Source organism: Streptomyces sp. SID9727 (assembly GCF_010550605.1).
In the GTDB taxonomy this organism is placed as follows: Bacteria; Actinomycetota; Actinomycetes; order Streptomycetales; family Streptomycetaceae; genus Streptomyces.
In genome coordinates this window covers 1-48631 of the sequence record NZ_JAAGNI010000526.1, presented here as the reverse complement: position 1 = coordinate 48631, position 48631 = coordinate 1, and the positions used below count along the sequence as shown (strand labels likewise).

At 71.3% G+C, this 48631-nt stretch carries 46 protein-coding genes and 3 pseudogenes; 21 read left to right on the top strand and 28 right to left on the bottom strand.

What is annotated here, in order from left to right:
• From G3I41_RS36030 to G3I41_RS36020, 3 genes are all read right to left on the bottom strand, one after another.
• The coding region (locus tag G3I41_RS36030) for an NADH-quinone oxidoreductase subunit C (RefSeq protein ID WP_164404730.1) at nucleotides 1-630 on the bottom strand (630 nt) is incomplete at its 3' end.
• Nucleotides 627-1247: an NADH-quinone oxidoreductase subunit B gene (locus tag G3I41_RS36025; protein ID WP_164404729.1), complete on the bottom strand. Its 621-nt coding sequence runs from the start codon at nucleotides 1245-1247 to the stop codon at nucleotides 627-629. The genes G3I41_RS36025 and G3I41_RS36030, both read right to left, overlap by 4 nt.
• The gene (locus G3I41_RS36020; RefSeq protein ID WP_343242290.1) at nucleotides 1238-1660 is read right to left on the bottom strand and encodes an NADH-quinone oxidoreductase subunit A; all 423 of its coding nucleotides are present in this window, start codon (nucleotides 1658-1660) and stop codon (nucleotides 1238-1240) included. Before G3I41_RS36020 ends, G3I41_RS36025 begins: the two co-directional genes overlap by 10 nt.
• 211 nt (nucleotides 1661-1871) lie before the next feature.
• Here G3I41_RS36020 and G3I41_RS36015 point away from each other — a divergent pair, with 211 nt between their 5' ends.
• The 8 genes from G3I41_RS36015 to G3I41_RS35980 all read left to right on the top strand — a co-directional run bounded on the left by G3I41_RS36015 (nucleotide 1872) and on the right by G3I41_RS35980 (nucleotide 11221).
• Complete coding sequence (locus G3I41_RS36015; RefSeq protein ID WP_203602140.1) at nucleotides 1872-3071, top strand: sensor histidine kinase; 1200 nt, start codon at nucleotides 1872-1874, stop codon at nucleotides 3069-3071.
• Between the two features lie 168 nt (nucleotides 3072-3239).
• Nucleotides 3240-4595: a sensor histidine kinase gene (locus G3I41_RS36010; protein ID WP_164404728.1), complete on the top strand. Its 1356-nt coding sequence runs from the start codon at nucleotides 3240-3242 to the stop codon at nucleotides 4593-4595.
• 141 nt (nucleotides 4596-4736) lie between these two features.
• Entirely contained in the window at nucleotides 4737-5396 is a 660-nt protein-coding gene (locus tag G3I41_RS36005; protein ID WP_164404735.1) for a response regulator transcription factor, read from the top strand.
• A gap of 238 nt (nucleotides 5397-5634) precedes the next feature.
• A complete protein-coding gene (locus G3I41_RS36000) occupies nucleotides 5635-7590 on the top strand; it encodes a 2-oxoacid:acceptor oxidoreductase subunit alpha (protein WP_164404727.1) in 1956 nt (651 codons plus the stop codon).
• On the top strand, nucleotides 7583-8641 hold the full coding sequence (locus G3I41_RS35995) for a 2-oxoacid:ferredoxin oxidoreductase subunit beta (RefSeq protein WP_164404726.1): 1059 nt from the start codon (nucleotides 7583-7585) through the stop codon (nucleotides 8639-8641). Before G3I41_RS36000 ends, G3I41_RS35995 begins: the two co-directional genes overlap by 8 nt.
• Before the next feature lie 152 nt (nucleotides 8642-8793).
• Nucleotides 8794-9654, top strand: coding sequence for an SDR family oxidoreductase (locus G3I41_RS35990; protein ID WP_164404725.1), 861 nt, complete (start codon nucleotides 8794-8796; stop codon nucleotides 9652-9654).
• 116 nt (nucleotides 9655-9770) lie between these two features.
• Nucleotides 9771-10775: an EamA family transporter RarD gene (gene rarD / locus G3I41_RS35985; protein ID WP_164404724.1), complete on the top strand. Its 1005-nt coding sequence runs from the start codon at nucleotides 9771-9773 to the stop codon at nucleotides 10773-10775.
• Nucleotides 10763-11221, top strand: coding sequence for a VOC family protein (locus tag G3I41_RS35980; protein WP_164404723.1), 459 nt, complete (start codon nucleotides 10763-10765; stop codon nucleotides 11219-11221). The genes rarD and G3I41_RS35980 overlap by 13 nt, the downstream gene beginning before the upstream one ends.
• Before the next feature lie 49 nt (nucleotides 11222-11270).
• On the opposite strand, the pseudogene G3I41_RS37765 reads toward G3I41_RS35980, so the two are convergent.
• The 5 genes and pseudogenes from G3I41_RS37765 to G3I41_RS35960 all read right to left on the bottom strand — a co-directional run.
• Nucleotides 11271-11663, bottom strand: a pseudogene (locus G3I41_RS37765) (peptidoglycan-binding protein); the annotation flags it as partial.
• A 54-nt stretch (nucleotides 11664-11717) separates the two neighbouring features.
• Nucleotides 11718-12167, bottom strand: a pseudogene (locus tag G3I41_RS37760) (peptidoglycan-binding protein); the annotation flags it as partial.
• A gap of 51 nt (nucleotides 12168-12218) precedes the next feature.
• Nucleotides 12219-13298: an N-acetylmuramoyl-L-alanine amidase gene (locus G3I41_RS35970; protein WP_164404721.1), complete on the bottom strand. Its 1080-nt coding sequence runs from the start codon at nucleotides 13296-13298 to the stop codon at nucleotides 12219-12221.
• Nucleotides 13299-13314: 16 nt separating this feature from the next.
• The gene (locus tag G3I41_RS35965) at nucleotides 13315-13716 is read right to left on the bottom strand and encodes a peptidoglycan-binding domain-containing protein (protein ID WP_164404720.1); all 402 of its coding nucleotides are present in this window, start codon (nucleotides 13714-13716) and stop codon (nucleotides 13315-13317) included.
• Between the two features lie 245 nt (nucleotides 13717-13961).
• Entirely contained in the window at nucleotides 13962-14810 is an 849-nt protein-coding gene (locus G3I41_RS35960) for a sigma-70 family RNA polymerase sigma factor (protein WP_164404719.1), read from the bottom strand.
• An 86-nt stretch (nucleotides 14811-14896) separates the two neighbouring features.
• On the opposite strand from G3I41_RS35960, the gene G3I41_RS35955 reads away from it, so the two are divergent.
• Nucleotides 14897-15355, top strand: a complete 459-nt coding sequence (locus G3I41_RS35955; protein WP_164404718.1) for a carboxymuconolactone decarboxylase family protein — start codon at nucleotides 14897-14899, stop codon at nucleotides 15353-15355.
• Between the two features lie 181 nt (nucleotides 15356-15536).
• Here G3I41_RS35955 and G3I41_RS35950 read toward each other — a convergent pair whose 3' ends face one another.
• Nucleotides 15537-15776, bottom strand: a complete 240-nt coding sequence (locus tag G3I41_RS35950; protein ID WP_164404717.1) for a hypothetical protein — start codon at nucleotides 15774-15776, stop codon at nucleotides 15537-15539.
• A gap of 106 nt (nucleotides 15777-15882) precedes the next feature.
• Here G3I41_RS35950 and G3I41_RS35945 point away from each other — a divergent pair, with 106 nt between their 5' ends.
• The 4 genes and pseudogenes from G3I41_RS35945 (at nucleotide 15883) to G3I41_RS35930 (ending at nucleotide 17868) form a co-directional block, all read left to right on the top strand.
• Complete coding sequence (locus tag G3I41_RS35945; RefSeq protein ID WP_164404716.1) at nucleotides 15883-16710, top strand: helix-turn-helix transcriptional regulator; 828 nt, start codon at nucleotides 15883-15885, stop codon at nucleotides 16708-16710.
• Nucleotides 16707-16916: a DUF397 domain-containing protein gene (locus G3I41_RS35940; protein ID WP_164404715.1), complete on the top strand. Its 210-nt coding sequence runs from the start codon at nucleotides 16707-16709 to the stop codon at nucleotides 16914-16916. Before G3I41_RS35945 ends, G3I41_RS35940 begins: the two co-directional genes overlap by 4 nt.
• A 21-nt stretch (nucleotides 16917-16937) precedes the next feature.
• A pseudogene (locus G3I41_RS35935) lies at nucleotides 16938-17101 on the top strand (DUF397 domain-containing protein); the annotation flags it as partial.
• A 113-nt stretch (nucleotides 17102-17214) separates the two neighbouring features.
• A complete protein-coding gene (locus G3I41_RS35930) occupies nucleotides 17215-17868 on the top strand; it encodes a GNAT family N-acetyltransferase (protein WP_164404714.1) in 654 nt (217 codons plus the stop codon).
• A gap of 1 nt (nucleotide 17869) precedes the next feature.
• Here the strand turns inward: G3I41_RS35930 and G3I41_RS35925 are convergent, their stop codons facing one another.
• Entirely contained in the window at nucleotides 17870-18334 is a 465-nt protein-coding gene (locus G3I41_RS35925; protein ID WP_164404713.1) for a MarR family winged helix-turn-helix transcriptional regulator, read from the bottom strand.
• Nucleotides 18335-18420: 86 nt separating this feature from the next.
• On the opposite strand from G3I41_RS35925, the gene G3I41_RS35920 reads away from it, so the two are divergent.
• The 3 genes from G3I41_RS35920 to G3I41_RS35910 all read left to right on the top strand — a co-directional run bounded on the left by G3I41_RS35920 (nucleotide 18421) and on the right by G3I41_RS35910 (nucleotide 20754).
• Nucleotides 18421-19347 carry a zinc-binding dehydrogenase gene (locus G3I41_RS35920; RefSeq protein ID WP_164404712.1) on the top strand — a complete coding sequence of 309 codons (927 nt, stop codon included), beginning with the start codon at nucleotides 18421-18423 and terminating at the stop codon, nucleotides 19345-19347.
• A gap of 71 nt (nucleotides 19348-19418) precedes the next feature.
• Entirely contained in the window at nucleotides 19419-19868 is a 450-nt protein-coding gene (locus G3I41_RS35915) for a hypothetical protein (protein ID WP_164404711.1), read from the top strand.
• 79 nt (nucleotides 19869-19947) lie between these two features.
• Nucleotides 19948-20754: an HAD family hydrolase gene (locus tag G3I41_RS35910; protein WP_164404710.1), complete on the top strand. Its 807-nt coding sequence runs from the start codon at nucleotides 19948-19950 to the stop codon at nucleotides 20752-20754.
• Between the two features lie 20 nt (nucleotides 20755-20774).
• Here the strand turns inward: G3I41_RS35910 and G3I41_RS35905 are convergent, their stop codons facing one another.
• The 5 genes from G3I41_RS35905 to G3I41_RS35885 all read right to left on the bottom strand — a co-directional run bounded on the left by G3I41_RS35905 (nucleotide 20775) and on the right by G3I41_RS35885 (nucleotide 26042).
• Complete coding sequence (locus tag G3I41_RS35905; protein WP_164404709.1) at nucleotides 20775-21362, bottom strand: TetR/AcrR family transcriptional regulator; 588 nt, start codon at nucleotides 21360-21362, stop codon at nucleotides 20775-20777.
• A 192-nt stretch (nucleotides 21363-21554) separates the two neighbouring features.
• On the bottom strand, nucleotides 21555-22553 hold the full coding sequence (locus G3I41_RS35900; RefSeq protein WP_164404708.1) for an ABC transporter permease: 999 nt from the start codon (nucleotides 22551-22553) through the stop codon (nucleotides 21555-21557).
• Nucleotides 22540-23475: an ABC transporter ATP-binding protein gene (locus G3I41_RS35895; protein ID WP_164404707.1), complete on the bottom strand. Its 936-nt coding sequence runs from the start codon at nucleotides 23473-23475 to the stop codon at nucleotides 22540-22542. Before G3I41_RS35895 ends, G3I41_RS35900 begins: the two co-directional genes overlap by 14 nt.
• A gap of 79 nt (nucleotides 23476-23554) precedes the next feature.
• A complete protein-coding gene (locus G3I41_RS35890) occupies nucleotides 23555-24802 on the bottom strand; it encodes an outer membrane lipoprotein carrier protein LolA (RefSeq protein ID WP_164404706.1) in 1248 nt (415 codons plus the stop codon).
• 229 nt (nucleotides 24803-25031) lie between these two features.
• Nucleotides 25032-26042 carry a polyprenyl synthetase family protein gene (locus tag G3I41_RS35885; protein ID WP_164404705.1) on the bottom strand — a complete coding sequence of 337 codons (1011 nt, stop codon included), beginning with the start codon at nucleotides 26040-26042 and terminating at the stop codon, nucleotides 25032-25034.
• 156 nt (nucleotides 26043-26198) lie between these two features.
• On the opposite strand from G3I41_RS35885, the gene G3I41_RS35880 reads away from it, so the two are divergent.
• The 3 genes from G3I41_RS35880 to fahA all read left to right on the top strand — a co-directional run bounded on the left by G3I41_RS35880 (nucleotide 26199) and on the right by fahA (nucleotide 31082).
• Nucleotides 26199-27698: a peptide MFS transporter gene (locus tag G3I41_RS35880; protein WP_164404704.1), complete on the top strand. Its 1500-nt coding sequence runs from the start codon at nucleotides 26199-26201 to the stop codon at nucleotides 27696-27698.
• 9 nt (nucleotides 27699-27707) lie between these two features.
• Nucleotides 27708-29702, top strand: coding sequence for a CocE/NonD family hydrolase (locus tag G3I41_RS35875; RefSeq protein ID WP_164404703.1), 1995 nt, complete (start codon nucleotides 27708-27710; stop codon nucleotides 29700-29702).
• A 147-nt stretch (nucleotides 29703-29849) separates the two neighbouring features.
• Nucleotides 29850-31082 (top strand): fumarylacetoacetase, encoded by a 1233-nt coding sequence (fahA, locus tag G3I41_RS35870; protein ID WP_164404702.1) that lies wholly within the window; start codon nucleotides 29850-29852, stop codon nucleotides 31080-31082.
• Between the two features lie 110 nt (nucleotides 31083-31192).
• Here the strand turns inward: fahA and G3I41_RS35865 are convergent, their stop codons facing one another.
• The 4 genes from G3I41_RS35865 to G3I41_RS35850 form a co-directional block, all read right to left on the bottom strand.
• Complete coding sequence (locus G3I41_RS35865) at nucleotides 31193-32479, bottom strand: ABC transporter permease (RefSeq protein ID WP_164404701.1); 1287 nt, start codon at nucleotides 32477-32479, stop codon at nucleotides 31193-31195.
• A complete protein-coding gene (locus G3I41_RS35860) occupies nucleotides 32476-33159 on the bottom strand; it encodes an ABC transporter ATP-binding protein (protein WP_164404700.1) in 684 nt (227 codons plus the stop codon). Before G3I41_RS35860 ends, G3I41_RS35865 begins: the two co-directional genes overlap by 4 nt.
• Entirely contained in the window at nucleotides 33156-34466 is a 1311-nt protein-coding gene (locus tag G3I41_RS37330) for a peptidoglycan-binding protein (protein WP_239082007.1), read from the bottom strand. Before G3I41_RS37330 ends, G3I41_RS35860 begins: the two co-directional genes overlap by 4 nt.
• Before the next feature lie 436 nt (nucleotides 34467-34902).
• Complete coding sequence (locus G3I41_RS35850) at nucleotides 34903-35412, bottom strand: hypothetical protein (protein WP_164404698.1); 510 nt, start codon at nucleotides 35410-35412, stop codon at nucleotides 34903-34905.
• 144 nt (nucleotides 35413-35556) lie between these two features.
• Between G3I41_RS35850 and G3I41_RS35845 the strand changes: the two genes are divergently transcribed.
• Both G3I41_RS35845 and G3I41_RS35840 read left to right on the top strand, forming a co-directional pair.
• Entirely contained in the window at nucleotides 35557-35949 is a 393-nt protein-coding gene (locus G3I41_RS35845) for a hypothetical protein (protein WP_164404697.1), read from the top strand.
• Between the two features lie 109 nt (nucleotides 35950-36058).
• Entirely contained in the window at nucleotides 36059-37036 is a 978-nt protein-coding gene (locus G3I41_RS35840) for a hypothetical protein (protein WP_164404696.1), read from the top strand.
• 42 nt (nucleotides 37037-37078) lie between these two features.
• On the opposite strand, the gene recQ is transcribed toward G3I41_RS35840, so the two are convergent.
• The 9 genes from recQ to G3I41_RS35795 all read right to left on the bottom strand — a co-directional run.
• Nucleotides 37079-39139 (bottom strand): DNA helicase RecQ, encoded by a 2061-nt coding sequence (gene recQ / locus G3I41_RS35835; RefSeq protein WP_164404733.1) that lies wholly within the window; start codon nucleotides 39137-39139, stop codon nucleotides 37079-37081.
• Between the two features lie 155 nt (nucleotides 39140-39294).
• Complete coding sequence (gene nuoN, locus G3I41_RS35830) at nucleotides 39295-40959, bottom strand: NADH-quinone oxidoreductase subunit NuoN (RefSeq protein ID WP_343242289.1); 1665 nt, start codon at nucleotides 40957-40959, stop codon at nucleotides 39295-39297.
• Entirely contained in the window at nucleotides 40956-42527 is a 1572-nt protein-coding gene (locus G3I41_RS35825; protein WP_164404695.1) for an NADH-quinone oxidoreductase subunit M, read from the bottom strand. The genes nuoN and G3I41_RS35825 overlap by 4 nt, the downstream gene beginning before the upstream one ends.
• 4 nt (nucleotides 42528-42531) lie before the next feature.
• Nucleotides 42532-44478: an NADH-quinone oxidoreductase subunit L gene (gene nuoL, locus G3I41_RS35820; protein WP_164404694.1), complete on the bottom strand. Its 1947-nt coding sequence runs from the start codon at nucleotides 44476-44478 to the stop codon at nucleotides 42532-42534.
• A 14-nt stretch (nucleotides 44479-44492) separates the two neighbouring features.
• Entirely contained in the window at nucleotides 44493-44792 is a 300-nt protein-coding gene (gene nuoK, locus G3I41_RS35815; RefSeq protein WP_018101339.1) for an NADH-quinone oxidoreductase subunit NuoK, read from the bottom strand.
• Complete coding sequence (locus tag G3I41_RS35810; protein ID WP_164404693.1) at nucleotides 44789-45616, bottom strand: NADH-quinone oxidoreductase subunit J; 828 nt, start codon at nucleotides 45614-45616, stop codon at nucleotides 44789-44791. The genes nuoK and G3I41_RS35810 overlap by 4 nt, the downstream gene beginning before the upstream one ends.
• Nucleotides 45613-46305 (bottom strand): NADH-quinone oxidoreductase subunit NuoI, encoded by a 693-nt coding sequence (nuoI, locus tag G3I41_RS35805; protein ID WP_343242288.1) that lies wholly within the window; start codon nucleotides 46303-46305, stop codon nucleotides 45613-45615. The genes G3I41_RS35810 and nuoI overlap by 4 nt, the downstream gene beginning before the upstream one ends.
• Nucleotides 46298-47701 carry an NADH-quinone oxidoreductase subunit NuoH gene (nuoH, locus tag G3I41_RS35800; protein WP_164404692.1) on the bottom strand — a complete coding sequence of 468 codons (1404 nt, stop codon included), beginning with the start codon at nucleotides 47699-47701 and terminating at the stop codon, nucleotides 46298-46300. The genes nuoI and nuoH overlap by 8 nt, the downstream gene beginning before the upstream one ends.
• Nucleotides 47698-48631 (bottom strand): molybdopterin dinucleotide binding domain-containing protein (locus G3I41_RS35795; protein ID WP_164404691.1); only part of this gene is annotated, 934 nt, incomplete at its 5' end. The genes G3I41_RS35795 and nuoH, both read right to left, overlap by 4 nt.

Genomic DNA, 48631 nt, shown 5'->3' with positions numbered 1-48631 from the left:
GGTCGCGTCGCCCGCCGTGCGGGCCCGCCTCGCCGGGCGCGCCGGGGCCGGCGGGAGCTGGCCCTTCAGCGGGCCCCACTCGTTCGGGTCCGGGACGCCCGGCGGGAGCATCGTGCGGCGCTTCGGGCCGCCGTGGTCCGACTCGCCCGGTTCCTTCGCGCCCGGCCAGGCCTTCGCGACGCGGGCGGCCAGGACGAAGTCCTTGCGGAGGGGATGGCCCTCGAAGTTCTCGGGGAGGAGGAGGGGGACCAGATGCGGGTGGTCCTCGAAGACGACGCCGAACATCTCGTGCGTCTCGCGTTCGTGCCAGGCGGCCCCCGCGTACACACCGGTCGCCGTCGGCAGGGCCGGGGCCTCGTGCGGCACCGTCGTACGGACGAGCAGGCGGCGGACCCCGGAGCCGGGCAGCGCCGCCACGTGCGCGCACACCCGGAAGCCGGTGCCCGGTTCGTCCACCGCGCTCAGCCAGTCGAAGTACGTGCAGCCCAGGGCGTCGCGGGCCGTTTCGAGGGCGGCGATCCACGCGGTGGGCGGGACGTCCACGGTCAGCAGGTCGTACGCCTGTTCCGCCCTCGCGTCCTCGCCGAAGACCTCGGTCACCGCGTCCGGGAGGCGGTCGAAGAGGGTCACTTGCCGTCCCCCTTCACCAGGCCGCTGCGCAGCGCGTCCGTCGACGGGCGGCCGCCCGCGGCCTCCGCGTACCGCTCCCCCAGCGACTCGCGCGCGATCTTCTCCTGGAGCTTCAGGATGCCCTGGAGCAGCGCCTCGGGCCGGGGCGGGCAGCCGGGGACGTAGACGTCGACGGGGATGATCTGGTCGACGCCCTTGGTCACGGAGTACGAGTCCCAGTAGGGGCCGCCGCAGTTGGAGCAGGCGCCGAAGGAGATGACGTACTTGGGCTCGGGCATCTGCTCGTACAGGCGCTTGACCGCCGGGGCCATCTTGTCCGTCACCGTGCCGGAGACGATCATGAGGTCGGCCTGGCGCGGGCCCGGCGCGAAGGGGATCACGCCGAGCCGGATGAAGTCGTGGCGCGCCATGGAGGCGGCGATGAATTCGATGGCGCAGCAGGCGAGTCCGAAGTTGAAGACCCAGAGGCTGTAGCGGCGGCCCCAGTTGAGGACCACCTTCATCGGTTCCGGTGCGAGCCGGGACAGGACGCCCAGGCGCTTCGGTTCCGGGAGGAACGTGGGTACGGCGGCGGGTTCGTCCCCCGCCCCGGCCGACGACGGGCTCGTCACGTCCATTCGAGGACGCCCTTCTTCCATGCGTAGAGCAGTCCCACGGCCAGGAAACCGAGGAAGATGAACATTTCCACCAGCGTGGTCGCGCCGTAGCCCGGCGCCGCGAAGACCGTCGCCCAGGGGAAGAGGAAGATCGAGTCGACGGCGAAGATCACGTACAGGAAGGCGTACACGTAGTAGCGGACCTGGGTGTGCGCCCAGCCCTCCCCCACCGGGTCCACACCGCACTCGTACGTGAGCAGCTTCTCCGGCGTCGGGACCACCGGCCTCAGCAGCCGGCCCGCGCCGAACGCGACGGCGACGAACAGGACGCCGACCACGGCGAGCAGTCCGACCACCGAGTACGCGTGGAAGTAGTCCGACGACGCGAGCACCGTCCGCGCCGGTGTCGATGCCGCACCGGGAAGACCCGTCACGTCCGCCCCTCGCTCCCTAGCCCCGTCCCACGATCCGTACGCACGGGAGTCTAGGCCCTGTAAAGGACGGGTAAGCAGTTGCGTCGGGCAACGGACGGGGAACGGGAGAGGCACGGGGGAGACGGGTGGGGCGTACGGGTGGGGATATCCCTACTTCACCTCACCCACGAACCCCATGGCATCCGCCTCGCGCGCCCGGCAGGCTGGGCGTATGACCATGAGCCCCCAGGTGCCCGCCCACGACGGGCCGCCTCCCGTCCGCTTCGCCTTCGGCCGGTGGACGTGGAAGGAGGTCGCGCACCTCCTCGCCAACCTGCCGATGGCGATCGTCGGATTCGTTTACACGGTGGTGATGATCGCGATCGGCGTGGGCCTCGCGGTCACCGTCATCGGTCTGCCGCTGCTGGCCGCCGGGCTCCAGGGTTCCCGGCTGATCGGACGCGCCGAGCGGGCCCGGGCCCGGAAGCTCCTGGGAGTCCGGGTCGAGGAGCCGAGCCCGCCGGCCCGGGGCCGCGAGGACGACGGGTTCTTCGCGTGGCTGTGGACCGGTCTGCGCGACCCGGTCGCCTGGCGGACGGCGCTGTACTCGTTCATCCGGCTCCCGTGGGGCATCCTCACCTTCGTCGTGATGCTCGTCTGCCTCGTCGTGTGGCCGGCGCTCCCCTTCGCGGCGCGGCTGATGGGCAACGCGGACCGGGCCATGGTGCGCGGGCTGCTCTCCCCCTCCGACGACCTGGAGCGCCGCATCGCGGAGCTGGAGTCGGACCGGGGCGTGGTGGTCGACACGGCCGCCGCGGACCTGCGCCGCATCGAGCGCGACCTGCACGACGGGGCGCAGGCCCGCCTGGTCGCCCTCGCCATGGGCCTCGGCCTCGCCAAGGAGAAGCTGACGGACGACCCGGAGGCCGCCGCCCGCATGGTCGACGAGGCGCACGGCGAAGTGAAGGTCGCCCTCCAGGAACTCCGCGACCTCGCCCGGGGCATCCACCCCGCCGTCCTCACCGACCGCGGCCTGGACGCCGCCCTCTCCGCGATCGCCTCCCGCTGCACCGTGCCCGTCACGGTACGGGTGGAGCTTCCGGGGCGCCCGGCGCAGGCCATCGAGGGCATCGCGTACTTCACCGTCTCGGAACTCCTCCAGAACGTCAGCAAGCACAGCGGGGCCCGGTCCGCGTCCGTCGACGTGTGGCGCTCCGGCGACCGGCTGCTCATCCAGGTCGGCGACGACGGGCGGGGCGGGGCCTCCATGGACGGCGGCACGGGCATGGCGGGGCTGGCCGAGCGGCTGGACGCCGTGGACGGGGTCTTCGTGCTCGAATCGCCCGCCGGCGGCCCGACGACCGTCACGGCGGAGCTGCCGTGGCGCGACCGGGGAGCCGAGAAGAGCGCGGCGGGGACGCGCGGCGTGTAACGGGCGTCACGGGGGTGGGGAAAACCCCCGGTCCGAGACGGGAACCGTCCTCATGGTGCGGAGGCGCCCGGACCCGCAGTCTTGAAGTACAGCAGGCACGCACATCCACGCACACAGATCCACGCACGCAAGCACCTTCACGGACGCGGAAGAAACGGACGGAATCCCATGGCCACGGCATACGGACCGGACACACGGACCCCTCAGCGGTCAGGAAGCGGCCTCGGGAACCGGCCCACGCGGCGGCACGTCCTGCCGGCCGCGCTGCGGGCGCCCCTGGAGGGCAGGACCTGGCGCGAGTTCTGGTACCTGATGCTGAGCCTGCCGATCAGCGTGGTCCTCTTCTCCTTCTCGATCACCATGGTCTCGCTGGGCGCGGGCCTGCTCGTCACCTTCCTGGGCATTCCGGTGCTGGCCGCGGGCCTGGTCATGTGCCGGGGCTTCGGGGCGCTGGAGCGGACCCGGGCGCGGGCGCTGCTGCGGCTGGACGTGCCCGACCCGGCACCGGTGCGGGGCCGGAAGGGCGGGCTGATGTCCTGGGTCGGCGCGGTCCTGAAGAGCGGGGTGTCCTGGCGGCACCTGGTGTACTCGCTGCTGCACTTCCCGTGGGCGGTCTTCGCGTTCTGCGTGGCGCTGACGTTCCAGGCGTGGGGCTGGGCGGCGCTCACCTACCCCCTGTGGCACTGGTTCGTGCCCTCGCACACCGGCGTCTCGGGCATCCAGCTGTACGGGGACGCCCAGCACGAGGTCTACCTCGACTCGGGCGTCGACCTCGCGCTGACCGCCGGCCTGGGCCTGGGCGTCGTCCTCGTGACCCCCTGGGTGATCCGGGGCCTGGCGACCGTGGACCGGCTGATGGTGGCGGGGCTGCTGAGCCCGTCCCGGCTGGCGGAGCGCGTCACGGAGCTGGAGTCGGACCGGGGTGTCGTCGTGGACACCGCCGCCGCGGACCTGCGCCGCATCGAGCGCGACCTGCACGACGGCGCGCAGGCCAGGCTCGTCGCCCTCGCCATGGACCTCGGCCTCGCCAAGGAGAAGCTGACGGACGACCCGGAGGCCGCCGCCCGCATGGTCGACGAGGCGCACGGCGAGGTGAAGGTCGCCCTCCAGGAACTCCGCGACCTCGCCCGGGGCATCCACCCCGCCGTCCTCACCGACCGCGGCCTGGACGCCGCCCTCTCCGCGATCGCCTCCCGCTGCACCGTGCCCGTCAGCGTGGAGGTGGACCTGCCGTCCCGGCCCGCGCAGGCCATCGAGGGAATCGCGTACTTCACCGTCTCCGAACTCCTGCAGAACGTCAGCAAGCACGCCGGCGCCACCCGCGCCTCGGTCGACGTGTGGCGCACGGAGGGCCGCCTGCTGCTCCAGGTGACCGACGACGGGCGCGGCGGCGCCGACCCGGCGTCCGGCAGCGGGCTCGCCGGTCTGGCCGAACGGCTGGACGCCGTCGACGGGGTCCTGGTCGTCGACTCGCCGGTGGGCGGCCCGACCAAGGTCACCGCGGAGCTGCCCTGGCGCGGCTGACCGCGGATCCACGGCACGGCGCCTCCGAGGTCAACCCCGCGCACGCTCGCGACGTCACTGCCGTTACTGGGATGCTGTACGGCGTACGGGTCGTGCCAGCGAGTGAGCAGTGGGGGAAACAGCGTCGTGGTGGAGGACAGGGTGCGCGTGGTCATCGCCGAGGATTCGGTACTGCTCCGGGAGGGACTGACCCGGTTGCTGACCGATCTGGGGCATGACGTCGTCGCGGGCGTCGGGGACGCGGAGGCGCTGATCAAGACGATCGGGGACCTCGCCGGCCAGGGCGAGCTGCCGGACGTGGTGGTCGCGGACGTGCGGATGCCTCCGACCCACACCGACGAGGGCGTCCGGGCGGCGGTGCGGCTGCGCCGGGACTACCCGGGGATCGGGGTGCTGGTCCTGTCGCAGTACGTGGAGGAGCAGTACGCCACCGAGCTGCTGGCCGGGTCCAGCCGGGGCGTCGGGTACCTGCTGAAGGACCGGGTCGCCGAGGTCCGGGAGTTCGTGGACGCGGTGGTCCGGGTGGCGCAGGGCGGTACGGCGCTGGACCCGGAGGTGGTGGCGCAGCTGCTGGGCCGCAGCCGGAAGCAGGACGTGCTGGCCGGGCTGACGCCGCGTGAGCGCGAGGTGCTGGGCCTGATGGCGGAGGGGCGTACGAACTCCGCGGTGGCCAAGCAGCTGGTGGTGAGCGACGGGGCGGTCGAGAAGCACGTCAGCAACATCTTCCAGAAGCTGGGCCTGGCTCCGAGCGAGGGCGACCACCGCCGGGTGCTGGCGGTGCTGACGTATCTGAACTCCTGACGCGGCGCGACCGGCCCGGGCGCGGGTCCGGCGGGGAGCCGCGCGACTGGTGGATCATGACCGGGCGGCGCCGGCGGAGGTCTCGGCGTCCAGTACGCCAACGTGCCGAATCACGTCTCATATTGCCGTCCATCATGTGATCTGCCGGAGGTGGGCGACCCTTACGGACGTAGGGTGGGCGGGGGACCTCCGGCGGGCCGGACGGTTCCGAGCCGCCGTGCCGAGGGAGGTCCAGTAAGTGACCAGCCAGGTCAGTAGCCCAGCCGAACAGGCCGACGAGGCCGACGAGGCGCTTGTAGGGGGACAGCGTGCCCCCCAGTCCGCAGCCGCGGAATACGGTGCGAAGGAAGTCCGCCGTCTGGACCGGGTGATCATCCGCTTCGCGGGTGACTCGGGCGACGGCATGCAGCTCACGGGTGACCGGTTCACCTCGGAGACGGCGTCCTTCGGGAACGACCTCTCCACGCTGCCGAACTTCCCCGCCGAGATCCGCGCCCCCGCGGGCACCCTGCCGGGGGTCTCGTCGTTCCAGCTGCACTTCGCAGACCACGACATCCTGACCCCGGGTGACGCGCCGAACGTGCTGGTCGCGATGAACCCGGCGGCGCTGAAGGCGAACATCGCCGACGTGCCGCGCGGGGCCGAAATCATCGTGAACACCGATGAGTTCACGAAGCGGCCGATGGCGAAGGTCGGGTACGACACCAACCCGCTGGAGGACGGCTCGCTGGAGGCGTACAACGTCCATCCGGTGCCGCTGACCACGCTCACGATCGAGGCGCTGAAGGAGTTCGGGCTCTCCCGCAAGGAGGCCGAGCGCTCGAAGAACATGTTCGCGCTCGGGCTGCTGTCCTGGATGTACCACCGCCCCACCGAGGGCACCGAGGCGTTCCTGCGGGCGAAGTTCGCCAAGAAGCCGCAGATCGCCGAGGCGAACGTGGTCGCGTACCGGGCCGGGTGGAACTTCGGCGAGACGACGGAGGACTTCGCCGTCAGCTACGAGGTGGCGCCGGCCTCGCAGGCGTTCCCCACCGGCACGTACCGGAACATCTCGGGGAACCTCGCCCTGGCCTACGGGCTGATCGCCGCGGGCCGCCAGGCCGATCTGCCGGTCTACCTCGGCTCGTACCCGATCACGCCGGCCTCGGACATCCTGCACGAGCTGAGCAAGCACAAGAACTTCGGCGTGCGCACCTTCCAGGCCGAGGACGAGATCGCGGGCATCGGTGCCGCGCTGGGCGCCGCGTTCGGCGGTTCGCTCGCCGTGACGACGACATCCGGGCCCGGTGTGGCGCTGAAGTCGGAGACCATCGGGCTGGCGGTCTCGCTCGAACTGCCGCTGCTCATCGTGGACATCCAGCGCGGCGGCCCGTCGACCGGACTGCCCACGAAGACCGAGCAGGCGGACCTGCTCCAGGCGATGTACGGGCGCAACGGCGAGGCCCCGGTGCCGATCGTGGCCCCGCGCACCCCGGCCGACTGCTTCGACGCGGCGCTGGACGCGGCCCGGATCGCCCTGACCTACCGCACCCCGGTCTTCCTGCTCTCCGACGGCTACCTGGCCAACGGCTCCGAGCCCTGGCGCATCCCGGAGCTCGACCAGCTCCCGGACCTGCGCGTCCAGTTCGCCGGCGGCCCGAACCACGAACTGGCCGACGGCACCGAGGTGTTCTGGCCGTACAAGCGCGACCCGCAGACGCTGGCCCGCCCGTGGGCGGTCCCGGGCACGCCCGGCCTCGAACACCGCATCGGCGGCATCGAGAAGCAGGACGGCACCGGCAACATCTCGTACGACCCCGCCAACCACGACTTCATGGTCCGCACCCGGCAGGCCAAGGTGGACGGCATCGAGGTCCCGGACGTGGAGGTGGACGACCCCGCGGAGGCGCGCACGCTGGTGCTGGGCTGGGGCTCGACGTACGGCCCGATCACGGCCGCCGTGCGCCGGCTGCGCGCCTCGGGGCGCTCCATCGCGCAGGCTCACCTGCGCCACATCAACCCGTTCCCGCGGAATCTGGGCGAGGTCCTGAAGCGTTACGACAAGGTGGTCGTGCCCGAGATGAACCTCGGTCAGCTGGCCACGCTCATCCGCGCCAAGTACCTGGTGGACGCGCACAGTTACAACCAGGTCAACGGCATGCCGTTCAAGGCCGAGCAGCTCGCGGCAGCTCTTGAGGAGGCCATCGATGCCTGAGGTGAACGAACTGCTCCAGCTGGTGCCCAAGGCCGAGGCGAAGCAGTCCATGAAGGACTTCAAGTCGGACCAGGAGGTGCGCTGGTGCCCCGGCTGCGGTGACTACGCGGTCCTCGCCGCCGTGCAGGGCTTCATGCCCGACCTCGGTCTGGCGAAGGAGAACATCGTCTTCATCTCCGGCATCGGCTGCTCCTCGCGCTTCCCGTACTACATGAACACGTACGGGATGCACTCGATCCACGGCCGCGCCCCGTCGATCGCGACCGGCCTGGCCACCTCGCGGCGGGACCTGTCGGTGTGGGTCGTCACCGGTGACGGCGACGCGCTGTCCATCGGCGGCAACCACCTGATCCACGCGCTGCGCCGCAACGTGAACCTCAAGATCCTGCTGTTCAACAACCGGATCTACGGGCTGACCAAGGGGCAGTACTCCCCCACCTCCGAGCTGGGCAAGATCACCAAGTCGACGCCGATGGGCTCGCTGGACGCCCCGTTCAACCCGGTGTCGCTGGCGATCGGCGCGGAGGCGTCGTTCGTGGCCCGGACCGTCGACTCGGACCGCAAGCACCTCACGAGCGTGCTGCGGGCCGCCGCCGACCACCCGGGCACGGCGCTGGTGGAGATCTACCAGAACTGCAACATCTTCAACGACGGCGCGTTCGAGGTCCTGAAGGACAAGGACCAGGCGCAGGAGGCGGTGATCCGGCTGGAGCACGGGCAGCCGATCGTCTTCGGCGCGGAAGGCTCGAAGGGTGTCGTACGGGACCCGCTGACCGGTGACCTCCAGGTCGTCGCCGTCACCGAGGACAACAAGTCGCGGATCCTCGTCCACGACGCACACGCCCCGAGCCCGACGACCGCCTTCGCGCTGTCCCGGCTCGCCGACGCGGACACCCTGCACCACACCCCGATCGGAGTGCTGCGCAGCGTGGAGCGCCCGGTGTACGACACGACGATGGCCGAGCAGCTGGACACGGCCGTGGAGCGGCACGGCAAGGGCGACCTGGCCGCGCTGCTCGCGGGGAACGACAACTGGACGGTGGTCGGCTGACGCCGGTCCCCCGCTCCGCGGAAGCGCGCCGGGCCTGCCCCTCACGGGCGGGCCGGCGCGCTTTCGCGTAGGGCCCCACATGGGCACTTTCTTTTAGTTAGCGCATTCCGTAGGGTGGTGTGAGAACGAAGCGACCCATCGAGGAGAAACCCATGAGCATCGTCGTCACCGGAGCAACCGGAGCACTCGGCCGACTCGTCGTGGACCACCTGCTGACCACTGTCCCCGCCACCGAGGTCGTCGCCGTGGTCCGCGACAAGGAGAAGGCCGCCGGCCTGGCCGCCCGGGGCGTCGAGCTGCGCATCGCCGACTACAGCCGCCCCGAGACCCTGGCGGACGTCTTCCGCCCCGGCGACCGGGTCCTCCTCATCTCCGGCAACGAGATCGGCAGCCGCGTCCCCCAGCACACCGCGGTCATCGACGCGGCCAAGGCGGCGGGCGTCGCCCAGCTCGCGTACACCGGGATACTCGGCGGGCCCGAGGCCGACTTCACGCTGGCCGACGAGCACCGGGCGACCGAGCGGCTGATCCTGGACTCCGGCCTGCCGTACACCTTCCTGCGCAACGGCTGGTACACGGAGAACCAGACCGAGAACCTGGCCCCGGTCCTCGCGCACGGCGCGGTCGTCGCCAGCGCGGGCGACGGCCGCATCGCCTACGCCTCCCGCGACGACTACGCGGCAGCCGCCGCAGCCGTCCTGACCGGCGAGGGCCACCTGAACCGCGCGTACGAGCTGAGCGGCGACACCGCCCTCTCCTACGCCGACTACGCGGCCGAGGTCGCGAAGGCCACCGGCAAGGAGATCGCCCACAACGACGTCCCGGCCGCCGTCCACCAGGAGATCCTGACCGGCGCCGGGCTGCCCGAGGGCTTCGCGGCGATCCTGGTCGACGTGGACCAGGCCGTCCGGCGCGGCAAGCTGGCCGGCACCAGCGGCGACCTGGCCCGCCTGATCGGCCGCCCGACGACTCCGGTGTCCGACACCGTCGCCGCCGCGGTCGCCGCGCTCTGACCCGCACCCCGCCCGGTGTCATGACCGTCTGACGATACGGGTATGACACCGGGCCCGGGCGGCGCTACCTTCATGTGGTTGACGGTCGTACGACAGCCACCCACCAGGAGGGGCCCGTGCAGGGGACGAATGAGCAACGGGCCGGACTCCTCTCCGGCTTCGCCGCGTACGGGATGTGGGGCCTCGTCCCGCTGTACTGGCCGCTGCTGAAGCCGGCCGGGGCGGTCGAGATCCTGGCCCACCGCATGGTGTGGTCGCTCGGTGTGGTGGCGGTCCTGCTGCTCGTCCTGCGCCGGTGGTCCTGGATCGGCCCGCTGCTGCGGCAGCCGCGCAAGCTGGGGATGCTGGGGATCGCGGCGACCACGATCACCGTCAACTGGGGCCTCTACATCTGGGCCGTGAACAGCGGCCACGTGGTCGAGGCGTCCCTCGGCTACTTCATCAATCCGCTGGTCACCATCGCCATGGGCGTCCTGCTCCTGGGCGAGCGGCTGCGCCCGGCGCAGTGGGCGGCGGTCGCCACCGGCGTCGTGGCGGTGCTCGTGCTGGCCGTCGGTTACGGGAAGCCGCCGTGGATCTCGCTGATCCTGGCCTTCTCCTTCGCGACGTACGGCCTGGTCAAGAAGAAGGTCGACATGGGCGGCCTGGAATCGCTCACCGTCGAGACCGCCGTGCTCTTCCTGCCCGCGCTCGGCTATCTGATCTGGCTGGGCGCGCAGGGCACCTCGACCCTGACCTCCGAGGGCGCCGGGCACACCGCGCTCCTCGCCTCGACCGGTGTGGTCACGGCGGTGCCGCTGATCCTGTTCGGGGCGGCCGCGATCCGCATCCCGCTCTCGACCATCGGGCTGCTCCAGTACATGACCCCGATCGCCCAGTTCCTGCTGGGTGTCGCCTACTTCCACGAGGAGATGCCCGCGGAGCGGTGGGCCGGGTTCGCCCTGGTGTGGGTGGCGCTGATCGTCCTCACCTGGGACGCGCTGCGGACCGCGCGCCGCAACCGGGCCCAGGCGCAGGCGGCCCGGCTCGCCGCGACGGCGACGGCCGCACCGGCGGGAGCGGAGCGGATCGAGGTCTCACCCGGCAAAAGCCCCGGCGCCGGGACAGAATGCCGGTCATGACCCTTGAGTGGAAAGTCGTCATCGACGCCGCCGACCCGCACGCGCAGGCCGGCTTCTGGGCCCGGGCCCTCGGTTACGAGATCGAGGACAACAGCCCCCTGATCGAACGCCTCCTGGGGATCGGGGCCGTCCCGGAAGCCCTCACCACCACCGCGCACGGCCGGCGCGCCTGGCTCGACCTCGCGGCGGTGCGCCACCCGGACGACCCGTACGACGAGGACAGCGGCGCCGGGCACGGCCGCCGGCTGCTCTTCCAGCGCGTCCCCGAACCGAAGACGGTGAAGAACCGCCTCCACCTCGACCTGCACGCGGGCCCGGAGCGCCGCGAGGCCGAGGTGGCGCGGGTGGTCGGGCTCGGCGCGAAGGTCGAGCGCGAGGTGGAGGAGCCGGGGGGCCGGTGGACGGTGCTCACGGACCCCGAGGGCAACGAATTCTGCGTCCAGTGAACGCGGAAGGGGTGCCGGGCCCCCGTGACCCCGCACCCCTCCGGTCCTCCTAACCGAGGAACGTCACGTCCCAGTGGCTGCCCTCGTCCGCGTAGACGTTGCCGGACGGCGCGGTGTAGAGCGCGGCGCCGTCGCCGCGGGTGCCGGTGTGGGTGAAGTTGCCGGTGATGTGGCTGGTCAGGCAGGCCACCCGCTGGAAGTCCAGCTTGTAGCCGTTGGCGTGGCTGTACGTGCCCGACGCGTGCCCGGTCTCGGTGCCGCCGGTGATGGTGAGCGTGCAGCCGCCCACCGCCTGCTTCAGCGCGACGGCCCCGTTGGCCGTGGCGGCGCGCAGCCCGTCGAACGAGGTGCAGCTGCTGTTGGTGCGGTCCGAGCAGTTGCCGGACGAGACCCAGCCGATGCCCGCCGCGTTGAACTGGGCGGCGGCCTGGGCGTGCGTCAGGGTGCCGCTGCCGCCGCCGGTGGACCCCCCGGAGCCGGACAGCAGCGCCTCCCAGGTGGCCGGGCCGACGATGCCGTCGACCGGGCTCAGGCCCTTGGACTGCTGGAACGAGCGCACCTTCGCCTCGGTGCCGGAGCCGAAGGCCCCGTCGACCGCGAGCCCGGCGCCGTACTTGTCGAGCTGGACCTGAAGGGCCTTGACGGCCGAGCCGTTGCTGCCGTTGCTGACGGTGACGACGAGCTTGGGCCAGGTGGCGGGGCCGACCGCGCCGTCGGCGGACAGGCCGTTGGCGCTCTGGAAGCCGCGGACGCTGCTCACGGTGCCGGGGCCGAAGTCCCCGTCGGCGGTGGTGCTGAAGCCACGCGCGGTCAGCAGGTGCTGGACGGTGGTCACATCGGCGCCCTTGTCCCCGCTGTCGACGACCGGCCAGCCGGCGGCCTGGGCGGCCGGCACCACGAGCAGGGTGGCGAGGAGTGCGGCGAACACCGCGGTGATGACGGACATTGCGCGTCTCATGAACGTTTCTCCTGTGGGATGAGGTGCGGGATGACGGAACTACGCGACCAGCCGGCTCCACGTGCGGGCGTCCACGACCCCGTCGGCGGGCAGTGACCGGGTCGTCTGGAACCGGACGACGCTCGCCGCGGTCCCGGGACCGAAGGCTCCGTCGACGTCCGTCGCGATGCCGTGCGCCGCCAGCTGGCGCTGCACGGCCTCCACCGCCACGCCGTTGTCACCCTGCCGGGCGGGCGCGGCCAGCTGGTTCCAGGTCTGGAGCCCCGCGACGCCGTCCGAGGTCGCGTTCTCGGCCCTCTGGAAAGCGAGCACCGCGGCCTGGGTCGCGGGTCCGTAGTCGCCGTCCGCCGTGAGCGCGGCGCCGCGCCCGTTCAGCAGGAGCTGGAGCGTACGGACGCGTTCGCCGGTGGCCCCGGTGGAGAGCACGGGCCACACGGGCGGGGTCGCGTCGCCGCCGATGCGCGCCGCCACGTCCTGGCGCAGCTGCGGCAGCAGGGCGTAGAGGCGGTCGCCGGGGCAGTCGGTGCTGTTGAAGTCGCGGTGCCCGTAGATCTGGTACGCGGGAAGCCCGTACTGACGGCAGATGTGCGTGCACAGCTCGACCAGGCGGGCGTACTGCTCGCCGCGAGGGTCGACCGTCATGTACGTGCCCTCGTTCTCGATGCCGATGGCCACGGTGTTCTGCCCGGTGCAGTGCGCCGACTCCACCTGCCGCGTCCCGCCCTGGAGCGCGGCGAGGCTGCCGTGCCGGCCCTCCATCACGATCGCGCCCCGGCTGATGGTGAAGTGCTGCCCGGTGTCGATCCACCCCCGCTCGTCCATCTGGTCGTTCTGCATGATCCGCGCCAGCGAGAACGCCTGGGCCTGCGAGTAGTCCGTGCTGTTGGAGGTGTCGGTGTGGTGGACGATGATCTTCTGCGGCGGGGTGGCCAGGATCTTCACGGGGCTGCTGGGCTGGCGGGCGCCCCAGGCCGCGCAGTCGGAGATCACGGGCCCGGTCGCGGCGCGCGCCCGCCCCGGCGCGGCGAGCGGCAGCAGGGCGGCGGCGCCCAGCGCGAGTGTTCCGGTGAGTACGGCCCTGCGGCGCGGGTGCGGCTGGGGTCGGTCGAACGCGGTCATGCGAGGTCCTTCGGGGTCAGCGGGTGGTGGGCAGCACGGCGGAGCAGGTGGCCTTCATGCCGGGGGCGTTGTCGGCGATGTAGGCGAGCATCACGTCGCCCGTGTAGGGACCGACGACTCCGTCCGCGGTCAGGAAGACCGGGTCCCCGTGGGCCGGGTCCACCCCCCAGATGTTGATCAACTGGAACGTCTTCACGGCGGTCTCCGTGCGCGCCCCCCAGATGCCGTCGACCGCGATGTCCCCCTGCACGTTGGACACGTTGACGGCGGTCTGGACGCACCTGACGGCGGTTCCGGTGTCGCCGTACGCGACGTAACCGGCACTCGTGGACGCCTGAGCCGGTCCGGCGAGGGCGACGGCGGCCAGGGCGGCACCGGTGACGGCGGCGGCGCGGGCGGCCTTGGGCAGCGTGGGCATGGGGTCTCCTGAGGGGTGCGACGACCCGGACGGGGCCGACGCCGACGAACCTAGGGAGACCGGAGCCCGTCCCTCCACGCTTTCCCGTCCCGCACGCCCGGGGGCCGTCCCGGCGAGGCGGTCCGGGACGCCTGTGGGACGCCGGCGCGGATGCGATGACCTGCGGTGACGCGGGCGTACGGCGGTGAGGCGCGGGCCCGTCGAACGGGACGCCGGGACGGGGCGGCGGTGGGCCGCCGGAGCGCTCAGCGCTCCGGCAGATCCATCCGCGCCAGTTCCGCCGGGTCCACCCGTGCCGTGATCTCCGTGATGCGGTCGTCGGTGACCGTGAAGGTGAGGAGGGAGAGGGGGGTGCCCTCCGGGGTCCAGGACAGGATGGCCGGGAGGCCGTTGGCGGTGGCCGGGAGGCCGTGGGCCGCGGCGGCGGCCACGCGGGCCCGGGTGGCGACCTCCGTGGCGCCGAGCGTGATGAACGTGCCGTCCGGGGTGTGCGCGGTCAGCCTCACCTCGGGGTGCAGGACCTCCAGCAGCCGCTCGAAGTGCCCGTCCCGGGCCGCCGCCAGGAACGCCTGGACCACCTCGCGCTGCCGCCGGTCCGCGCTCGCCGGCCGCTGCGCCCCCTGGACCTTCCGCCGCGCCCGGCTCGCCAGCATCTTCGTCGCGTCGGCCGACTTGCCCAGGATCGGGCCCACCTCCGCGAACGGCACCGCGAACACGTCGTGCAGCACGAAGGCGAGGCGTTCGTCCGGCCGCAGCGAGTCCAGCACCGTGAGCAGCGCGAGGCCCACGGAGTCGCCGATCGTCGCCAGGTCCTCCGGCGCGGGGGCGTCGTCCAGTGTCACGGTGAACTCCGGCCCGTCGTCGTACGAGACCTCCGGGCGCGTCCGGCCGGACCGCAGCACGTCGAGGCTGATGCGCCCGACGACCGTCGTCAGCCAGCCGCCCAGGTTGTCGATCGTGCCCGGCTCCTGGCGCGACAGCCGCAGCCAGGCCTCCTGCACCACGTCCTCCGCGTCCGCGTGCGACCCGAGCATGCGGTACGCGACCGCCCTCAGCCGGTCGCGGTGGGACTCGAAAGCGTCGGCGAGCGTCATCTTGTTACCTCCGTGGCAGCGGCTCCGTCATAGGGGTGACGCGCACCAGCGCCGCAAGGTAACCCTGCGAAGGAGCATTCCCCCTCATGGAAAACCGCCTGAAGGACAAGAACGCCGCCAACCCCGACCTGTGGACCGCCGTCCGGCACCTCCACAAGGCCATCGCCGCCGGCGGCGTCGACCCTCAGCTGCTCGCCCTCGTCCATCTGCGCGTCAGCCAGATCAACGGCTGCTCGGCGTGCGTCTACGCCGCCGTGGCCGCCGGGAAGAAGGCCGGCGACACCGACGAGCGACTGCACAACGTCGCGACCTGGCGCGAGGCCCCCTTCTTCACCGACGCCGAGCGCGCGGCCCTCGCCCTCGCCGAGGGCGCCACCCGGCTCCAGGACGGTGCGCCCGGCGTCACCGACGAGATCTGGGACGAGGCCAACGCCCACTTCACCGAGGAGGAGATCGGCGCCCTCAACCTGGAGATCGCCATGACCAACTTCTTCAACCGCATCAACCGCACGATCAAGGAGCCCGCCGGCAAGACCTGGGGCTGAGCGTGGGCCGGCTCACGCGGGGCGGCTCACGCCGGGTCGCCGTCGTGAGCCGCCGCCGCGTGTCGCCTACGCAGCACCCGGCAGTCCGTCTCCCGGCTCCCGTCCCGTTCCGCTCGCGCGACGGCCTCTTCGAGGTCGAACTCCTGGCACGTGCGGCACGGTTCGGGCTCCTCCGGGGCGCTCACGCGACCTCGCCCCGGCTCCGGGCGTTCTCCCGCGCGGTCCGCGCCGCGAGCCGTTCGGCGGGGGTCGCGTCCCGGGTGTGCTCGGGCCGCACCTCCCACTCCGTGCCGCCCTTCGGCGACCGGAGCGTCCAGTAGGGGCCGGCGACCCCTCGGAACTCCCCCACCAGCGGCTGATCCCAGCGCCCGACGTCCACGATGATCGTCCCGACAGCGGGGGTCTTTTCGTCTGCGGACATAGCCGTTCCTCTCCGTAGCCGTTCCACTACCAAGCGGGTTCAGCGTGGCCTAGAGTGCAGGTGTCCTCAACTTGCACGATTCGTACGGAGAGTTGGGCGGTGCACCATGAACCGCAAGCAGTTGAATCCCGACGATTCCCCCGTCGCAGCCTTCGGCGAGCGTCTTCGCAGGTTACGAGACGAGCGCGGCTGGACCCAGGACGAACTGGGCGCGGTGATGGGCTACTCGGGAACCCACATGTCAGCCGTCGAAACTGGTCGACGACCCCCAACTCCTCGCTTTGCGAACAGAGCTGACAGGGCCTTCGGCACCGGAGACGTGTTCGAGCGCCAGGCCCGTGCGGCACGGGACACGGCTCTCCTGGAGGGGTTCCCGGAGTATGTGGGGCACGAAGCACGGGCTGCCGAGATCCGGCTCTACGAGGTGGGCGTCATGCCCGGCCTGCTCCAGACCCCGGAGTACGCGACCGCGCTGGCCGAGAGCGCCGTCAAGCGAGGGGCGATCACGCACGAGCAAGCGCTCCAACGGGTGGAGCTCGTCGCCGAGAGGCAGGCTTCGCTCCTGCGGCCGGACCCGCCGCTGGTGCTGGTTGTGCTGGACGAGAGCTGCATCCGCCGTCCAGTCGGTGAACCGGACGTCATGAACGCACAGTTCGACCGCCTGCTTGAATTCGCGGCGCTGCCAACCACGGTGTTCCAGATCGCCCCGTTCGCAATGGGTGCGAGTCGCCCCTTCGACCTGCCTCTCTACATACTGACGATGCCTGATCGCTCGCTGATGTCCTACGCGGAGTCCGCCCAGATGGGTCACGTGGAGCGTGAAAGCTCTTTCGTACTGCCCCAGCTGACGGCCTACCATCAACTTCAAGCCGAGGCGCCCTCCCAGGCGTCGTCCGTGGCCATGATCGAGCAGTTGCGAAAGGGCACCCCGTGACGACCGAATCACCCCGCTGGTACACGTCCTCGTACAGCAACAATGGCGGCGCCTGCGTCCAGGTCGCCACCAACCTCGCCGCCTCCACCGGCACCGTCCCGGTCCGCGACTCCAAGAACCCCACCGGCCCCGCCCTCGGGCTCCGCGCCGACGCGTACGCCGCCTTCGTCGCAGGCGTCAAGGGCAGCGGGTTCCACACCGTCTGACCCCCCAACGGCGGCGCCCGCGTCCAGGTCGCCGCCCACCTCGCCACCACCACGGCACCGTCCCCGTCCGCGACTCCGAAGTCCCGGACGGGCCCGCCCTCCCCCTCCGAACCGAGGCTTTCACCGCCCTCGTCGCGGGACTCAAGCGCGACGGAGTCTTCGGCCCGGCCCGAGGTCCGCCCTGAACTCCGATCCGCGGGCCGCCCAGCCGGGCGACTCGCCCCCTGGCGAGTCACGCACCGATTGCGTAAGGTTCAGTCAGCACTATCACCTATTACAAATCAGTGGGCGGGCGGCCATGACGGACAACGGGACCAGCGAACTCGTGCGGATGTGGATCGAGGGCTGGGTCGTGTCCCGCGGCAGCTCGGACCCGGTCGAAGAACCGTGGGGGTGGACGATCGACGTCGGACAGCCCCGTCACGTCGCCCGGCACGTGCTGCCGGAGCCCTGCGAGGCCGACGTACGCAAGATCATCACCGGAACGAGCGCACCCGGGACATGGCTGAAGCTGTTCGCCGAGGACCAGGCGGTTCTGCCCTGGGTCGGACCGGGGTGGCGGCGCGACCTTCCCGGGTTCCTGATGACCCGCCACCTGGCGCCGGAACCCCAGGAGGCGCCGGACGGCTACACGCTCACCATCTGGACCCGGGGCGGTGTCAGCCGCGTGCTGGTCCGCACACAGGCCGGGCACTTCGCCGCCCGTGGGCAGATCGCGCAGGCGGGCACCCACGCCGTGGTCGATCAGGTCGAGACCGCCGCCGAGCACCGGCGCAAGGGCCTCGGCGGCCTGGTGATGCGCACACTGCAGAGCACCGCGTACGCAGCCGGCGCGAAGACCGGTCTCCTGGTCGGCACGCCCGAGGGCCGGGCGCTCTACTCCTCGCTGGGCTGGACCACGCACTCCCCGATGGTGAGCCTCTGGTACGAACCGGATGCCACCGCCCAGTGAGCTAGCCGAGCCCGGCCCCGCTGATCCGGCGCAGCATGTCCAGGAACCGGACCCGCTCATCGGGGCTCAGCGGGGCCAGCAGTTCCGCGTTGGCGCGGTCGCCCGCCACCGTGCACTCCTCCAGGCGGCGGCGCCCCGCCGCCGTCACGCTCACCGCGTTCTTGCGGCGGTCCTCCGGGTCCGGGGCGCGGACGATCAGCGACTCCTCCTGAAGGTCGTTCAGGATGCCGACCAGGTCCTTCGGGTCGAGCGCGACCGCGCGGCCCAGGTCGGCCTGGGCGACCGGTTCCAGGTCCTCGACCGCCGCCAGCACCACGTGGTGCCACATCTTCATGCCGTACCCGGCCAGGGCATCCGCCACCAGGGACCGGCCCCTCGCCGCCGCCCGGCCCAGGAGCCAGCTCGGGAGCGGGCGGATGCGACTCGGGGCCGTCGTCGCCGCTGCCTTGTCTGCCATGCCCCGCATCGTATCCAAGAATCGTTGGACTTCCCCACGAATTTGAGCTTACCGTTGGGATTCCCAACGAACCAGGCCGGTCGGAGGTCATCGTCATGCGGCGCATTCGGTACGCACACAGCGGCGGGCCCGAGGTGTTGTTCGAGGAGGACGTGTCCGCGCCCACGCCCGGCCCCGGCGAACTCCTCGTCAAGGTCGAGGCGGTCGGCGTCACCCTCCCGGTGGTGCGGAAGGTGCGCGAGAGCCGGGAGCCGATCCCGCTCGGCGGCGAGATCGCCGGTGAGGTGGTGGCACTCGGGGACGGAGTGAGCGCGCACGCCGTCGGCGACCCGGTCACCGGGCTCTGCTTCGGGCACGGGTACGCCGAGTACGCCGTGCTGAACCAGGCCATGGCGTCCGCCGTTCCCGCCGGAGCCACCGCCCAGGACGCCGTCGCGCTCGTCCGCAGCGGGGTCGTCGCGCTGGGGGCCTGGGAGTCCGCACGGCCGGAGGAGGGCGAGGCGGTCCTCGTGACGGCCGCCGCGAGCGGCGTCGGGCACCTCGCCCTCCAGCTCGCCCGGCTCCGGGGCGCGTCCCGGATCGTGGCAGCCGTGGGCGATCGGGCGAAGGCGGACTTCGTGCGGTCGCTCGGGGCCGACGAGGTGGTGACGTACACCGACGAGAGCTGGGGCGAGCCCTGCGACATCGTCCTGGACGCGGTCGGCGGCGACCTCCTCCCCCGGGCCGTGCGCGCACTCGCCCCCGGCGGCCGGCTCGTCGCCTACAGCTCGGGCGGCGGCACGATCGAGGCGTACGACCTTCTCGTCGGCGGCACGTCGGTCATCGGCTTCCAGGTGGCGCACATCGCCCGGACCCGGCCCGCGCGGTACGCCGGGTGGATCGCGGAGCTGTGGGCGCTGCACGGCGAGGGCAGCCTCCGCCCCGCCGTCCACGCGGCCCACCCGCTCGCCGACGCCGCCCTCGCACACGCCGCGATCGAGGACCGGCTCAACCGGGGCAAGGTCGTCCTCACCGTCCCCTGAAAGCTCCTCCCGCGACGGCAGGTCGAGGAATTCCGTTGCGGTGGAACAGGCGGGTGCGGTGATACTCCGGCATGAGCAGAGACGCCGAGGCCATCGTGCTCGCCCGCGAGGCGGAAGAAGTGATGGACCCACTGACCCGGGACGATCCGGAACGAACCTGGCGAGGCCGCTTCGTCCCGATAGCGGGGCAGTGGGGTTACGAGTTCGGATGGGCCCTGGAGTTCGAGAAGATGCGTGCCCGCAAGGGCCTGCTCAGCCACCTGGAGTCGCTGCCGTGGCCGTATCCGCTCACGGTGCAGGTCCTGCTCCGCGATCAGGACGACGACTGCTTCGGGCTGTGGATGTTCCAGGAGGGCCGGCTGGTGGAGGTCGCCCTCGCACGCACCGAGCGCTTCCACCAGCCGGCACCGCCCACCGAGGACTTCGAACCCGACCCGGGCATGCTGCTGCGCACGGACGGGCACGAGGCCCTGCCCCGGCAGACCCCGGAAGCACTCCGCGACACCCGCCCGCCCTGGTAGGGCGGACCGCCTTACCTCACGCCCCCGCCCCGCCACAACTCCAGCGGGGCTCCGGATGGCCGGCGCCTACGCTTGCCGCATGCCCACCCCACCCGCATATGCCCTGGTCGCCACCGACCTCGACGGCACCCTGCTGCGCGGCGACGACACCGTCAGCCTCCGCACCCGCGCCTCGCTCGCCCTGGCCCGCGCGGCCGGCGCCCGCCACCTGGTCGTCACCGGGCGGCCCGTGCCCGGCGTGCGGGAGCTGCTGGACGGGCTCGGGTACGAGGGCCTGGCCGTCTGCGGACAGGGCACGCAGGTGTACGACGCCGGGGCCCGTCGCACCGTGCGGGCGGTCACGCTCGACCGGGAGGCGGCCGGCACCGCGCTCGGGAAGATCGAGGCCCAGGTGGGGCAGGTCTTCGCCGCCGTCGACCAGGACGGGGCCGAGGGGCGCACGCTCATCGAGCCCGGCTACCGGCTGCCGCACGCCACGCTGCCCGCGCAGCGGACCCGGCACCGGGACGAGCTGTGGGCCGAGCCCGTGATCAAGGTGCTCATCCGCCATCCCGAGCTGAGCGACGAGGAGCTGACGGTCGAGGCCCGTGCGGTCGTCGGGGACCTCGCCACGGTGACGCACTCCGGACCGGGGACCGTCGAGCTCCAGCCGTACGGCGTCGACAAGGGGGCCGGGATCGCGCTGGCCGCCGAGGAGCTGGGCGTGGACCCGGGCGCGGCGATCGCCTTCGGGGACATGCCCAACGACCTGCCGATGTTCCGCAGCTGCGGCTACGGCGTCGCCATGGGCAACGCCCACCCGGAGCTGCGCGCGGCGGCCGACGAGGTGACCCTGTCCAACGAGGAGGACGGGATAGCGGTCGTCCTGGAACGGCTCTTCGGCTGAGGCCCAGGCCCCATGAGGCCCTACAGGGTCGCCCCCAGCGCCCGCAGCACGTGGTCCACCAGCTTCCCCACGTCCTCCGCGTCCTGCATCGGCTTGCGGAGCACGTGGCGGTAGTACAGCGGGCCGTAGAGCATCTCCACCGCGAGGTCGAGGTCCGCGTCCGGCGGGATCTGGCCCCGGTCCTGGGCGCTGCGGAGGCGGCCGACCGCCTCCTGGAAGCGCGGGTCGATGAGTTGCGTGCGAACCGTTTCGGCCAGTTGGTCGTCGTGGTGGAGCTCCGAGAGGATGCCCGCGTAGGCCGGGCCGAAGGGGGGTACGGCGAGGACGTTCACCGCGCCCGTGAGGTGGGTCCGCAGGTCCTTCGCGATGTCGCCCGTGTCCACGAACGGGGTCGCGGACACCAGCATCTCCGTGAAGGCTTCCAGCAGCACCGCGCTCTTCGACGGCCACCAGCGGTAGATCGTCTTCTTGCTCACGCCCGCCCGCGCCGCGATCGCCTCGACCGTGACCCGTCCGTAGCCCCGCTCCGTGCAGAGGTCGAGGGCGGCTTGCAGGGTCGCCCTGCGTGAGCTCTCGCTCCTGCGCAGTGAACTCGGCGATGTGTTCATTCGGTGAGCATAGGTCTGTTTGAGCCAAACGTTATTGACAGTGCGTCGCTACAAGTCGAACAATGCTCTCGCGGAAACGGAACGTACCGTGTCGGCTCGTTCCTTCGGTTTCCGCGCCGTTCGTGCCGTTCGTGCCGCGACGAGCCGATCGGGGGACGGCTCGCCGGCCGACGGTACGGGCGCTGGTCCCGGTCAGGCCGTGATGTCCTTCGTGGTGAACCGGGCCCAGGCCGCAGAGCCGAACACCGCCGCGTACAGCGCCTGGAGTTCGAGGTTCCTCACCAGCTCGTCCCAGTAGACGGGCTCCCGCAGCAGGTCCGCGAAGGACAGCCAGTAGTGCGGGAAGAGGTAGGGGTGGACCCCGCTCAGCTGGGGGATGGTGTCCACGATCTGGACGGTGATCAGCACCCCGACCGTCGCCGCCATGGCCGCGATGCCGCTGTTGGTGAGCGTCGAGACGAACAGCCCGAGCGCCGCGAAGCCGGTCAGGGACGCCGCCACGAAGACCGCGACGACCCCCGCCCGCACCAGGCCCTCGCCGAAGCCGATCGTCGTCCCCGAGATCGTCGTGACGTCGCCCACCGGGAACAGCAGCGCGCCCACGGCCAGTGCGGACGCGGCCACGACGAGCGTCGCGACCAGGCAGAAGCCGAGCACGGCGGCGTACTTGGCGAGCAGCAGCCGGGTCCGGCCGGCCGGGGCGACCAGCAGGTAGCGCAGGGTGCCCGCACTGGCCTCGCCCGCGACCGCGTCCCCCGCGATCACGCCGACGGCCATGGGCAGGAAGACCGGGAGCGTCGCGGCGAGGGCGGCGAAGACCAGGAAGAGCCCGTTGTTGGTCACCTGGGACAGGAACGCGGGACCGGCGCCGCCGCCGCCCGGCCCGGCCGAGGAACCGTCGGCGGTCTCGATCCGCACGGCGATCCCGATCAGGACGGGGACGGCGGCCAGCACGCCGAGCAGGGCGAGGGTGCGCCAGCGGCGCAGGGTGGTGAACAGTTCGGAGCGGAGGATGCCGAAGGTCCGGAAGGGGCTGCGGGCGGCGTCCGCGCGGACGGACCCCTCGGCTCCCGGACGGGCAGGCCCCTCGGCTCCCCGACGGACGGCCCCTTCGCAAGCGGCCTCCGCGGCCGGCTCCCCGGGGGCCCCTGCGGCCCCGGCGGTCCCGGCCGCCCCCTCAGCTCGCGACATCGAATCCCTCTCCCGTCAGGGCCACGAACGCGTCCTCCAGCGACGCCCGTTCCACGCCGAACGCGCGCACCCGGACGCCCGCCCGTACCAGCGCCGCGTTGAGACCGGCCGGATCCACCGTGCCCGGCGGGGCGTCGGCGCGGACCCGGTCGCCGTCCACCGTGATGCCCGTGACGCCCTGCTCCTTCAGCACCCGCGCCGCGTCCGCCGGGTCCGGTGTGGTGACGGCCAGCCGACCGCCCGTGGCCAGGCCCGCGACCGGGCCCTGGGTGAGCAGGCGGCCCCGGGCCATCACCGCGGCGTGCGTGCAGACCTGCTCGATCTCGTCCAGGAGATGGGAGGACAGGAAGACCGTGGTGCCGTCCGCCGCCAGCTCCCGGACCAGGGCGCGGATCTCGCGCATGCCCTGCGGGTCCAGACCGTTGGTCGGCTCGTCCAGGACGAGCAGCCGGCGCGGCCTGAGCAGGGCGGCGGCGAGGCCGAGGCGCTGTTTCATGCCCAGTGAGTACGCCCGCGCCTTCTTGCCGGCCGCCGGGGCGAGCCCGACCCGGTCCAGCGCGTCGCCGACCCGGGCGGTGCGGGTGCGCGGGTCGGCGGTGGGGTCGGCCCGGTCGAACCGCAGGAGGTTGTCCCGGCCGCTCAGGAACCCGTACAGCGCGGGCCCCTCGATCAGCGCGCCGACCTCGGGGAGCACGGTGCGCGAGGCGTCCGGCATGGGGCGGCCGAGGACGGTCGCGGTGCCGGAGGTCGGGGCGATGAGGCCCATGAGCATCCGGATGGTGGTGGTCTTGCCGGAGCCGTTGGGCCCGAGGAAGCCGAAGACGCTGCCGCCGGGGACGGTGAGGTCCAGGCCGTCCACGGCGAGCTGACCGCCCCGGTAGCGCTTGGTCAGCCCGCGCGTCTCGATGACGGGCACTGCCATGGTGTGCTCCCCACTGGGTCGTACGCTCGCGCCCGCCCCGCCGCGAAGCACACGGCGGGGCGGGCGGGGCACCTGGGCGTCAGCCCGCGTTCGCGGCGGCGACCAGCGCGTCCTTGGTGACCGCGCCGACGTAGACGCGGCCGTCGTCCGTCAGCAGCGCGTTGATCAGGCGGGTCTTGAAGACCGTGCCCGAGCCGAACTTCCCGCTGACCTTGTCGCCGAGCGCGTCCAGGAACTGCCCGGCCTCCGCCGGGAGGTCCTTCGACGCGTCGGACGGCAGGGCCGCGCCGCCGGGGGTCCTGAACTCGGCGATGCTGTTCCAGCCCTTGCCGATGACCTTCGGCGCGCCCTCGCCCTCGAAGGTGCCCAGGTCGCCCTGCGCCTTCTCGGCGGCCTCGCGGGCCTCCTTCTCGTGGCCCCTGGCCTCGGCATCGTCGGCCTCGGTGACCTTCGCGCCCTTGGGCGGGGTGAAGGCGAACGAGGACGCGGCGGGCTTCCCGAAGTCGACCGAGCTGAAGCCGGCGTCCACGACCGCCTTGCCGCCGCTGCTGGGCTGGAGCGTGAACTTCAGCGGCACACCGTTCTCCGCGTCCACGGCGATGGTGACCGAGCCGATCGTGGAGCCCTTCTGCTCGGGCCTCAGGACCAGGCGGTACGCGTCGCGCCCGGCGATCCGCGCGGTGCCGTCGACCGTGACGGACGTGGTGCCGTCGGCGGCCTTCAGCGCCTCCTCGGCGAGCTCCTTCGGCGTGGACGGGACGCCCTCGGGGGCGGCGTGGTCCTTGCCGTGGGGGGCCTCGCCCCTGCCCTCGGCGTGGTAGACCGCGTTGGAGCCGCTGTCGTACGCCCAGACCTCGTCGCCGTTGTGGATGAGGCTGTACTCGGACGCCTTGTCCAGGACGGACAGGCGCTGCTTGTCGGGGCCGTCGGCGGCCACCCGGAGGGTGTGCGTGCCGGCGGCCAGCTCGGTGAGCTTGGACTGCGGGTCGGCGCTCGACGCGCCCTTGCCGCCGTCGCCGCCCTCGGCCGCGCCGGACAGGAAGGAACCGGCCAGGCCGCCCATGGCCGGGATGCCGAGGTCCGTGCTGATCTTCACCGTGCCGGAGAACTGCTCGGTGTCCGAGGCGGCGATCTTCTCGATGAGTTCCTGAGCGGTGATCTTCGGCAGATCGGGGTCGCCCGAGCTGGCGAGCGCCGGGACGAGGCCGATCGTCGCGGCCGCCACGCCCGCCACCGCGACGGGGACGATGTAGCGCGCGGCCTTGCGGCGGCCCGCGGGCCTCCGAGCGGCCGTGCCGGTGGTCTCCGCGCTGTCGTTCGGTGCCATGTGTGCCCTACCTCCGTGGTCGGCGGCTTCCGTCGGGATGCACTGGTCCACTCCGTGCCGCCATTCTCACTCGTACTGGTCAGGAGTGGTTGTTCTCCATCTGACCAAATCGGGCGGCCCGAAGCGTCAGCCCCCGGGAGCAACCTCGCGTACCTCTTCGGTATGACAGCGGAGGGCCAATCCTCCACCGTCCAGTAGGGGTTGGGCCGGTTCCGGCCCCGGGATCCCGTCAGCCGGCGCGGTGGACCACCGCGTCGCACATCTCTTCCAGGGCGAGCTTCGCGTAGCACTCGGGCAGCGGCTTCAGCACGGCCCGCGCCTCCTGGGCGTACCGGACGGTGTCCTGCCGGGCCCGGGCGAGCGCCGGGTGGGCGCGCAGCAGGCGCAGGGCCTCCGCGAGCCGGTCCGGGTCGCCGAGGTCGCCGTCGAGCAGCTCCACGAGGGCCAGGTCGTCCGGCTTGCCGTCCGCCGCGGCCTGCGCCCTGAGGTGGAGGACGGGGAGGGTCGGGATGCCCTCCAGGAGGTCCGTGCCGGGGGTCTTGCCGGACTCGTGGGAGTCCGACGCGATGTCCAGGACGTCGTCGGCCAGCTGGAAGGCCACGCCGAGCCGTTCACCGTACTGGGTGAGGATGTCCACCGCGGACTCGTCGGCACCGGCCATCAGCGCGCCGAACCGGCAGGCGACGGCGATCAGCGAGCCGGTCTTGCCGCGCATCACTTCGAGGTAGTGGTCGACCGGGTCGCGGCCGTCGCGCGGGCCTGCGGTCTCCAGGATCTGACCGGTGACCAGGCGCTCGAACGCCTCCGCCTGGATACGGACGGCTTCCGGTCCGAGGTCGGCCAGTATGTGCGAGGCGCGCGCGAAGAGGAAGTCACCGGTCAGTACGGCGACCGAGTTGCCCCAGCGGGAATTGGCGCTGTCCACGCCGCGCCGCACATCGGCCTCGTCCATGACGTCGTCGTGGTACAGCGTCGCGAGGTGGGTCAGCTCGACCACGACGGCCGCGGGCACCACGCCCGGTGCGTCGGCGTCGCCGAACTGGGCGGCGAGCATCGCGAGGAGCGGCCGGAACCGCTTGCCGCCCGCGCGCACCAGGTGCTGGGCGGCTTCCGTGATGAAGGGCACGTCGCTCTTGGTGGCATCGAGCAGGCCCGACTCGACAGCAGCCAAACCGGCCTGGACACCGGCCTCAAGAGCCTGGTCCCGCACGCTCAGTCCGAACGGCCCGACGACGGTCACGAGGGGATCTCCTGTCTGCTGACGATCACACGGAATGTCGATGTGTCGTTGTCACCACTCAAGTCAGCGTATCCGGTCCCCTTTGGATCACCGTGGGCGCCTTCCCGCCACCGCCGGTATGTTCGGGATCAGCTCATACGATCAGGAGTTGCCGCTTTGTCCCACGCCGCAGCAGACACCGAACCGGCGCAGCCGCCCCCGGCCGACGACCACGCCTTTTTCGGCCAGCCGCGGGGTCTGATGACCCTGTCCGGCCTGGAGGTGTGGGAGCGGTTCTCGTTCCTCGGCATGCAGGCGATCCTGGTCCTCTACTTCGCGGACACGGTCGCCAACGGCGGCATGGGCATGGAGGCCGGGACCGCCGCCTCCGTCTCGGCCGCGTACGGCACGCTCGTCTATCTGGTGTCGGTGGCGGGCGGCTGGCTGGCCGACCGCATCCTGGGGTCGTACCGGGCGGTGCTGTACGGGGGCATCCTGATCGCCTGCGGGCATTACGCCATGGCGGTGCCCACCGACGCGATGACGTGGGTCGGCCTCGGTCTGATCAGTGCGGGCACGGGGCTGCTGAAGCCCAATGTGGCGACGATGGTCGGCAAGCTCTACCGCACGGACGACGAGCGGCGGGACGCGGGCTTCGCCCTCTACTACATGGGCATCAACATCGGCGCGTTCCTCGGTCCGCTGATCACCGGCTGGCTCGGTGACCACGCGAGCTGGCACTGGGGCTTCTCGGCCGCCGCCTTCGGCATGACGCTGGGCCTCATCCAGTACGTGGCGGGCCGCCGTCACCTGGCCGGGCGAAAGCACGCCGCCGAATACGCGCTGGCCCCCGGACCGATGCGCCGGGCGGTCCTGCTCATCGCCGTCGGGGCCGTGGTGGTGGCGGCGATCGCGACCGCGCTGGCCCTGGCGGGCTGGCTGACCATGGACCGGTTCGTGGACGTGCTCACCCTGATCTCGGTGATCGCGCCCGTCGTCTACTTCGTGGTGATGTTCCGCAGTCCCCGGGTCACCGCCGAGGAGCGCGGCAGGCTGCGCCCGTACGTGGTGCTGTTCCTGGCGTCCGTGGTGTTCAACTTCATCCTCTTCCAGGCGTACTCGACGATGATGCTGCTCGCGTCGACCAACGCCCGTACGGAGATCTTCGGCTTCCACTTCCCGGCGAGCTGGTACGCCTCCGCGCTCGGCGCCTTCGAGGTGCTGCTCGCCCCGGTGGTCGCGGCCGTCTGGGCGAGGATGGGGCCGCGTCAGCCGCACGCGTCCAACAAGATCGCGATCGGGGTGATCCTCGGCGGTCTCTCGTTCCTGCTGATGGTCCTGCCCACCTCGGGGCACACCGGCGACACGTACAAGATGGCCGCCTGGTGGATCGTCGGCTCCTATCTGCTGCTCGGGCTCGGCGACATCCTGCTGGAGACCTCCGGCATGTCGGCGACGACCAAGCTCGCCCCGAAGGCGTTCGCCAGCCAGACCATGGCCCTCTGGTTCCTCTCGCTGGCCCTCGCCAACGGCATCCAGGCCCAGATCGTGAAGCTGTACGGCGAGGTGTCCAACCCCGCCTACTTCGGTGTCAACGGCGCCGTGGCGGTGGTGGCCGGTGTGGCCGTCATCGCCGCCGCCCCCTGGCTCAGGCGCACGATGCACCCCGTCCACTGAGGTACGCCCATGCACATCCAGACCGCGTTCCCCTACGAGACGACCCGCGAGGACCTCTATATCCCGCTCGCGGACGGCACCCAGCTGTACGCCCGGATCTGGCGGCCGGTCACGGACGAACCCGTGCCCGCGCTGCTGGAGTACCTGCCGTACCGGCTGAGCGACTGGACCGCGCCGCGCGACTGGCAGCGCCACCCCTGGTACGCCGGACACGGCTACGCCTCCGTCCGGGTGGACGTGCGCGGCCACGGCAACAGCGAGGGCATGCCGGGCGACGAGTACGACGCGACGGAGCTGGCGGACGGGGTCGCGGTCGTCCACTGGCTGGCCCGGCAGGAGTGGTGCTCGGGCCGGGTCGGCATGTTCGGGATCTCCTGGGGCGGCTTCAACTCGCTCCAGATCGCCGCGCTGGCCCCGGAGCCGCTGAAGGCGATCGTCACCGTGTGCTCGGCGGATGACCGCTACGACAACGACGTCCATTACATGGGCGGCTCGGTCCTCGCCGTGGACATGCACGCCTGGGCGGCGACCATGCTGGCCTTCGTCTGCCGGCCGCCCGACCCGGCGGACGTCGGCGACGACTGGCGGCAGATGTGGCTGGACCGGCTGGAAGCGGTGGACCCCTTCATCCACACCTGGCTCTCCCACCAGACCCGGGACGCCTACTGGAAGCACGGCAGCGTCTGCGAGGACTACTCCGCGATCAAGGCGAACGTCCTCGCCGTCGGCGGCTGGCACGACCCGTACCGGGACACCGTCCTCCGGCTGGTCGAGCACCTGGACCCGGCGAAGGTGCGCGGGATCATCGGCCCCTGGTCGCACCAGTACCCCGACCGGGGGCTGCCGCCCGGACCGGGGATCGGCTTCCTCCAGGAGACCCTGCGCTGGTGGGACCAGCACCTGAAGGACGAGGACACCGGGGTGATGGAGGAGCCGCTGCTGCGGTCCTGGATCAGCGAGTCGCACCGGCCGGCCACGGTGTACGAGACGCTGCCCGGCCGCTGGGTCGGGGAGACCAGCTGGCCCTCGGAGAACGTCACCCCGGTCGCGTACGCCCTCCAGGGCGGGCCGCAGATCGTCCACTCGCCGCAGCAGACCGGGCTGGACGCCGGCCGGTTCTTCCCCTTCGGCAACGACGCCGACCTGCCGCCGGACCAGCGCGACGAGGACGCCAAGTCGCTCTGCTTCGAATTCCCGGTGGCCGACGCGCCGATCGAGATCCTGGGCAGACCCCGGGTGAGCCTGCGCCTCACGATGGACGTGCCGCGCGGGCAGGTCGTCGCCCGGCTCTGCGACGTCGCCCCCGACGGCTCCTCCACCCTCGTCACGCGCGGCGCGCTCAACCTCGCCGCACGGAACGGCCGCGACCGCACCGAGGACTGGGACCTCGGCGCCACCGAGGACGTCACCTTCGAGCTGAACGGCATCGGGCACACCTTCCCGCCCGGCCACCGCATCCGGCTCGCCGTCTCGTCCGCGTACTGGCCCTGGATCTGGCCGCAGGCGGGCTCGGCCGGCTTCACCCTGGAGGCGGACGGCAGCCTCGTCGAGCTCCCGGTGCGGCGGCACACCGAGGACCCCGCCATCCGCTTCGAGGAACCCGAGCAGTCCGAGCCGCTGGGCGTGGTGTACCCGGAGACGCTGGACGCGCCGCGTCCCGAACGGCTCGTCGTCCGCGATGTCGCGAAGGGCGAGTGGCGGCTTGAGGTGGACCCCCGCTACGGCGGCACGCGCGTCTACCCGGACGGGCTGGAGTTCACCGAGGACGCGGTGGAGACGTACACGATCCAGGAGGGCGACCCGCTCTCCGCGCGGACCCGGTCCGACTGGACGATCCGGCTGCACCGGCCGGAGATGTCCTGGGACGTGCAGATCGACACCCGCTCCGAGATCACCGCCGACGCGGACGACTTCCACACCGTCAACGAGGTCGTCTGCACCGAGGGCGGGGAGGTCGTCTTCCACCGGACCTGGGAGAAGAGCATCCCGCGCACGTCCGGGTGACCTCGCATGTGAGGCGTACTTTCCGGGGCATGGGGGAGGGCCGGGGCACTGCCCCGCGGCAGTCCCCCGACGTGACGACGCCGCGGACGATCGCGGGTGAGGTCGTAACGTTGTCCCCAAGCGACCCGGAAAGCGAGGCAGCCACCGATGCCCGAGCAGAGCAGTCCGCTCGATGTGGCCGAGGGCGACCCCTTCGGCCCGCACAACCTGCCGTACGGCGTGTTCTCCACCCCCGACCGCCCGGGCGAGCGGCGCGTCGGCGTCCGCATCGGCGACCACGTCCTGGACGCCGGGGCCGCCGCGCTCGCCCTCGGTTCGCCGTACGCCCGGCTGCTGGCCCAGCCCGACCTGATGACGCTCCTCGGAGCCGGGCGCACCGCCTGGCGCGACGTGCGCCGGGCCCTGACCGCGTGGGTCACGGTCCCCGCGCACCGCGCGGACATGGAGCCGCTGCTGCACCCGCTGGACGCGGTCACGCTGCACCTGCCCTACCAGGTCGCGGACTACGTCGACTTCTACGCGAGCGAGCACCACGCCACCAACGTGGGCCGGATCTTCCGGCCCGACGCCGACGCGCCGCTCACGCCCAACTGGAAGCACCTGCCGATCGGTTACCACGGGCGCGCCGGGACCGTCGTGGTCTCCGGCACCGATGTGGTCCGCCCGGCCGGCCAGCGCAAGGCACCGGCCGACCCGGCACCCGTCTTCGGCCCGTCCGTGAAGCTCGACATCGAGGCGGAGGTCGGCTTCGTCGTCGGCACCCCGTCCGAGCAGGGGAAGCCCGTCGCCCTCACCGACTTCCGCGAGCACGTCTTCGGGCTCTCGCTGCTCAACGACTGGTCGGCGCGCGACATCCAGGCGTGGGAGTACGTCCCGCTCGGCCCGTTCCTCGGCAAGTCCTTCGCGACCTCCGTCTCCGCCTGGGTCACCCCGCTGGAGGCCCTGGACGCCGCCCGCACCGCCCCGCCCGCCCGCGACCTCCCGCTCCTCCCCTATCTGGAGGACGCGGAGGAGGACGAGCCCGGCGGCTACGACCTGCGGATCTCCGTCGCGGTCAACGGGCACGTCGTCGCGGAGCCGCCGTTCTCCACGATGTACTGGACGGCCGCCCAGCAGCTGGCCCAGATGACGGTCAACGGCGCCTCGCTGCGCACCGGCGACCTCTACGCCTCCGGCACGGTCAGCGGCCCCGAGCCGTCCCAGCGCGGCTGCCTCCTCGAGCTGACCTGGAACGGCCGCGATCCGCTGATCCTGCCCGAGGGCGAGCGGACGTTCCTGGAGGACGGCGACACGGTGACGATCACCGCCTGGGCGCCGGGTCCTGACGGCACCCGGGTGGGGCTGGGCGAGGTGTCGGGGCGGGTCGTGGCCGCGGGCTGACGTGCCGCCCGGCCTCGCTTCCTCCGGCGTACGGCTCGTGGCAGCAGGTTGCGCAGGACTCCAGCAGGCCCCGGCGGAGGCGCGGCGAGTGTGCTGCCGCGAGGCCCAGCTCATCGGCGGAGGGCTTCGGCGGGTTCGATTCTGGCGGCTCGCCAAGCCGGATAGAGGCCGGCGACCAGACCGGTGACCAGACCGATGAGCGGGGCGGTGGCCACCGTGGCGGGGTGGACGACCGGGGTCCAGTCACGGGCGACGGCCACCCCGAGGACGGTGAGGGTGCCGAGAGAGGTGCCGATCAGGCCGCCGAGAGCTCCGAGCGCACCGGACTCGGCGAGGAACTGGCCGGTGATGTGCCGGCCCCTGGCGCCCAGCGCCCGACGCAGTCCGATCTCTCCGGTGCGCTCCAGGACCGCGACCAGGGTCGTGTTGGCGATGCCGACGGCACCGATGACCAGGCAGATGCCGGCCAGCAGGAGGAAGAGCTGGTTCAGGTCCGACGTGACCTTGCTCCGGAGGGTTCTTGGGTCCGGCGGAGGTGTCGACTTGAGGTATTCGGGATGGTCGGGGCGGAGTGCGGTCGGGGCGAGTGCCGCCACCTGCCGGGCGGCGCCGATGTCGGTGGCGATCAGCATCTTGTCGCTGCCCGCCTTCGGCCGGCCCCACAGCCGCACGGCCGTGGTGCGCGGGACCACCACCGAGAGCAGCAGGTTCGCCTCGCGCTCGACGTTGCCCACGATGCCCACGACGGTGAAGGGCTCGTCACCGATGAAGACGGCCGGCCGGGTCTCCAGGGTGGTGATGCCGAGCCGGGCGGCGACACCCGAGCCGAGCACTGCCACCGGCAGCGCCTGCTTCGAGTGGAACTCGTCGTAGATCCGGCCCTGCCGCATGGTCGGGACGGCGGCGCGCAGCGCCCCCGGCGAGGCGCCGACGACGTCCACCTGTTCGCCGCTCTCCGCCGCGGTGCCGACCGGGGCGGCCCGTACCGTCATGGAGGGGCCGGTCCGGACGGTGAAGTAGACACCCGCGTCCCGTACCCCGTGCAGTCGGCCGATCCGCTGGTCCGCGTCCTCGGGGAAGCCGGGTCCGGCGTACTCGTCCACCTGCGTGCTGATGTCTTCGACCGACACCTCGGTGGCGGTGAGCATGTCGAAGCGCGAGTCGATCTGCGAGGACGTGGTCGCTGTCAGCCCCAGGATCGCCACGAAAGTGCCGACGCCGAGCACGGTGCCCAGCGCCGTCAGTGCCGAGCGTGCCGGACGTTGCAGCATACCGGCGAGCGATTCGGCGAAGGCGTCCCGCAGCGTGAAGCGCGAGGGCTCGACCTCGGGTTCCGGTCGACGCCGGGGCCAGGGCACCCACGGCGGGAGCGGGGTCCGGGAAGCACGGCGGTTCATGGGCGCACCTGCTCGTGCAGTACGCCGTCGCGGATCGCCACGGTGCGCAGTCCGCGCCCGGCCACCTCGCCGTCGTGAGTGATCACCAGTACCGTCATCCCGTCGGCGTGCAGTTCGTCGAGGAGTTCCAGCACGGTGGCCGCGTTGGCCGTGTCGAGGTTGCCGGTCGGCTCGTCACACAGCAGGAGCGAAGGGCGGGCGACCAGGGCGCGGGCGATGGCGACCCGCTGCCGTTCGCCTCCGGACAGCCGGGTCGGCAACGCCTCGGTCCGGTGAGCCAGCCCGACCCGCTCCAGTGCCTCCCGCGCCCGTGCCGGACGCTCACGTCGCGGTGCCCCGTTGTAGACCATCGCCAGTTCGACGTTCTCGGCGGCCGAGCGGTGCGGCAGCAGATGGAACGACTGGAACACGAAGCCGATCCGCCGCCCGCGCAGCGCGGTGCGGTCGGCGTCCTTCAGGGCCCCGGTGTCGATCCCGTCCAGCAGGTACCGCCCGTGGGTGGGCGTGTCCAGCAGCCCGGCGATGTTGAGGAAGGTCGACTTCCCCGAGCCGGAGGGGCCGATCACGGTGACGAACTCGCCCCGGTCCACCCGTAGATCACACGGCTTGAACGCCTCCACCGGTGGTGGACCCGGATAGGTGAGCGCCACCTGATCGAACTCGACGACTGGGGAGGTCACTCGGCCGCACCGCCCTTGTCCTCCGTGCGGCCCTGGCCGGCCTTCTCCGCCACCCCCGGATTCACGCCGGTGATGACGTTGTCGCCCTCCTCGAGTTCGCCGTCGGAGAGCGGGACGACCTCCACGTACCCGTCCCCCGTGGTTCCCGGACGCACCTCGACACGGTGCTGTTCCTCGCCCCGTGCCACGGTGACCGTCGTCCTGCCGTCCTCCCCGGCGGAGACGGCGGTGACGGGTACGACCAGGGCCTCGCCGTCGGTGGCGCCGGCCTCGATCGTCAACCGCACGTCCTGGCCGGCCCATGCGACGGGCAGCGCCTTCAGCGGGCGGACCAGCATCACGTAACCGGCCTCCCCGGCCGGTGGCGCGTCCTCGCCGTCACCGGCGGGCCTTTCCGGCTGCTGGAGGGTCTCCGAGACGGACAGCACCTTCGCCTGGGCCGTGGTCCCGGACATCTCCGAGAGGATCTGCACCCTCTGACCGGCTCTGACCATGCCCTTCTGGTGCTCCTGGAGGACCCCGCGTACCACCAGCGCACCGGCGGACAGGGTCATCGCCGGGCCGTTGACCGGCGAACCGACCCGGACGGGCACGCTGTCCACGCGGGCCGGGAAGTCCTCCAGGAAGACCACTTCACCCGTCGGCAGCATGGGCCCCTGTGCGGCCTGTGCCTTGCTCAACTCGGCCCGGGCCTCGGCCAGGTCCTCCTGGGCGCGTTCCACCGACCGGCGTCCGTCCTTCGGGGACCCGGCGCCTGCGTCCTCGGCCCCGGCCTTTCCCGCCGAGCCCGTCGTACCGGACGGTTCCGCGGCCGCGTCGCGGGCGTCCTGGAGCGCGCGCTCGGACGCGGTGACCGCGTCCTGCGCGTCCTTCACCCCAGCACCTCCGTCGGCCAGCGCCGGCACCGGCTCGTAGCCGAGGGACGCGTAGAACGAGTTCAGCGCCCTCTTGGTGCCCTCCCCGAAACGGCCGGCCGCGTCACCGCCGCTGCCGTGGCCCAGTTGGGCCAGTGCCTTCTGCACCTGCCGTACGTCCTCACCCTTGGCGCCCGGCTTGAGGTCCCGGTACACCGGCAATTTCCCCTTGAGCGCGAACACCGGCCGCCCGGACACCTCCATCAGCACCGTGCCGGCCGTCACCGAATTCCCCGCCTTGAGCGCCACTTTCGTGACCACAGGCGCACCGCCGCCCTCACCGCTGCTGATCACGGGGGCCACCTGCACCGACTGGCCGGCCGTCACCGTCCCCCGGACGATGACCGAATCGGTCAGCTTCCGCTTCTCGACCCTGGCCACCAACACGTCCATCGGGGGAGGTCCCGCCTCAGCCGCCTGCTGGGCGGGTGACTTGATCACCAGGGATGCCCCCACCCCGCCGACACACAGAAGAACGGCGGCCGCGACCACGATCATGACCGCCCCGCGCCGCCCACGGAGCCAGACACTCCGGGAACGGGCCGGTGCCTCCGGAGGAACAGGTGGTGTCTCCGCCTCGTTTTCCTGCACGTTATGCATGTACGCCTCGGGATTCTGGCACGCCGTTATTCGGCGGCGGATCGGAGAAACACCGGACGCTCCGGCCGGCTGCTCCGTCGCAGAATCCTGCCGACTGCATGGTGTCGTGTGTGGAGAGGATCAATTCTCTGCCGCCTTCCCGTGGCGGCAGAGCAATCTGCGGGTTCTTCACGGAAGATCCGGAAAAACTGATGGTAAGCACTCGAAAGCGGGGAACCCTGCCGGGGCGTTACGCTTTGTCGCCCGGATCGGAACCGGGGTCCTTCGCGGTGATACCGCACTTCTTGAGGGCCTTCTTGCCTTCCGGGCTCCCCAGCTGTTCTTCCAGCGCGTCGTCGGGCACGGCCTCACCGGTCGCCGTCGGATCCTGGAACTCCGTGATCCCCTCCTCGCGCATGCACTTCGCCTGCTTGCGCAGCGCCTCCAGGGCCGCGGGGTCGAGCGTGGGCACCGCGGCACCGCCGCACTTCGCCATGGCCGCCTGGAGATCCTCCGGTGTGTTCTTCCCCTTGTCGGGAATGCTCTTACCGCCGTCCACCCTGAACTCGATACCGAGATCCCGCAGGCAGGACTCGTGAGGAAATGCCTGAGCCGAAGCGGATGGCCCGGAGTCGACCCCTCCGGATTCACCCTCCTTCGAGTCACCGCTGGAGCAGCTGACGGAGAGGAATGCGGTGATCAGGATGACCGCACCCAACCAGGACGGAGTCCGGGAAGATCGTTTTCCATTGGCATGCATGAAAATTTAAGGTAAGTCAGGGCAGAGTCGCTGTCTACTGTCCCCAGGAGCAGTAGACAGACGCCGAATCGGAGTGATCGCATATGAGCCATACGGCCTGTGGAGCCGTATGAAATCAAGCCATTTCGATGAAAGGCGTGAATCGTGAACGCAAGAACCTCCAGGCTGGTCGCCACGGCCGGCCTGCTGCTCCTGAGCGGTGCCGGTGTACTCGCGACGGCGGGCCAGTCGTCGGCTGCCACCCGTGACGGATCCACCAACGCGGGCGAGTTCGGCGCGTACTTCCTGCAGAACCAGGCCAGCTACGTGTTCGACTTCGCCAGCTACGACGCGAACTTCGCCAACGACTCGTTCCCCAAGGCGTCCAGCATCAACCCGGATGACAACACGGAGTCCTACTGGAACCGCAACTCGACCTACGTGGACGTGTACACCGAGTCGGGTCGCGGAGGCGTCCACGGCTGGATCCCGGATGGTCTGTCCGGGAACTTCAGCTCCAACTACAAGAACAACGTGACGTCGGCGTACGAGCGCTGATGAGGCCCGCCGCCTAACGGTCAACCTGCGAGACGCGCCCCCCTGCCCGTATACGCCGGGCAGGGAGGCGCGGCTCCATAGTAGCGAGAATCCGGAACTTGGAGCTGCCGTGAACCGTCTGTCGTCGCTGCGACGCCCTGCACTCACCCCGGCGATCCTTGCGGTGGCATCCGCGATGCTCCTGGCTGCCGGTTGCTCCTCGGGAGGGAAGACCGAGGAATCCGGGGAGCCCGAGGTCTCCGCCACCCCCAGGATCACCGATCCCAACTCCTTCGCCTTCCCGCTGGACCCGTACCTCACCAAGCCGGACGACCAGCTCACCCTGAGCAAGGCCCAGGCGGAACTCACCCGTCAGTGCATGAAGCGGTTCGGATTCACCTACCGTCCGACGCCCCAGCGTCCAACGGTCAACCCCTTCGGCGAGAACGGACTCCGCTACGGGGTGAGTTCGATGCAGTTGGCAGCCAAGTACGGTTACGGGTCCGGGTCCGGGAACGGCCCTGACCAGTCCGAGGCGCCGGCGTCCGGGGCCGAGCTGCTGACAGGCGCGGCGAAACTGGCGATGTTCGGCAAGGAAGAACTCAAGCCCTCCGACCTGCCCAGCAGTCAGGAGGAGGCCGAGGCGTCAGAGGCGAACAACGGGGTCATCGCCGGAAAGGCGGTCCCGGTGGGCGGCTGCCAACGCGAGGCGGCCATGAAGGTGTTCTCCCCGCGCAGGAAATCGCTGCCGGTCACGTTCACCTACGGGCTCACGACGGATGCCTGGTCACGCACACGCCATGACAGCCGGTACGTGGCAGTGGGGCGGAAGTGGGCCGAGTGCCTCAAGGAGAAGGGATACGTGACCTCTCCCGATCCGCTCACGCAGGACCGCGACCTCAAGTTCCCGGATCCGCAGTCGCCCCAGGCGATCACCGTGGCGAAGGCGGACGTGGCCTGCAAGGAGAAGGTGAATCTGATCGGGGTCGCTTTCGCGGTGGAGAGCGCCTATCAGAAACGTCTCGTCGAGCAGAACGCCGAGGCCCTCAAGCAGGTGCAGCGGCAGCAGGAGGAGCAGCTGCGACTGGCGGCGTCACTTCTCCGCTGACCGCCCTCATCCGCAGGAGGCCCGCCGCGCGACCCGCCCGGCTCACTCGTACTCCGGGGGCTCCTCGTCCCAGCCGAACTCGGTGTCGTCGTGGGCGGCGGGCGCGGGCGTCTCGGCGGGAGCGGCGGGCGCGGGCGTCTCGGCGGGAGCGGCGGGCGCGGGCGTCTCGGCGGGGGCGGGGGCGGCTGCCGTCGGGGCTGCCCGATGCGGGGCCTCCGGGGCGGACGCGTCGAGACCCGCCAGGACCTCCAGCACCCCCTCCCCGTACGTCGCCAGCTTCTTCTCGCCCAGGCCGCTGATGCCGCCCAGCTCGCCCAGGGTCGTCGGGCGGACCGTGGCGATCTCGCGGAGGGTGGCGTCGTGGAAGATCACGTAGGCCGGGAGGCCCAGCTCCTTGGCCTGGGCGGCCCGCCAGGCGCGCAGGGCCTCGAAGACGGGGACGGCCGTCTCGGGGAGGTCGGCGGCGGCCGCCGCCTTCGGCTTGCGCTCGCCGCGTCCGGACGAGGAGCGGGAGGCCGTCGGCTTCTTCGGCTCCTTGCGGAGCTGGACCTCGCGCTCGCGGTTGAGGACGGAGCCGCTCGCCTCCGTGAGGACCAGCGTGCCGTACTCGCCCTCGACGGCGATCAGGCCCTGGGCCAAGAGCTGGCGGACCACTCCGCGCCACTCCGCCTCGGACAGGTCCTCGCCGATGCCGAAGACCGACAGCTGGTCGTGGTCGAACTGGATGACCTTGGCCGTGCGGCGGCCGAGCAGGATGTCGATGATCTGGCCCGCGCCGAACTTCTGGCCGCGCTCCCGCTTCAGCCGTACCACCGTGGACAGCAGCTTCTGGGCGGACACCGTGCCGTCCCAGGTCTCCGGCGGGGTGAGGCAGGTGTCGCAGTTGCCGCACGAGGCGGCGGTCGGCTCCTGGCCGAAGTACGTCAGGAGCTGGGCGCGGCGGCACTGGGCCGTCTCGCAGAGGGCGAGCATCGAGTCCAGGTGCGAGGCGGCCCGGCGGCGGAACGCCTCGTCGCCCTCGCCGCCCTGGATGAGCTTGCGCTGCTGGACGACGTCCTGGAGGCCGTACGCCATCCACGCCGTGGACGGGGCGCCGTCGCGGCCGGCCCGGCCGGTCTCCTGGTAGTAGCCCTCGACGGACTTCGGGAGGTCCAGGTGGGCGACGAAGCGGACGTCCGGCTTGTCGATGCCCATGCCGAAGGCGATCGTCGCGACGACGACCAGGCCCTCCTCGCGCAGGAAGCGGGACTGGTGGGCCGCGCGGGTCCCGGCGTCGAGCCCCGCGTGGTACGGGACGGCCTCGATGCCGTTGCGGCAGAGGAACTCGGCGGTCTTCTCCGTGGACGCGCGGGAGAGGCAGTAGACGATGCCCGCGTCCCCGGCGTGCTCCTCCTTGAGGAAGGCGAGCAGCTGCTTCTTCGGGTCGGCCTTGCCCACGATCCGGTACTGGATGTTGGGCCGGTCGAAGCTGGCCACGAAGTGCCGCGCGTCGGGCATGCCGAGCCGCTGGGTGATCTCGCGGTGCGTGGCGTCCGTCGCCGTGGCCGTCAGGGCGATGCGCGGCACGTCGGGCCAGCGCTCGCCGAGGACGGACAGGGCGAGGTAGTCGGGGCGGAAGTCGTGGCCCCACTGGGCGACGCAGTGCGCCTCGTCGATCGCGAAGACGGAGACCTCGCCCCGGGCCAGCAGCGCGAGCGTGGAGTCCAGCCGCAGCCGCTCCGGGGCCAGGTAGAGGAGGTCCAGCTCGCCCGCGACGAACTGGGCCTCCATCGAGCGGCGCTCGTCGAAGTCCTGCGTGGAGTTGATGAAGCCGGCCCGCACGCCGAGCGCCCGCAGCGCGTCGACCTGGTCCTGCATGAGGGCGATCAGCGGGGAGATCACGACGCCGGTGCCCCGCCGGACCAGGGCCGGGATCTGGTAGCAGAGGGACTTGCCGCCGCCGGTGGGCATGAGCACGACGGCGTCTCCGCCGGCCACCACGTGGTCGACGATCGCCTCCTGCTCGCCGCGGAACGCCTCGTAACCGAAGACGCGGTGCAGCGTGCGCCGCGCTTCGCTCTCGGTCGCGGCGGCGGTCCCGCCCGTGCTCACATCCGTGGTCATGCCCGTCACGCCCGTCCCGCTCATCGCTCTGTCCCCCGATACCGGTCCCACTGCCTCCCCCGCCACCCTAGGGCCTGCCTGTGACAACGCCGGACGGGCTTGACTTCCCGAGGGAAGGCCAAGCCCGTCCGGCGTTGTCGTCGAGCCGCTGCCGGCTACCTCACGAACGTCCCCGCCTGGCCCGCCAGGTCCAGGAAGTACTGCGGGGCCACACCCAGGACCACGGTCACGGCCACGCCGATCGCGATCGTGGCCATCGTCAGCGGGGACGGGACGGCGACCGTGGGGCCGTCCGCCTTCGGCTCGCTGAAGAACATCAGCACGATGACCCGGATGTAGAAGAACGCGGCGATCGCCGAGGAGATCACACCGACCACGACCAGGCCGCCCGCGCCGCCGTCCGCCGCCGCCTTGAACACCGCGAACTTCCCGGAGAAGCCCGAGGTCAGCGGGATACCGGCGAAGGCCAGCAGGAACACCGCGAAGACCGCGGCGACCAGCGGCGAGCGCCGGCCGAGCCCCGCCCACTTCGACAGGTGCGTCGCCTCGCCGCCCGCGTCCCGCACCAGCGTGACGACGGCGAACGCGCCGACCGTCACGAAGGAGTACGTGCCGAGGTAGAAGAGGACCGACGAGATGCCGTCGGGGGTGGCCGCGATCACACCGGCCAGGATGAACCCGGCGTGCGCGATCGAGGAGTAGGCCAGCAGCCGCTTGATGTCGGTCTGGGTGATCGCGACGACCGCACCGCCCACCATCGTGACGATCGCGACGCCCCACATGACCGGCCGCAGGTCCCAGGTGAGGCCGGGCAGCACCACGTACAGCAGGCGGAGCAGCGCGCCGAACGCGGCGACCTTCGTCGCGGCGGCCATGAAGCCGGTGACCGGGGTCGGCGCGCCCTGGTAGACGTCCGGGGTCCACATGTGGAACGGGACGGCGCCGACCTTGAAGAGCAGGCCGGTGAGGATCATCGCGCCGCCGATGAGCAGCAGCGCGTCGTTGCCCATGGTGCCGGCGAGCGCCGGGTCGATCTTCTGGATCGAGCCGTCGACCACGGTCGCGATCTGCGCGTACGAGACGGAGCCCGCGTACCCGTAGAGCAGGGCGATCCCGAACAGCAGGAACGCCGAGGAGAACGCGCCGAGCAGGAAGTACTTCACGGCCGACTCCTGCGACATCAGCCGCTTGCGGCGGGCGACGGCGCACAGGAGGTACAGCGGGAGGGAGAAGACCTCCAGGGCCACGAACAGCGTCAGCAGGTCGTTGGCCGCCGGGAAGACCAGCATGCCCGCCACCGAGAAGAGGACGAGCGGGAAGACCTCGGTGGTGGTGAACCCGGCCTTGACCGCGGCCTTCTCGCTGTCGCTGCCGGGCACCGACGCGGCCTGCGCGGCGAAGGAGTCCACGCGGTTGCCGTGGGACTCCGGGTCGAGCCGCCGTTCGGCGAACGTGAAGACCGCGACCAGGGACGTCAGCAGGATGACGCCCTGGAGGAACAGGGACGGCCCGTCGACCGCGATGGCGCCCATCGCGGCGATGTGCGCCTTGGTCGTCCCGTAACCGGAGGCGGCCAGGCCGACCACCGCGGCGAACGCGGCGACCAGCGCGACGACGGTCAGGAACACCTGCGTGTGGTACCGGGCCCGGCGCGGCACGAACGCCTCGACCAGGACACCGACGACGGCGACGCCGATCACGATCAGGACCGGCATCAGCTGGGTGTACTCGATGACCGGGGCCGTGAACTTCTCGTCCGGAGCGGCGGATGTCACCCCGCTCGCCGTCGTCCACAGGCTGTGGACAGCTGTTGCGCTCACTTGGCGGCCTCCACCTCGGGCTGGGGGTCCTTCTTCTGTACGTCCGACATGGTGTGCTGCACCGCCGGGTTGACGATCTCCGTCAGCGGCTTCGGGTAGACACCCAGGAACAGCAGCAGCGCGATCAGCGGCACGACCACCACGAGCTCACGCGCCTTGAGGTCCGCCATGCCCTGCACCTCGGCCTTGACCGGGCCGGTCATGGTGCGCTGGTAGAGGACCAGGACGTAGATCGCGGCGAGCACGATGCCGGTGGTGGCGATGATGCCGACCGCCGGATACGCGGCGAACGCGCCGACCAGGACCAGGAACTCGCTGACGAACGGGGCGAGCCCCGGCAGCGACAGCGTGGCCAGACCGCCGATCAGGAAGGTGCCGGCCAGGACCGGGGCCACCTTCTGCACCCCGCCGTAGTCGGCGATGAGGCGCGAGCCGCGCCGGCTGATCAGGAAGCCCGCGACCAGCATCAGCGCGGCCGTCGAGATGCCGTGGTTGACCATGTACAGCGTCGCGCCCGACTGGCCCTGACTGGTCATCGCGAAGATGCCCAGGATGATGAAGCCGAAGTGCGAGATGGACGCGTAGGCGATCAGCCGCTTGATGTCGCGCTGGCCGACCGCGAGCAGCGCCCCGTACACGATGCTGATCAGCGCCAGGACCAGGATCACCGGCGTCGCCCACTTGCTGGCCTCCGGGAAGAGCTGGAGGCAGAAGCGGAGCATCGCGAACGTGCCGACCTTGTCGACCACGGCGGTGATCAGCACGGCGACCGGCGCGGTCGCCTCACCCATCGCGTTGGGCAGCCAGGTGTGCAGCGGCCACAGCGGGGCCTTCACCGCGAAGGCGAAGAAGAACCCGAGGAACAGCCACCGCTCGGTGCCGGTCGCCATGGAGAACGTGCCGTTGGCCCGGGCCTCGGCGATCTCGGAGAGCGAGAACGAGCCCGCGACCACGTACAGGCCGATCACCGCGGCCAGCATGATGAGGCCGCCGACCAGGTTGTAGAGGAGGAACTTCACGGCGGCGTACGAGCGCTGCGCCGCCGCGTTCTCGTCGCTGCCGGTGTGCGCCCGGTCCCCGAAGCCGCCGATGAGGAAGTACATCGGGATGAGCATGGCTTCGAACAGGATGTAGAAGAGGAAGACGTCGGTGGCCTCGAAGGAGAGGATCACCATCGCTTCGACCATCAGGATCAGGGCGAAGAAGCCCTGCGTCGGGCGCCAGCGCGAGGAGTTCGTCTCCAGGGGGTCGGCGTCGTGCCAGCCGGCCAGGATGACGAACGGGATCAGCAGGGCGGTGAGCGCCATGAGCGCCACGCCGATGCCGTCGACGCCCAGTTCGTAGCGGACGCCGAAGTCCTTGATCCAGGCGTGCGATTCGGTGAGCTGGAAGCGGTCGCCGCCGGGCTCGAAGCGGGCGAGCGCGATGCCCGCCAGGGCGAGCGTGGCCAGCGAGAAGAGCAGCGCCAGCCATTTGGCGGCGGTGCGCCGGGCGGCCGGGACGGCGGCGGTGGCCACCGCGCCGATCGCCGGGAGCGCCGCCGTCGCTGTCAGGAGGGGAAAGGACATGTGATCAGACCGCCCTCATCAGCAGGGTCGCGGCGATGAGAACCGCCGTACCTCCGAGCATCGAGACCGCGTAGGAGCGGGCGTAGCCGTTCTGGAGTTTGCGCAGCCGGCCGGAGAGCCCGCCCATGGACGCGGCCGTGCCGTTGACGACGCCGTCGACCAGGCTGTGGTCGACGTAGACCAGGGAGCGGGTCAGGTGTTCGCCGCCGCGGACCAGGACCACGTGGTTGAAGTCGTCCTGGAGGAGGTCGCGGCGCGCGGCCCGGGTGAGCAGCGAGCCGCGCGGGGCGGTCACCGGCACCGGCTTGCGGCCGTACATCGCCCAGGCGATGGCGACACCGACGACCAGGGCGACCATGGTGGCCGCGGTGACGGTCGACGCGCCGATCGGGGCATCGCCGTGGTCGTGGCCGGTGACGGGCTCCAGCCAGTGCAGGAAGCGGTCGCCGATCGAGAAGAAGCCACCGGCGAAGACCGAGCCGAAGGCCAGCACGATCATCGGGATCGTCATGGACTTCGGGGACTCGTGCGGATGCGGCTCCGCGTGCTCGCCGCGCGTCTCGGCGGCGGGCTCGACGTCCGGCGCGTCCGGGGACGGCGTCGCCGTGCGGCGCCAGCGCTCCTCGCCGAAGAAGGTCATCAGCATCACGCGCGTCATGTAGAACGCGGTGATCGCGGCGCCGAGCAGGGCCACGGAGCCGAGGATCCAGCCCTCGGTGCCGCCCTTGGCGAACGCCGCCTCGATGATCCTGTCCTTGGAGAAGAAGCCGGAGAGGCCGGGGAAGCCGATGATCGCGAGGTAGCCGAGGCCGAAGGTGACGAAGGTGACCGGCATGTACTTCCGCAGGCCGCCGAACTTCCGCATGTCCACCTCGTCGTTCATGCCGTGCATGACCGAACCGGCGCCGAGGAAGAGCCCGGCCTTGAAGAAGCCGTGGGTCACCAGGTGCATGATCGCGAAGACGTAGCCGATGGGGCCGAGCCCGGCGGCCAGGATCATGTAGCCGATCTGCGACATCGTGGAGCCGGCGAGGGCCTTCTTGATGTCGTCCTTCGCGCAACCGACGATCGCACCGAACAGCAGCGTGACCGCGCCGACGACCACGACGACCATCTGGGCGTCCGGGGCGGCGTTGAAGATCGCGCCGGAGCGGACGATGAGGTAGACACCGGCGGTGACCATGGTCGCGGCGTGGATGAGGGCGGAGACCGGGGTCGGGCCCTCCATCGCGTCACCGAGCCAGGACTGCAGCGGCACCTGGGCGGACTTGCCGCAGGCGGCGAGGAGCAGCATCAGGCCGATCGCCGTCAGCTTGCCCTCGCTCGTCTCACCGGTCGCCTCCAGGACGGGGCCGTACGCGAACGTGCCGAAGGTGGTGAACATCAGCATGATCGCGATCGACAGGCCCATGTCGCCGACGCGGTTGACCAGGAACGCCTTCTTCGCGGCGGTGGCCGCGCTGGGCTTGTGCTGCCAGAAGCCGATGAGCAGGTACGAGGCGAGACCGACGCCCTCCCAGCCGACGTACAGCAGCAGGTAGTTGTCGGCGATGACCAGGATCAGCATCGCCGCCAGGAACAGGTTCAGATAGCCGAAGAAGCGGCGCCGGCGCTCGTCGTGCTCCATGTAGCCGATCGAGTAGATGTGGATCAGCGTGCCCACACCGGTGATCAGCAGGACGAAGGTCATCGACAGCTGGTCGAGCTGGAAGGCCACATCGGCCTGGAAGCCCTCGACCGGGATCCAGCTGAACAGCTTCTGGTGCAGCGCCCGGTCCTCGGCGCCCTTCCCCAGCATGTCGGTGAAGAGCACCACGGCCACGACGAACGAGGCGGCGGCGAGCAGGGTGCCGAGCCAGTGCCCGGCGCGGTCGAGGCGCCGGCCGCCGCACAGCAGCACCGCCGCTCCGAGCAGGGGCGCCGCGACGAGCAGCGCAATCAGGTTCTCCACAGTGCAAACGCCCCTTACAGCTTCATCAGGCTGGCGTCATCGACCGAGGCCGAGTGGCGGGAACGGAACAGCGACACGATGATCGCGAGCCCGACCACGACCTCCGCGGCGGCGACGACCATCGTGAAGAAGGCGATGATCTGGCCGTCGAGGTTGCCGTGCATCCGGGAGAAGGTCACGAACGCGAGGTTGCAGGCGTTGAGCATCAGCTCGACGCACATGAACACCACGATCGCGTTCCGCCGGATCAGCACACCGGCCGCGCCGATGGTGAACAGCAGGGCGGCGAGGTAGAGGTAGTTGACCGGATTCACTTGGCGACCTCCTCTTCTTCGGTGTCCCGGCCCAGCCGCTCACCGGAGCGCTGCTCCAGCGCCTTGAGGCCGGCCAGTGATTCCTGGGACACGTCGCGCATCTGTCCGCGCTTGCGCAGCGTGTTCATGACGGTCAGCTCGGACGGGGTGCCGTCGGGGAGCAGGCCCGCGATGTCCACCGCGTTGTGCCGGGCGTAGACGCCGGGGGCGGGCAGCGGCGGGAGGTGGCTGCTCCGCACGCGCTCCTCGGACATCTCCCGCTGGGTCTTGGCCCGTTCGGTGCGCTCGCGGTGCGTGAGCACCATCGCGCCGACCGTCGCGGTGATCAGCAGGGCGCCGGTGATCTCGAAGGCGAAGACGTACTTGGTGAAGATGAGGCTGGCGAGCCCCTCCACGTTCCCGCCGTGCGCGGTGTTGGCGGTGCCCAGGCCGTTGAAGGTCTTCAGCGAGGCGTTGCCGATGCCGACGATCAGCAGGACGCCGAAGCCGATGCCGCATCCGGCGGCCAGCCAGCGCTGGCCCTTGATGGTCTCCTTCAGCGAGTCGGCCGCCGTGACACCGACGAGCATGACCACGAAGAGGAACAGCATCATGATCGCGCCGGTGTAGACGACGATCTGGACGATGCCGAGGAAGTAGGCGCCGTTGGCGAGGTAGAACACCGCGAGGATGATCATCGTCCCGGCGAGGCACAGCGCGCTGTGCACGGCCTTCTTCATGAGCACCGTGCACAGGGCGCCGATCACGGCGACCGTGCCGAGCACCCAGAACTGGAACGCCTCGCCGGTCGAGGTCTGCGAGGCCGCTGCGGCCAGGCCGGTCATGCGTCCACCTCCTGCGCGGCGCCGTTGCTCTGCCCGGCCTCGTCGGACGGCTTCTCGCCCTTGGAGACGGCGAGCTGGCGCTCCGTACCGGGGGCGGCCTCGGTGACCAGGCCCCGGTAGTAGTCCTGTTCGTCCATGCCCGGGAAGATCGCGTGCGGGCTGTCGACCATGCCGTCCTCCAGGCCCGCGAGCAGCTCGTCCTTGGTGTAGATGAGGCTCTCGCGGGTGGTGTTGGCGAGCTCGAACTCATTGGTCATCGTGAGCGCCCGGGTCGGGCACGCCTCGATGCACAGTCCGCAGAGGATGCAGCGCGCGTAGTTGATCTGGTAGACGCGGCCGTAGCGCTCACCCGGGGAGTAGCGCTCCTCCGGGGTGTTGTCCGCGCCCTCCACGTAGATGGCGTCGGCGGGACAGGCCCAGGCGCACAACTCGCAGCCGACGCACTTCTCCAGCCCGTCCGGATGGCGGTTGAGCTGGTGGCGGCCGTGGAAGCGGGGCGCCGTCACCTTCGGCGTCTCCGGATACTGCTCGGTGAGCCGCTTCTTGAACATGGCCTTGAAGGTCACGCCGAAGCCGGCCACCGGGTTGAGGAACTTGTCCTCCGAGTTCGGGGAGGACTGCGAGGACCCCGTCGGCCCGGTGGACTTCGCCGGCCTCTTGGACCCCGGCAGATCTGGCAGTTCAGACACCGTCGGCCTCCTTTCCGTCACTCGGATTTCCGTCACTCTGAGTATCCACGCCGCCACTGACAACGAGCTCCCGCTCGCGGCGCGGCCTGCGCCTCGGCACGGGCGGCAGAGTCTGTCCGGGCAGCGGTGGCACCGGGAATCCGCCCGCCATCGGGTCGAACGCCGGCTCGGGCCCGGCCTGCTCGGCGGCGGCCTTGTCCTTCTTGTCGCGGAAGATGTCGGCGACGAAGGAGATCAGCAGCACCGCGATCACGGCACCGGCCACGTAGAGCAGGATCCTGGAGAAGTCGTAGCCCTCGTTGCGCAGCGCCCGTACGGTCGCCACCAGCATCAGCCAGACGACGGACACCGGGATGAGGACCTTCCAGCCGAGCTTCATCAGCTGGTCGTAGCGGACGCGGGGCAGCGTGCCGCGCAGCCAGATGAAGAAGAACAGCAGCAGCTGGACCTTGAGGACGAACCAGAGCATCGGCCACCAGCCGTGGTTCGCGCCCTCCCAGAAGGTGCTGATCGGCCACGGAGCCCGCCAGCCGCCCAGGAACAGGGTCGTGGAGACCGCGGAGACGGTGACCATATTGACGTACTCGGCGAGCATGAACATCGCGAACTTGATGGACGAGTACTCGGTGTTGAAACCGCCGACGAGGTCGCCCTCGGACTCCGGCATGTCGAACGGGGCGCGGTTGGTCTCACCGACCATCGTGACGATGTAGATGATGAAGGAGACCGGGAGCAGGATGATGAACCAGCGGTCCTCCTGCGCCTCCACGATCTTCGACGTCGACATCGACCCGGAGTAGAGGAACACCGAGGCGAACGCGGCGCCCATGGCGATCTCGTACGAGATCATCTGCGCGCAGGAGCGGAGCCCGCCGAGCAGCGGATACGTCGACCCGGACGACCAGCCGGCCAGCACGATGCCGTAGATGCCGACCGAGGCGACCGCGAGGATGTAGAGCATCGCGATCGGCAGGTCGGTGAGCTGCATCGCCGTACGGTGGCCGAAGATCGAGACCTCGTTGCCGGACGGGCCGAAGGGGATCACCGCGATCGCCATGAACGCGGGGATGGCGGCGACGATCGGCGCGAGGACGTAGACGACCTTGTCCGCGCGCTTGACGACGACGTCCTCCTTCAGCATCAGCTTGATGCCGTCGGCGAGCGACTGGAGCATGCCCCAGGGGCCGTGCCGGTTGGGGCCGATGCGCAGCTGCATCCAGGCGACGACCTTGCGCTCCCACACGATGGAGAAGAGCACGGTCACCATCAGGAACGCGAAGCAGAAGACGGCCTTGATGACGACGAGCCACCAGGGGTCGTTGCCGAACATCGACAGGTCCTCGGCGGCGAGCACCGCACCGTGCGGTGGAGCGGCCAGTTGAGCGAAGGCGGTCACGCCCGCACCTCCGGTGTGACGTCGGGAGTACCGGGAGCGGCGGGGCCGATCCGGACCACTCCGCCGGGGCGGGCCCCGGTCGTGGCCGGCACGCCCCGCCCGGTCGAGTTCAGCGGCACCCAGACCACGCGGTCCGGCATGTCGGTGACCCGGAGCGGGAGTTCGACGCTGCCGGCGGGCCCGGACACGGCCAGCAGGTCGCCGTCCTTGACCCCGCTCTCCGCGGCGGTGGCGGCCGACAGCCGGGCCACCGCCTCGTGCCGGGTCCCGGCGAGCGCGGTGTCGCCCTCCTGGAGGCGGCCCAGGTCGAGCAGCATCCGGTGGCCGGCGAGAATCGCCTCGCCGTCGCCGGGCCGGGGCAGCGGCTGCGCGGAGACGCGGGGGTCGTCCGCGTACCCGCCCTGCCGGCCGCCGAGTCGGTCCAGCTCGCGGCGGGCGGCCCGCAGGTCCGGCAGCCCGAGGTGCGCGTCCATCGCGTCGGCCAGCATGTGCAGCACCCGCGCGTCGCCCGGGGCGAGGTTCCGCGTCATCTGGTCGGGCTTCAGCGCGGCCTCGAACATCCGCGCCCGGCCCTCCCAGTTGAGGAAGGTCCCGGACTTCTCGGCGACCGCGGCCACCGGGAACACCACGTCGGCGCGGTCGGTGACCTCGCTCGGCCGGAGCTCCAGGGAGACCAGGAAGCCGACCCGGTCCAGGGCCTCCAGGGCCCGCGCCGGGTCCGGAAGGTCCTCGGTGCCCACCCCGGCGACGACCAGCGCGCCCAGCTCACCGGAGACCGCGGCCTCGATGATCTGGCCGGTGTCGCGGCCGAAGCGGGACGGGAGTTCGGCGACGCCCCACGCGGCGGCGACCTCGTCCCGGGCGCGCGGGTCGGTGGCCGGGCGGCCGCCGGGCAGCAGCGACGGGAGCGCGCCCGCCTCCACCGCGCCG

What these genes read in the sequence shown, in the direction of transcription:
- G3I41_RS35905 (WP_164404709.1), bottom strand. Translation starts at nt 21,362, where the DNA reads ATGAACACATCGCCGAGTTCACTGCGCAGGAGCGAGAGCTCACGCAGG.
- G3I41_RS37330 (WP_239082007.1), bottom strand. Translation starts at nt 34,466, where the DNA reads ATGGACGTGTTGGTGGCCAGGGTCGAGAAGCGGAAGCTGACCGATTCG.
- G3I41_RS36010 (WP_164404728.1), top strand. Translation starts at nt 3,240, where the DNA reads ATGGCCACGGCATACGGACCGGACACACGGACCCCTCAGCGGTCAGGA.
- G3I41_RS35970 (WP_164404721.1), bottom strand. Translation starts at nt 13,298, where the DNA reads ATGACCGCGTTCGACCGACCCCAGCCGCACCCGCGCCGCAGGGCCGTA.
- G3I41_RS35920 (WP_164404712.1), top strand. Translation starts at nt 18,421, where the DNA reads ATGCGGCGCATTCGGTACGCACACAGCGGCGGGCCCGAGGTGTTGTTC.
- G3I41_RS35950 (WP_164404717.1), bottom strand. Translation starts at nt 15,776, where the DNA reads ATGTCCGCAGACGAAAAGACCCCCGCTGTCGGGACGATCATCGTGGAC.
- G3I41_RS35995 (WP_164404726.1), top strand. Translation starts at nt 7,583, where the DNA reads ATGCCTGAGGTGAACGAACTGCTCCAGCTGGTGCCCAAGGCCGAGGCG.
- G3I41_RS35915 (WP_164404711.1), top strand. Translation starts at nt 19,419, where the DNA reads ATGAGCAGAGACGCCGAGGCCATCGTGCTCGCCCGCGAGGCGGAAGAA.
- G3I41_RS35990 (WP_164404725.1), top strand. Translation starts at nt 8,794, where the DNA reads ATGAGCATCGTCGTCACCGGAGCAACCGGAGCACTCGGCCGACTCGTC.
- G3I41_RS35900 (WP_164404708.1), bottom strand. Translation starts at nt 22,553, where the DNA reads ATGTCGCGAGCTGAGGGGGCGGCCGGGACCGCCGGGGCCGCAGGGGCC.
- fahA (WP_164404702.1), top strand. Translation starts at nt 29,850, where the DNA reads ATGCCCGAGCAGAGCAGTCCGCTCGATGTGGCCGAGGGCGACCCCTTC.
- G3I41_RS35810 (WP_164404693.1), bottom strand. Translation starts at nt 45,616, where the DNA reads ATGACCGGCCTGGCCGCAGCGGCCTCGCAGACCTCGACCGGCGAGGCG.
- G3I41_RS35865 (WP_164404701.1), bottom strand. Translation starts at nt 32,479, where the DNA reads ATGAACCGCCGTGCTTCCCGGACCCCGCTCCCGCCGTGGGTGCCCTGG.
- G3I41_RS35825 (WP_164404695.1), bottom strand. Translation starts at nt 42,527, where the DNA reads ATGTCCTTTCCCCTCCTGACAGCGACGGCGGCGCTCCCGGCGATCGGC.
- G3I41_RS35850 (WP_164404698.1), bottom strand. Translation starts at nt 35,412, where the DNA reads ATGCATGCCAATGGAAAACGATCTTCCCGGACTCCGTCCTGGTTGGGT.
- G3I41_RS35965 (WP_164404720.1), bottom strand. Translation starts at nt 13,716, where the DNA reads ATGCCCACGCTGCCCAAGGCCGCCCGCGCCGCCGCCGTCACCGGTGCC.
- G3I41_RS35875 (WP_164404703.1), top strand. Translation starts at nt 27,708, where the DNA reads ATGCACATCCAGACCGCGTTCCCCTACGAGACGACCCGCGAGGACCTC.
- G3I41_RS35955 (WP_164404718.1), top strand. Translation starts at nt 14,897, where the DNA reads ATGGAAAACCGCCTGAAGGACAAGAACGCCGCCAACCCCGACCTGTGG.
- G3I41_RS35910 (WP_164404710.1), top strand. Translation starts at nt 19,948, where the DNA reads ATGCCCACCCCACCCGCATATGCCCTGGTCGCCACCGACCTCGACGGC.
- G3I41_RS35890 (WP_164404706.1), bottom strand. Translation starts at nt 24,802, where the DNA reads ATGGCACCGAACGACAGCGCGGAGACCACCGGCACGGCCGCTCGGAGG.
- G3I41_RS36025 (WP_164404729.1), bottom strand. Translation starts at nt 1,247, where the DNA reads ATGGACGTGACGAGCCCGTCGTCGGCCGGGGCGGGGGACGAACCCGCC.
- recQ (WP_164404733.1), bottom strand. Translation starts at nt 39,139, where the DNA reads ATGACCACGGATGTGAGCACGGGCGGGACCGCCGCCGCGACCGAGAGC.
- G3I41_RS36015 (WP_203602140.1), top strand. Translation starts at nt 1,872, where the DNA reads ATGACCATGAGCCCCCAGGTGCCCGCCCACGACGGGCCGCCTCCCGTC.
- G3I41_RS35960 (WP_164404719.1), bottom strand. Translation starts at nt 14,810, where the DNA reads ATGACGCTCGCCGACGCTTTCGAGTCCCACCGCGACCGGCTGAGGGCG.
- G3I41_RS35980 (WP_164404723.1), top strand. Translation starts at nt 10,763, where the DNA reads ATGCCGGTCATGACCCTTGAGTGGAAAGTCGTCATCGACGCCGCCGAC.
- G3I41_RS35925 (WP_164404713.1), bottom strand. Translation starts at nt 18,334, where the DNA reads ATGCGGGGCATGGCAGACAAGGCAGCGGCGACGACGGCCCCGAGTCGC.
- G3I41_RS35895 (WP_164404707.1), bottom strand. Translation starts at nt 23,475, where the DNA reads ATGGCAGTGCCCGTCATCGAGACGCGCGGGCTGACCAAGCGCTACCGG.
- G3I41_RS35930 (WP_164404714.1), top strand. Translation starts at nt 17,215, where the DNA reads ATGACGGACAACGGGACCAGCGAACTCGTGCGGATGTGGATCGAGGGC.
- G3I41_RS35945 (WP_164404716.1), top strand. Translation starts at nt 15,883, where the DNA reads ATGAACCGCAAGCAGTTGAATCCCGACGATTCCCCCGTCGCAGCCTTC.